48 protein-coding genes (2 of these 48 only partly in view) are annotated in these 57671 nt (G+C 64.0%); 28 read left to right on the forward strand and 20 right to left on the reverse strand.

Annotated elements, in window-relative coordinates; genetic code table 11:
- The 15 genes from pstB to QEG70_RS00630 form a co-directional block, all read left to right on the forward strand.
- Nucleotides 1-756 carry the 3' portion of a phosphate ABC transporter ATP-binding protein PstB gene (gene pstB / locus QEG70_RS00560; RefSeq protein WP_308718846.1) on the forward strand. Its footprint begins 42 nt before the window's first position, so 756 of the gene's 798 nt are visible here — the last part of the coding sequence; the start codon falls outside the window, past its left edge; its stop codon occupies nucleotides 754-756.
- A gap of 17 nt (nucleotides 757-773) precedes the next feature.
- The gene (phoU, locus tag QEG70_RS00565; protein ID WP_061271915.1) at nucleotides 774-1469 is read left to right on the forward strand and encodes a phosphate signaling complex protein PhoU; all 696 of its coding nucleotides are present in this window, start codon (nucleotides 774-776) and stop codon (nucleotides 1467-1469) included.
- 111 nt (nucleotides 1470-1580) lie between these two features.
- On the forward strand, nucleotides 1581-2627 hold the full coding sequence (locus tag QEG70_RS00570; protein ID WP_308718847.1) for an aldo/keto reductase: 1047 nt from the start codon (nucleotides 1581-1583) through the stop codon (nucleotides 2625-2627).
- Between the two features lie 100 nt (nucleotides 2628-2727).
- Nucleotides 2728-3084 carry a hypothetical protein gene (locus tag QEG70_RS00575; protein WP_308718848.1) on the forward strand — a complete coding sequence of 119 codons (357 nt, stop codon included), beginning with the start codon at nucleotides 2728-2730 and terminating at the stop codon, nucleotides 3082-3084.
- A 412-nt stretch (nucleotides 3085-3496) separates the two neighbouring features.
- The gene (locus QEG70_RS00580) at nucleotides 3497-4867 is read left to right on the forward strand and encodes an NAD-dependent succinate-semialdehyde dehydrogenase (RefSeq protein WP_308718849.1); all 1371 of its coding nucleotides are present in this window, start codon (nucleotides 3497-3499) and stop codon (nucleotides 4865-4867) included.
- 119 nt (nucleotides 4868-4986) lie between these two features.
- Complete coding sequence (locus QEG70_RS00585; protein ID WP_308718850.1) at nucleotides 4987-5961, forward strand: threo-3-hydroxy-L-aspartate ammonia-lyase; 975 nt, start codon at nucleotides 4987-4989, stop codon at nucleotides 5959-5961.
- A gap of 145 nt (nucleotides 5962-6106) precedes the next feature.
- Nucleotides 6107-6940, forward strand: a complete 834-nt coding sequence (locus tag QEG70_RS00590; protein WP_308718851.1) for an urease accessory protein UreD — start codon at nucleotides 6107-6109, stop codon at nucleotides 6938-6940.
- Between the two features lie 34 nt (nucleotides 6941-6974).
- A complete protein-coding gene (locus QEG70_RS00595) occupies nucleotides 6975-7277 on the forward strand; it encodes an urease subunit gamma (protein WP_061271844.1) in 303 nt (100 codons plus the stop codon).
- Complete coding sequence (locus tag QEG70_RS00600) at nucleotides 7261-7605, forward strand: urease subunit beta (RefSeq protein ID WP_308718852.1); 345 nt, start codon at nucleotides 7261-7263, stop codon at nucleotides 7603-7605. The genes QEG70_RS00595 and QEG70_RS00600 overlap by 17 nt, the downstream gene beginning before the upstream one ends.
- On the forward strand, nucleotides 7602-9308 hold the full coding sequence (gene ureC, locus QEG70_RS00605; RefSeq protein WP_308718853.1) for an urease subunit alpha: 1707 nt from the start codon (nucleotides 7602-7604) through the stop codon (nucleotides 9306-9308). The genes QEG70_RS00600 and ureC overlap by 4 nt, the downstream gene beginning before the upstream one ends.
- Entirely contained in the window at nucleotides 9308-9823 is a 516-nt protein-coding gene (locus tag QEG70_RS00610) for an urease accessory protein UreE (protein ID WP_308718854.1), read from the forward strand. The genes ureC and QEG70_RS00610 overlap by 1 nt, the downstream gene beginning before the upstream one ends.
- Entirely contained in the window at nucleotides 9804-10499 is a 696-nt protein-coding gene (locus tag QEG70_RS00615; protein ID WP_374762538.1) for an urease accessory protein UreF, read from the forward strand. The genes QEG70_RS00610 and QEG70_RS00615 overlap by 20 nt, the downstream gene beginning before the upstream one ends.
- Entirely contained in the window at nucleotides 10496-11110 is a 615-nt protein-coding gene (ureG, locus tag QEG70_RS00620) for an urease accessory protein UreG (protein WP_308718855.1), read from the forward strand. Before QEG70_RS00615 ends, ureG begins: the two co-directional genes overlap by 4 nt.
- 483 nt (nucleotides 11111-11593) lie before the next feature.
- Entirely contained in the window at nucleotides 11594-12544 is a 951-nt protein-coding gene (locus QEG70_RS00625) for a porin (RefSeq protein WP_374762539.1), read from the forward strand.
- Nucleotides 12545-12611: 67 nt separating this feature from the next.
- Nucleotides 12612-13058, forward strand: coding sequence for a hypothetical protein (locus QEG70_RS00630; RefSeq protein WP_308718857.1), 447 nt, complete (start codon nucleotides 12612-12614; stop codon nucleotides 13056-13058).
- Between the two features lie 57 nt (nucleotides 13059-13115).
- On the opposite strand, the gene QEG70_RS00635 is transcribed toward QEG70_RS00630, so the two are convergent.
- Nucleotides 13116-14009 (reverse strand): response regulator, encoded by an 894-nt coding sequence (locus QEG70_RS00635; protein WP_308718858.1) that lies wholly within the window; start codon nucleotides 14007-14009, stop codon nucleotides 13116-13118.
- Nucleotides 14006-17317 (reverse strand): hybrid sensor histidine kinase/response regulator, encoded by a 3312-nt coding sequence (locus QEG70_RS00640; RefSeq protein WP_308718859.1) that lies wholly within the window; start codon nucleotides 17315-17317, stop codon nucleotides 14006-14008. The genes QEG70_RS00635 and QEG70_RS00640 overlap by 4 nt, the downstream gene beginning before the upstream one ends.
- A gap of 139 nt (nucleotides 17318-17456) precedes the next feature.
- Here QEG70_RS00640 and urtA point away from each other — a divergent pair, with 139 nt between their 5' ends.
- The 8 genes from urtA (at nucleotide 17457) to QEG70_RS00680 (ending at nucleotide 26782) form a co-directional block, all read left to right on the forward strand.
- Nucleotides 17457-18797 carry an urea ABC transporter substrate-binding protein gene (urtA, locus tag QEG70_RS00645; RefSeq protein ID WP_308718860.1) on the forward strand — a complete coding sequence of 447 codons (1341 nt, stop codon included), beginning with the start codon at nucleotides 17457-17459 and terminating at the stop codon, nucleotides 18795-18797.
- Nucleotides 18790-20394 (forward strand): urea ABC transporter permease subunit UrtB, encoded by a 1605-nt coding sequence (gene urtB / locus QEG70_RS00650; RefSeq protein WP_308718861.1) that lies wholly within the window; start codon nucleotides 18790-18792, stop codon nucleotides 20392-20394. Before urtA ends, urtB begins: the two co-directional genes overlap by 8 nt.
- Nucleotides 20391-21530: an urea ABC transporter permease subunit UrtC gene (gene urtC / locus QEG70_RS00655; protein WP_308718862.1), complete on the forward strand. Its 1140-nt coding sequence runs from the start codon at nucleotides 20391-20393 to the stop codon at nucleotides 21528-21530. Before urtB ends, urtC begins: the two co-directional genes overlap by 4 nt.
- Nucleotides 21527-22267: an urea ABC transporter ATP-binding protein UrtD gene (urtD, locus tag QEG70_RS00660; protein WP_308718863.1), complete on the forward strand. Its 741-nt coding sequence runs from the start codon at nucleotides 21527-21529 to the stop codon at nucleotides 22265-22267. The genes urtC and urtD overlap by 4 nt, the downstream gene beginning before the upstream one ends.
- A gap of 35 nt (nucleotides 22268-22302) precedes the next feature.
- On the forward strand, nucleotides 22303-22998 hold the full coding sequence (gene urtE / locus QEG70_RS00665) for an urea ABC transporter ATP-binding subunit UrtE (protein WP_308718864.1): 696 nt from the start codon (nucleotides 22303-22305) through the stop codon (nucleotides 22996-22998).
- Nucleotides 22999-23021: 23 nt separating this feature from the next.
- Entirely contained in the window at nucleotides 23022-23996 is a 975-nt protein-coding gene (locus QEG70_RS00670; protein ID WP_308718865.1) for a HoxN/HupN/NixA family nickel/cobalt transporter, read from the forward strand.
- 267 nt (nucleotides 23997-24263) lie between these two features.
- Nucleotides 24264-25739, forward strand: coding sequence for an NAD(P)/FAD-dependent oxidoreductase (locus tag QEG70_RS00675; RefSeq protein ID WP_308718866.1), 1476 nt, complete (start codon nucleotides 24264-24266; stop codon nucleotides 25737-25739).
- Nucleotides 25740-25798: 59 nt separating this feature from the next.
- Entirely contained in the window at nucleotides 25799-26782 is a 984-nt protein-coding gene (locus QEG70_RS00680) for a LysR family transcriptional regulator (RefSeq protein WP_308718867.1), read from the forward strand.
- Between the two features lie 135 nt (nucleotides 26783-26917).
- Here QEG70_RS00680 and QEG70_RS00685 read toward each other — a convergent pair whose 3' ends face one another.
- Genes QEG70_RS00685 through QEG70_RS00705 form a run of 5 tightly spaced genes read right to left on the reverse strand, consistent with a single transcriptional unit; the run spans nucleotide 26918 to nucleotide 34393 of the window.
- Nucleotides 26918-28546 (reverse strand): ABC transporter ATP-binding protein, encoded by a 1629-nt coding sequence (locus tag QEG70_RS00685; protein ID WP_308718868.1) that lies wholly within the window; start codon nucleotides 28544-28546, stop codon nucleotides 26918-26920.
- A complete protein-coding gene (locus tag QEG70_RS00690) occupies nucleotides 28543-29367 on the reverse strand; it encodes an ABC transporter permease (protein ID WP_308718869.1) in 825 nt (274 codons plus the stop codon). The genes QEG70_RS00685 and QEG70_RS00690 overlap by 4 nt, the downstream gene beginning before the upstream one ends.
- Complete coding sequence (locus QEG70_RS00695) at nucleotides 29364-30311, reverse strand: ABC transporter permease (RefSeq protein ID WP_308718870.1); 948 nt, start codon at nucleotides 30309-30311, stop codon at nucleotides 29364-29366. Before QEG70_RS00695 ends, QEG70_RS00690 begins: the two co-directional genes overlap by 4 nt.
- 15 nt (nucleotides 30312-30326) lie before the next feature.
- A complete protein-coding gene (locus QEG70_RS00700; protein WP_308718871.1) occupies nucleotides 30327-31976 on the reverse strand; it encodes a TIGR04028 family ABC transporter substrate-binding protein in 1650 nt (549 codons plus the stop codon).
- Between the two features lie 14 nt (nucleotides 31977-31990).
- Nucleotides 31991-34393, reverse strand: a complete 2403-nt coding sequence (locus QEG70_RS00705) for a TonB-dependent receptor plug domain-containing protein (RefSeq protein ID WP_308718872.1) — start codon at nucleotides 34391-34393, stop codon at nucleotides 31991-31993.
- 267 nt (nucleotides 34394-34660) lie between these two features.
- On the opposite strand from QEG70_RS00705, the gene QEG70_RS00710 reads away from it, so the two are divergent.
- Together QEG70_RS00710 and QEG70_RS00715 are read left to right on the forward strand one after the other, a co-directional pair.
- Nucleotides 34661-34876 (forward strand): hypothetical protein, encoded by a 216-nt coding sequence (locus QEG70_RS00710; protein ID WP_308718873.1) that lies wholly within the window; start codon nucleotides 34661-34663, stop codon nucleotides 34874-34876.
- Between the two features lie 258 nt (nucleotides 34877-35134).
- Complete coding sequence (locus QEG70_RS00715; RefSeq protein ID WP_308718874.1) at nucleotides 35135-35572, forward strand: hypothetical protein; 438 nt, start codon at nucleotides 35135-35137, stop codon at nucleotides 35570-35572.
- Between the two features lie 61 nt (nucleotides 35573-35633).
- Here QEG70_RS00715 and QEG70_RS00720 read toward each other — a convergent pair whose 3' ends face one another.
- From QEG70_RS00720 to QEG70_RS00760, 9 genes are all read right to left on the reverse strand, one after another.
- Nucleotides 35634-35909 carry a hypothetical protein gene (locus QEG70_RS00720; RefSeq protein WP_308718875.1) on the reverse strand — a complete coding sequence of 92 codons (276 nt, stop codon included), beginning with the start codon at nucleotides 35907-35909 and terminating at the stop codon, nucleotides 35634-35636.
- Nucleotides 35906-37363, reverse strand: coding sequence for a PepSY-associated TM helix domain-containing protein (locus QEG70_RS00725; RefSeq protein ID WP_308718876.1), 1458 nt, complete (start codon nucleotides 37361-37363; stop codon nucleotides 35906-35908). Before QEG70_RS00725 ends, QEG70_RS00720 begins: the two co-directional genes overlap by 4 nt.
- Nucleotides 37363-37680, reverse strand: a complete 318-nt coding sequence (locus tag QEG70_RS00730) for a hypothetical protein (RefSeq protein WP_308718877.1) — start codon at nucleotides 37678-37680, stop codon at nucleotides 37363-37365. The genes QEG70_RS00725 and QEG70_RS00730 overlap by 1 nt, the downstream gene beginning before the upstream one ends.
- A 223-nt stretch (nucleotides 37681-37903) precedes the next feature.
- On the reverse strand, nucleotides 37904-38674 hold the full coding sequence (locus QEG70_RS00735; RefSeq protein WP_308718878.1) for a hypothetical protein: 771 nt from the start codon (nucleotides 38672-38674) through the stop codon (nucleotides 37904-37906).
- 15 nt (nucleotides 38675-38689) lie between these two features.
- Complete coding sequence (locus QEG70_RS00740; RefSeq protein ID WP_374762521.1) at nucleotides 38690-39232, reverse strand: DJ-1/PfpI family protein; 543 nt, start codon at nucleotides 39230-39232, stop codon at nucleotides 38690-38692.
- Between the two features lie 178 nt (nucleotides 39233-39410).
- Nucleotides 39411-39575, reverse strand: a complete 165-nt coding sequence (locus QEG70_RS00745; protein ID WP_308718879.1) for a hypothetical protein — start codon at nucleotides 39573-39575, stop codon at nucleotides 39411-39413.
- A gap of 214 nt (nucleotides 39576-39789) precedes the next feature.
- Nucleotides 39790-40158 carry a hypothetical protein gene (locus QEG70_RS00750; RefSeq protein WP_308718880.1) on the reverse strand — a complete coding sequence of 123 codons (369 nt, stop codon included), beginning with the start codon at nucleotides 40156-40158 and terminating at the stop codon, nucleotides 39790-39792.
- Between the two features lie 147 nt (nucleotides 40159-40305).
- Nucleotides 40306-40563, reverse strand: coding sequence for a hypothetical protein (locus QEG70_RS00755; protein ID WP_308718881.1), 258 nt, complete (start codon nucleotides 40561-40563; stop codon nucleotides 40306-40308).
- Between the two features lie 154 nt (nucleotides 40564-40717).
- Entirely contained in the window at nucleotides 40718-49273 is an 8556-nt protein-coding gene (locus QEG70_RS00760) for a GH36-type glycosyl hydrolase domain-containing protein (protein ID WP_308718882.1), read from the reverse strand.
- A 530-nt stretch (nucleotides 49274-49803) separates the two neighbouring features.
- Here QEG70_RS00760 and QEG70_RS00765 point away from each other — a divergent pair.
- A complete protein-coding gene (locus tag QEG70_RS00765) occupies nucleotides 49804-51393 on the forward strand; it encodes a cation:proton antiporter (RefSeq protein ID WP_308718883.1) in 1590 nt (529 codons plus the stop codon).
- A gap of 107 nt (nucleotides 51394-51500) precedes the next feature.
- On the forward strand, nucleotides 51501-52652 hold the full coding sequence (gene nhaA, locus QEG70_RS00770; protein ID WP_308718884.1) for a Na+/H+ antiporter NhaA: 1152 nt from the start codon (nucleotides 51501-51503) through the stop codon (nucleotides 52650-52652).
- Nucleotides 52653-52662: 10 nt separating this feature from the next.
- Here the strand turns inward: nhaA and QEG70_RS00775 are convergent, their stop codons facing one another.
- The gene (locus tag QEG70_RS00775) at nucleotides 52663-53586 is read right to left on the reverse strand and encodes a LysR family transcriptional regulator (RefSeq protein WP_308718885.1); all 924 of its coding nucleotides are present in this window, start codon (nucleotides 53584-53586) and stop codon (nucleotides 52663-52665) included.
- Between the two features lie 145 nt (nucleotides 53587-53731).
- Here QEG70_RS00775 and QEG70_RS00780 point away from each other — a divergent pair, with 145 nt between their 5' ends.
- A complete protein-coding gene (locus tag QEG70_RS00780) occupies nucleotides 53732-54505 on the forward strand; it encodes an SDR family oxidoreductase (protein WP_308718886.1) in 774 nt (257 codons plus the stop codon).
- 17 nt (nucleotides 54506-54522) lie between these two features.
- Here the strand turns inward: QEG70_RS00780 and QEG70_RS00785 are convergent, their stop codons facing one another.
- The 3 genes from QEG70_RS00785 to QEG70_RS00795 all read right to left on the reverse strand — a co-directional run.
- Nucleotides 54523-56412, reverse strand: coding sequence for an ATP-binding cassette domain-containing protein (locus QEG70_RS00785; protein WP_475704678.1), 1890 nt, complete (start codon nucleotides 56410-56412; stop codon nucleotides 54523-54525).
- Nucleotides 56413-56570: 158 nt separating this feature from the next.
- Nucleotides 56571-57176, reverse strand: coding sequence for a hypothetical protein (locus QEG70_RS00790; protein WP_308718887.1), 606 nt, complete (start codon nucleotides 57174-57176; stop codon nucleotides 56571-56573).
- A gap of 243 nt (nucleotides 57177-57419) precedes the next feature.
- Nucleotides 57420-57671, reverse strand: partial view of a LysR family transcriptional regulator gene (locus QEG70_RS00795; RefSeq protein ID WP_308718888.1) — the 3' portion only. It continues 729 nt past the right edge of the window; the window shows 252 of its 981 coding nt (coding positions 730-981); its start codon lies beyond the right edge, outside the window; the stop codon is at nucleotides 57420-57422.

Raw genomic sequence — 57671 nt, forward strand, 5'->3', positions numbered from 1 at the left:
ATGGCCCCGGCCATCGCCATTCGCAACCTTGATTTCTGGTATGGCGAGAACCACGCGCTGCGCGGCATCTCGCTTGATTTCCCCACCCGGCAGGTGACCGGCATGATCGGGCCTTCGGGGTGTGGCAAGTCAACGCTGCTGCGCATCCTCAACCGAATGTATGACCTCTATCCCGGCCAGCGCGCCATGGGGGAGGTGCTGTTTGATGGCCGCAACATCCTCTCGCCCGGTATTGACGTGAACGTGCTGCGCTCGCGCATTGGCATGGTGTTTCAGAAGCCAACGCCGTTCCCCATGTCGATCTATGACAACATCGCCTTTGGCATGCGGCTGCATGAGCGCCTCTCACGCGCCGAGATGGACCAGCGCGTGGAGAACGTGCTGCGTCGCGTGGCCCTGTGGGGCGAGGTCAAGGACCGGCTCAATGCCTCCGCCGCAGCCCTGTCTGGCGGCCAGCAGCAGCGCCTGTGCATTGCGCGCACCATTGCCACCCGGCCCGAGATCATCCTGCTTGATGAACCGACCAGCGCGCTCGATCCGATCTCGACGGCGCGGATCGAGGAACTGCTTGATGAACTCAAGCAGGAATTCTCGATTGCCATCGTCACCCATAACCTCCAGCAGGCGGCCCGCTGTGCGGATCGCGTGGCCTTTTTCTATATGGGCGAACTCGTTGAAGTGGACACGGCGGACAAGATGTTTACCGCGCCACATGAAAAGCGCACCCAGGATTACATTACCGGCCGCTTCGGTTGATGACGAAAGACGTGATGATGCCACAGGAATCAATGCACACTGTTCAAAGTTACGAACAGGAACTTGAACAGCTTCGTTCGCTCATCAACAAGATGGGCGGCATGGTCGAGCGCCAGGTGGCGCAGGCCATTACGGCGGTGGTCGAGCATGATGAGGTCGCAGCCCTCGATGCGCCGGAAATGGACCCCCATGTTGATGAACTCGAACGCCAGACCGAGGCGCTGGTCATCCGCCTGCTCGCCCTGCGCGCACCCATGGCGGGCGACCTGCGCGAGGTGGTGGCGGCGCTGAAGATGTCGGGCGACCTGGAGCGGATTGGCGATTGCGCGGCCTCCATCGCGCGCCGGGCCATGCGCAACGAACTGCTGTCATGCCCCATATCGCTTACGGGGCTGCACAGCATGGGCCGGCTTGTGCAGGAAAACCTGCGCCGCACCATCGATGCGATGGACCAGCGCGACCCCGAACTCGCGCGTATTGTCTGGCAGTCCGATACGGCGGTGGATGAACTCTATGTATCGCTGTTCCGCGAACTCGTAACCTATATGATGGAAGACCCACGCAATATCGGGCCATGCACCCATCTTTTATTCATTGCCAAGAACCTTGAACGCATTGGCGACCATGCCACCAATATTTCCGAGCGCGTCTATTACTCCGTCACCGGCAGCATCCTGCCCATCATCCGCCCGCGCGGTGGTACGTTTGACTGAAGCGACTGCCTGATCCCTGCCTGGCCCTGCGTGATTGCGCTGCCGCCTGTCTTTTGCAACACTTGCCCTGACAGGCAACCAGCACTCCACCAATCAGGCAAGGTTTTTTACATGCAGCAACGTGAACTCGGTCGCACTGGCATCATGGTCAGTGAGATCTGTCTCGGCACCATGACCTTCGGCCAGCAGAATACGGAAGCCGAAGGCCATGCCCAGCTTGATCTCGCACTCGATCACGGCATCAACTTCATTGATACCGCCGAGCTTTATTCCATTCCGCCCCGTGCCGAGACTCAGGGCGCTACCGAAACCATCATCGGTAGCTGGCTCAAGGCGCGTGGTGGCCGTGACCGGCTGGTCATTGCGAGCAAGGTGGTGGGGCGGGGCACATCGCCATGGTTCCGTCCCGGCGGTGAGGAAACCCGCCTGACGCCAAAGCAGATCCGTTACGCGCTTGATGGCTCGCTGCGCCGCCTTGGCACGGATTACATCGATCTGTACCAACTGCACTGGCCTGACCGCAAGGTGGGGCTGTTTGGCGCAGGGGACAACACGTTTACCAGCCTGCCCGAAGCCGACGAGGTGCCCATTGCCGAGACGCTGGGCGTGCTGGGTGACCTGGTGCGCGAGGGCAAGATCCGCCATGTTGGCCTCTCTAACGAGACGGCATGGGGCGTTTCGCAATATCTGGCTGAATCCCGACACGGCGCGCCGCGCGTGGTGTCGATCCAGAATGCCTATAACCTCATCAACCGCACCTTCGAAATCGGCCTGGCCGAGATCGCCCTGCGCGAAAAGGTGGGCCTGCTGGCCTATTCGCCTCTGGCACAGGGCTACCTTACCGGCAAATACCTCGGCGGCGCACGGCCTGTTGGCGCGCGCACCACGTTGTTCAATCGCGGCCACCGTTACGAGAAGCCGGGCGTGGAGGAAGCGGTCAGCGCCTATATTGCGCTGGCCAAGGCGGAAGGCATCGACCCGGTGCAGATGGCCATTGCCTTTGTCACATCGCGACCGTTCGTGACCTCAAACATCATTGGCGCCACCAGCATCGCGCAACTCAAGACCATTCTCGGTTCTGTTGATCTGGTGATTACGCCGGAACTCGAGGCGAAAATTAACGCGATCCATCAGGTGCATTGTAATCCTGCGCCCTGACCATTTTTGCCACCCGACATGCCCCCTGATGATATTCCTGTTGTCAGGGGGATGAAGAGACAAAATCATATATTGGCGCAATTATATATGGATCTTGGTATTGAAATTAAAAATATCGTTTCCTGAAAACTGTATATCAGAAATTATTATTGAGCAGAAGTTTATTCCCTGCTTATGTAAAATATCAAATAATTTTGAAATAGAATTCAAGGTTCCTCTACAACCTGCGACCGGAATTGTATTCGACTGGGATATAGAATTGATTGACGAAAGGGTTCCGGCTGGTACGGGAGGGCAATATCTGCACTATGCAAACGGAGAAATATCGATCGTGCATATTTCAGATGATATGTATCAGATATTGGATCTGAACATGTTTTATCCATCATCCGGGTGGCGTCCTGTTATGAAAGACGGCGATTACGCTCATCTGATGAATGAGCTTTACGACGAATAATAAACCCAGCCATTGCTTGTAGGAACAGTTTGGAGCCAGCACCTGAGGCGGGCTGGCAGCCGTTCATATCTATGAATCGTGCAGGGCAGATGGAACACGCTGGTCTTGCTCGCAAATTCAAACTCTTGTGATGCCACACCGCACCATGCGCCCTGCAAACGCCCGCCCGCCCCCCTGAAACCTGCCATCCCGCCTGCCCACGGCTGCGTGAGCGCAGGGCTGCCCTGTCAGGCGCGGACATTGACACGCTACGGCCGTATATAGTCACGATAGAGCGAGTATTGCATCAACACGCAGGGCATGGCGCAATCTGCAACCAAAGAGTGGCAATCCGTTGGCGCGTTCACACAACGCCAACCCTTGTCCGGCTATAAGGCCATCCATGCCCGCACCCTGTTAAGGATATGATGACATGAGTCCCTATCGCACCATTAACCCCGCCACCGGCCAGACGGAAAAGGTCTTTGACCTGCATGACGATAAGGAAATGCTGGCACGCCTCGAAACCGCCCATCAGTTCTGGGAGGGTGACTGGCGCCGCCGCACCATTGCCCAGCGCCGTGACATCATGCTCAAGGCTGCCGAGATCCTGCGCCGCGACAAGGAAAAGCACGCGCGCCTGATTTCCATCGAAATGGGCAAGATCCTGCCTGAAGCCATTGCCGAAATCTCACTTTCAGCCGACATCCTGGCCTATTACGCCGAGAAGGCCGAGACCTTCCTCGCCCCGCGCGAGCTGCCGGTGTCGCAGGGCCATGCCAGTGTCACCAGCGAGCCGCTGGGCATCATCTACTGCGTGGAGCCGTGGAACTTCCCCTACTACCAGCTTGCCCGCGTGGCCGCCCCCAACCTGATGGCGGGCAATGTGGTCATGGTCAAGCACGCGCCGGGCGTGCCGCAATGCGCCGTGGCGTTCGAAGAGCTGTTCCGTGAGGCAGGCGCGCCCGCAGGGGCCTACACCAACCTGTTCATCACCAATGACCAGTCCGAAAAGCTGATCGAGCGCCCCGAAATCCGTGGCGTCGCCCTGACCGGCAGCGAACGCGCCGGCAGCGCCGTGGCGGGCCAGGCAGGCCGCGCACTCAAGAAAAGCACGATGGAACTCGGCGGTTCCGATGCGTTCATCGTGCTTGATGATGCCGATCTCGACACGGTCATCCCGCTTGCGGTGCAGGCGCGCATGTCCAATAACGGCCAGGTCTGCACGGCGGCCAAGCGCATGATCGTGCACAAGTCGCTCGTTGAGGAATTCACGTCGCGCCTGAAGGTCGCGATCAATGACTTCAAATACGGCGACCCGCTCGAGCAGGGCGTAACCCACGGCCCGATGAGCAGCCAGGTGGCGATGGAACATGCCGTAGCCCAGGTGGAAAAGGCCGTGGCGCACGGGGCCAGCCTTGTTGTGGGCGGCAAGCGCATCGAGCGCGAGGGCTTCTTCATGAAGGCCGCGATCCTGACCAACGTGACCAAGGACAACCCCATTTTCTACCAGGAAATCTTTGGCCCCGTCGCCATCATCTACTCGGTGGGCAGCGAGGACGAAGCCGTAGCGCTGGCCAATGATTCGCCATACGGGCTTGGCGGCTCCATCCAGACCAGCGATGTCGAACGTGGTCGCCGCGTGGCCGCCAGGATCGATACGGGCATGGTCTTCATCAACAGCGTGACCGGCACGGCCCCCGACCTGCCGTTTGGCGGCATCAAGAACTCCGGCTATGGCCGTGAACTGTCGGAATTCGGCATTGAGGAATTCCTGAACCGTAAGCTGGTTCACACGCCCTGAGCCATCAGGCACCGATCGCTCCCATCATGCGGTGGGGGCGATCATCCTGACACATCCCCCTAGCCGCCGCGACGGAACCGGGTCATTCTGGTGGCCTTGCCATGTTGGAGGAGGGGGCGATGCACGCACTACCGGTATTTGCAGATGTGGTTGCGGCAGCAGCACGGATCAAAGGGCGGGCGCACCGCACGCCGGTCCTGACATCACGGTATTTCAACAGCGCAAGCGGCACGACGCTGTTCTTCAAGGCCGAGAATTTCCAGCGCGTGGGGGCCTTCAAGTTCAGGGGCGCTGCAAACGCCATTGCCGCCCTGCCGCAGGCCGCAAGGCAGCGCGGGGTGGTGGCATTTTCATCAGGTAACCACGCCCAGGCCGTGGCCAGTGCGGCGCAGGATGCGGGCATACCTGCCACCATCGTCATGCCCCACGATGCCCCGGCCATGAAACGGGCCGCAACGCAGGGTTACGGCGCGGAAGTGGTGCTCTATGACCGCTATACGCAGGACCGCCAAGCCATTGCCACCGCCATTGCCAACGAGCGTGGGGCTACCGTTCTGCCACCCTTTGACCATCCCGACATCATAGCAGGCCAGGGCACGGCAGCCCTCGAACTGTTTGAGGAAACCGGCCCGCTTGATGCGCTGTTCGTGCCCGTGGGTGGCGGCGGCCTGGCCTCGGGCTGCGCGCTCGTGGCCAATGCGGTGGCACCCGACTGCGCGGTCATTGGCGTGGAACCGGCAGCAGGCGATGATGCGCGCCAGTCGCTTGCGGCAGGCCATATCGTGCAGATTCCAGTGCCCCATACAATTGCCGATGGCGCGCAGACAACCGCCATCTCTCCGCTGACCTTTGCCATCATGCGCCAGTATCTGCGTGATCTCGTCACGGTGGATGACGCGGCCCTTGTCGCCACGATGCGCCTTGTTGCCGAGCGGATGAAAATTGTTGTCGAGCCGACCGGCTGCCTTGGCGTGGCCGCCGCCCTTGCCGCAGCGCCCCGGTGGCAGGGCAGGCGCATTGGCGTGCTGGTATCAGGCGGGAATGTGGACATGACGCGCTTTGGCCAACTGGTTCAGGCCACGCAGCCCGATTGACCCCATGCATGTAAAGGCGTCGAAAAACGCTGCCTAGCTGGCAAAAAAAACAGGCCCGTGGCCGTGCAGCGGCGCTTACGTAATTCTACGCAATGGACGTATCTCGCCCTGCTGTTACAATAGTCCCGATGCTGTCAGGACCGAAATGAACGCGGGCATAACCCCACTCCAGCGCGCAAGGGGGCAGTTCGGGCTGGAAGTCAGGGCCGATGGGGCCCGCACCCGTATGGCCGATCTGGTGCAGGCAGGCTGCTGCCGCCTGCTGTTTCCGCGCGTGCAGGGCAATGGGGTGGAAGCCGCCACGGTCAATATATCGGGCGGCATCGCAGCGGGTGACTGCATTACCGGTCGGCTGGCCTGCGGCCCCGGCACGGAGCTGCTGGTTACATCGCAGGCCGCCGAGCGGATCTACCGCGCCCGCCCTGAAGAGGGCCCGGCGGACATGACGGTTTCCTGCCATGTCAGCGCCGGAGCACGGCTGGAATGGCTGCCGCATGGCACGATCTTTTTCGATGGCAGCCGCCTGCGCCGCCACATGGTGGTGGATATGGCGCAGTCCGCCACCTTCCTGTTTCTCGAGAGCCGGATCTTCGGCCGCCTTGGCGCGGGCGAGCAGCTTGCCAGCCTGCATGTGCGCGACCGGCTGACCATCAGGCGAGACGGCGAACTGCTGCTTGAAGACATGCTGCGGCTGGAAAGCACCGACGTAACCGCCCTGCTGGCCCAGCCCGCCGTGGCCGCAGGGCAGGGGGCGGTGGCGACACTGGTGCTGGCCAGCCCGCAGGCGATGGACCTGCTGACCCCGGTGCGCGAAGTGCTGGCAGCGCCCCAATGCGCGGGATTTGCCGCCTCGGCGTGGAACGGCATGCTGGTGGTGCGCGGCGTGGGCGCGGGTGGCTGGGCGCTGGAAGGAGCGCTGCGCCATATCCTGCCGGTATTGCGGGCCGGGCGGCCCATGCCCTCTACATGGCGGTCATGATACAGCACAGGCAGGCAAGGAGGCGGAGCACGACATGAAGCTGACACCAAGGGAAAAGGACAAGCTGCTCATTGCCATGGCGGCCATCGTGGCGCGCCGCAGGCTGGAGCGTGGCGTGCGGCTGAACTACCCCGAGGCCGTGGCCCTGATTACCGACCATGTGGTTGAAGGCGCGCGCGACGGGCTGAGTGTTGCCGAACTCATGGCCAGTGGCGGCCATGTGCTGACCCGCGCGCAGGTCATGCCCGGCGTGGCCGATATGATTCATGATGTTCAGGTCGAGGCGACCTTCCCCGATGGCACGAAACTGGTGACAGTCCATGACCCGATACGCTGACCCCCTGCCCGAAGGCGCGGTGCCGGGCGAGATCCTGACCGATGAGGGCGAGATTACCCTCAATGAAGGCCAGCCCCGGCGCACCCTGCGCGTGACCAATACCGGCGACCGCCCCGTGCAGGTCGGTAGCCATTATCATTTTGCCGAGGTCAATCCCGCCCTGTGCTTTGAGCGCACGCAGGCGCTGGGCTGGCGGCTTGACGTGCCATCGGGCGGGGCCGTGCGCTTCGAGCCGGGGCAGGAGCGTGACGTCACACTGGTGCCCCTGCGCGGCCTGCGGCGCGTGATCGGCTTTCGGGGCGATGTAATGGGGAGTGTGGACCAATGACGCGCCTGACCCGGCATGATTACGCAGGCCAGTTCGGCCCCACCACCGGCGACCGCGTGCGGCTGGCCGATACGAACCTGCTCGTGGCGGTGGAAAAGGATTTCACCATCTATGGCGAGGAAGTGCGCTTTGGCGGCGGCAAGACCATCCGCGATGGCATGGGCCAGTCACAGGCCACGCGCGCGCAGGGAGCGGCGGATACCGTCATCACCAATGCGCTGATCATCGACCACTGGGGCATCGTCAAGGCGGATGTGGCGCTGCGTGACGGGCGCATCGCCGCCATTGGCAAGGCGGGCAACCCCAATATCCAGCCCGGCGTGGACATCATCATCGGGCCGGGCACGGAAATCATCGCGGGCGAGGGCAGGATCCTGACCGCGGGCGGCATTGACAGCCACATCCATTTCATCTGCCCCCAGCAGATCGAGGAGGCGCTGGCCTCGGGTGTCACCACCATGCTCGGTGGCGGCACGGGGCCTGCCACGGGCACGGCGGCCACCACCTGCACGCCGGGGCCGTGGCACCTCGCGCGCATGCTGCAGGCCGCCGATGCCTTTCCGGTCAACCTCGCCTTCGCGGGCAAGGGCAATGCCGCGCGCCCCGAGGCGCTGGAGGAAATGGTGCGCGCGGGCGCAAGCTGCCTGAAACTGCATGAGGACTGGGGATCAACTCCTGCCGCCATCGACTGCTGCCTCAGTGTGGCCGACCGGATGGACGTGCAGGTCATGATCCATACCGACACGCTCAACGAGAGCGGCTTTGTGGAGGACACGATCGCAGCCTTTCAGGGCCGCACCATCCACGCTTTCCATACCGAGGGCGCGGGCGGCGGCCATGCGCCCGACATCATCCGCGTGGCAGGACTCCCCAACGTGCTGCCGTCCTCCACCAACCCCACGCGGCCCTATACCCGCAACACGCTTGACGAGCATCTGGACATGCTCATGGTCTGCCATCACCTCGACCCCAGGGTGCCAGAGGACATTGCCTTTGCCGAGAGCCGCATCAGGCGCGAGACCATTGCGGCGGAGGACATCTTTCACGACATGGGCGTGCTGTCCATGATGTCATCCGACAGCCAGGCCATGGGCCGGGTGGGCGAGGTGCCGCTGCGCACATGGCAGACGGCCCATAAAATGAAAGCGCAGCGCGGCTCCCTGCCCGGTGATGGCGCGGCCGACAACAACCGCGTCAAACGCTACATTGCCAAATACACCATAAACCCGGCCATCGCCCACGGCTTGTCGCATGAGGTGGGGTCGATCGCGGTGGGCAAGCTGGCCGATCTGGTGCTATGGGAGCCTGCATTCTTTGGCGTCAAGCCCGATCTGGTCATCAAGGGGGGGGCTATTGCCTATGCCATGATGGGCGACCCCAATGCCTCCATCCCCACGCCGCAGCCGGTGCATGGCCGCATGATGTTTGGCAGCTATGGCGGGGCGCGGACCCATACCAGCCTGACCTTCGTGTCAAAGGCGGCGCTGGAGGATGATATCGGGCATAGGCTGGGCCTGCAAAAGGGCCTTTCCGCCGTGTCGGACACGCGTGGCGGCATTGGCAAGCGCAGCATGATCCATAACGATGCCATGCCCCATATCGAGGTCGATCCCGAAACCTATGAGGTGCGGGCCGATGGCGTGCTGCTGACCTGCGAGCCCGCCGATATCCTGCCCATGGCCCAGAGGTATTTCCTGTTCTGATGACGCATGTAACCGAAATCCTGCCAGCGGGAAGCTGGCCCGTGGCCGAAGCCGCGGATGTGTTCGCCGCCGATTACGAAGGCCGCCACCGCAGGCGCATGATGCTCACCCTACGCTCTGGCGCGCGCGTGCTGCTTGAACTTGAACATGCCCGCCTGCTGGCCGATGGCGATGGGCTGGTGCTTGATGATGGCCGCATCGTTCGGGTTGAAGCCCTGCCGGAAAACCTGATGGAAGTCACCGCCCATGACCCGCTGCACCTGCTGCGGCTGGCGTGGCACCTTGGCAACCGGCACCTGCCCGCCGCCATTACGGCGCAGCGCATCCTTGTGCGGCATGACCATGTGATTGCCGACATGATCGCGGGCCTTGGCGGTCATGTCCGTGCCGTGCAGGCCCCCTTTGACCCCGAAAGCGGGGCCTATGCGGGGCGCGGGGCAGGGCATGCCCATGCGCACCCTCATGACCATGCCCACCCGCATGATCATGGCGGTCATGCCCATTCGCATGACTGAACCCCCAGGCACGGCCGGGCAGGACTTCCTGCGGCTGCTCTCATGGGTGTCGCCCGCTTTCCCCACTGGCGGTTATGCCTATAGCCACGGGCTGGAATGGGCGGTCGAGCGCGGTGACGTGCGTGATGTGGAAACCCTGTGCGCGTGGGTTGGCACGTTGTTGCGCCATGGCAGTCTTGGCAATGATCTCATCATTTTGCATGCGGCATGGCAGGCTGGGGAGGATGATGGCCGCCTGCGCGAGATTGCCCGCTTTGCCTGCGCCTCTGCCGCCTCGCGCGAGCGCTATGAGGAGACGGTGTATCAGGGCGAGGCCTTTTTGCGCGCAGCAGCGGTGTGGCATGTCGTGCCACCCAAGGCAGCGCTGGCGGGCACGCGCTGGCCGCTGCCGGTCGTGCAGGGGCTGGTGTTTCGGCGTGGCGGCGTGGCTGCCCCGCAGGCCGTGCTGTCGGGCGGGTATGCGGCGGTGGCGGCCCTGGTGTCGGCTGCCGTGCGGCTGGTGCCGCTGGGCCAGACGGACGGGCTGCACGCGCTGGCCCGGCTTGAATCCGTGCTGGCGCAGGCCGCAGCGCAGGCTGCGCGCCAGACGCTGGATGATGTGGGCGGAGCCTGTTTTGCCGCCGACATCGCCGCCATGCATCACGAAACCCAGGAAACGAGGTTGTTCAGAACATGACAAAGCCAAAGCACGGCCCGCTGCGCGTGGGCATTGGCGGCCCGGTGGGCACGGGCAAGACAGCACTGATGGATGCGCTGTGCCGCCGCTTTCGCAATGATTACAATATCGCCGCCATCACCAACGATATCTATACGCGTGAGGATGCCGAGTTCCTGACCCGCGCGGGTTCGCTCCCGCCCGAGCGCATCATGGGCATCGAGACCGGTGGCTGCCCGCACACGGCCATACGCGAGGATGCCAGCATCAACCTTGCCGGCATTGCGGAACTGACGGAGCGCTTTGCCGGGCTGGACCTCGTGCTGGTGGAAAGCGGGGGCGACAACCTTGCCGCGACCTTCAGCCCCGAACTGGCTGACCTGACCATCTATGTCATTGATGTCTCGGCAGGCGACAAGATCCCGCGCAAGGGCGGCCCCGGCATTACGCGCAGCGACCTGCTGGTCATCAACAAGATCGACCTTGCCCCGCATGTGGGCGCAGACCTTGGGGTGATGGACCGTGACAGCAGGCGCATGCGCGGGCAGCGGCCCTTTGTGTTCGCCAATATCCGCGCGGGCGAGGGGGTGGAGGATATCGCCCGTTTCATTATCGAACAGGGTGGCCTGTAAGAGCCATTGCTTTAAAATAATAAAATTTTTCGGGTGCCGCCTTTTTTAAAAAGGCGGCTTTTTTTATGTCTGTGCATCTGTGGCCACCATCGGGTGTATGTGCCGGAGCCTGCCATGGCGCCATGAATAAGCTCATAAATGGCCATTATAAGTAATTTCACGCATCCCGTCCTGATGGTGCAATTTCGTAATGTTTCCCTGTCGCCGGTCGGTGACCGCAGCCACAAGGGGATGTTCATGATTGCGCTTGTGTCCCGGTTCAGGATGAGCCGGAAGAAAAAGCTGCTGCGTTGCGGCAGTATCCTGTCGGCCTGCGTGGCGCTTGGCGCCAGCATGCCCCATGCCCGCGCGGCCACCACGGTCAATTTTGGCAAGGATCAGTTCTTTACGCTGGGTCTGGGCGTGCGCGCGCAGTATCTGAGCCATGACACCACCATGCCCGGCAACAAGGATGCGGCAAGTGCCAGTGACCTGCGTATCTACATGGGCGCGCAGTTCCATAAATACGTCAAGTCAACGCTCAACCTCGAGCGCCTGCGCGATGGCAACTGGAACGTGCTTGACGGCGTGCTGCAGGTCGAGCGGTGGAAGGCGTTCAATATCTGGGGCGGGCGCATGCTCACGCCAAGTGACCGTTCAAACCTTGATGGGCCGTACTTCCTCAGCACCTATGCCTTTCCGATGGTGTCACAGTATCCGGGTGCATGGTCGGGCCGTGATGATGGCATCTCGGTATGGGGCAAGCTGCTCAAGGACCGTTTCCGTTATGTAGCGGGGGTCTATCGTGGGCATAACTGGGTGCACGGTGGCTCCAATTATGGCGAGCACCCGCTCTTTGCCGCGCGCATGGAATACAACTTCCTCGATCCCGAGCCGTCGCCCGCCTACTACACGGCCAGCACCTATTACGGCAAGGCTGACATCCTGGCCATTGGTCTTGCGGGCCAGTACGAGACCGATGGCGTGGGCACGGCGCAGGACAAGGGCGACTACAAGGCGTGGAATGTTGATGGCCTGTTTGAAAAGCGCATTGGCGAGGGCGCGAAATACGGCGTCTATACGCTCGAGGGAGCGTATTACCAGTATTATACCGGCGGCGTGAAGGACATCGCGGTAGGTTACGGCCAGCGCTCGACCGATTACGGTAATGTGGGTGGCGTGAATGATGGCACGGCCTTCCTGGCCAGCACGGCGTATCTCATTCCCTACCGGGTGGGCTGGGGGCGCCTGCAGCCGCTGGTGCGTTACCAGCAGTTCCGCTTCAAAAAGGACATGTACGGCCCCGGCCACCCCAAGACCACCCAGCTTGATCTGGGGGGCAATTATGTCATGGATGGCCACAACCTGCGCTTTACGTTCGATTACGTGCGCTACAAGCCCATGGGCACGCGCGCGGTGGGGGCTTTTTTGCTGGGCATGCAGTTCCAGTACTGAAAACGGCTGGCCTGTTCATGTCATTTTATCAGGCGGTCGGGCTGACCCACCGCCAGGAGAGATCGGAATGCTGACCCTCAAGCAAAACGCCACGTATGGCTTCGTCCTGCTGGCAGGGATCATAGGCGCGGGCCTGGCACAGGCCGCGCCCGCGCCCGCCCCTGAAAAAATGGATTGCCGCCACCTGCTGGCCGAGGATGTGCGCCTGTCTGACCGGCTCGCCGCCCTCAGCCATAGCGAAGCCCAGGCCGAGGCGCAGGACAAGGCCCCGGCGGAGAAGGGCTTTTTCGTCAAATTTGATCCCGTGCCGGGTTTTGGCATCATGAAAGGGGCGACGCTGACGCCAGCGGGCCACCCGGTCAAGGAGGATGCCACCGAGCGCAGCCTTGACCAGGTCCGCCAGAAACTGGCCGTCATCCGTGGCCATGAGCAGCGCAGGATGTGCCCGGAAATCGGCGCGCCGGACATGCAGCAGGACCGCCTTTCGGATGATGCGGCAAGGGCCGTGCCCTAAATCATAAAAGCTACAGAAAAACATTGCCTTTTTGAAAGAAGGCCACACCTTTCGCGCCTAGCGCTCCTGCAGCAGGCGCGATGCGGTGGCAGCGGCGGCGGCCCGCGTGCTCAGTCCGGTCTTGTTGTAGATCTGCTCGATATGCTTGTCGATCGTGCGCGGGCTAACTTGCAGAATATCGGCAATATCGCGGCTGGTCTTGCCGCGTGATATCCATAGCAGCACCTCCGCCTCGCGCGCGCTCAGGCCCAGCCTGTCTTGCAATATGCGCTGGGGGAAAAGCGGCTGGCGGCTGATGCGCAGCAGCAGTTCATCCGGGCCGCTCACGCCCACAAGGGTCAGCACAAGTTCGTTTTCACCTACATTATGGCGCATGAGCACGCCGCCGGGCGCAGGCAGGGGCGCGGGCAGGCGCAGGGTCGCGTCCGTGTCATTCGCACCTGAAAGCTCGCGCAGCACAAGTCCTGCCTGCGGCGTGGCCCACAGCACATCGCCCGCATGGCTGGTGGCCAGCAGGAAGCGGCCCGCATGGTCAAGCGCGCCATGTGCCGCGCGGATGCGCGCGGCGGATTCCATGCGCACGCCAATGCGGGCCATGACTTCCTCCAGCCGCAGGGGCTTGGTCACGTAATCGGCAGCACCTGCCTCAAAGGCGCGGATCACGTGCTCGGTCTCGGTCAGGCCGGTCATGAAGATGATGGGCACAAGGCTCAGGCGCGGGTCATCATGAAGGGCCGCGCACACCTCCCACCCGTTCATGCCGGGCATGAGGGCATCGACCATGATCAGGTCGGGCAAGGTGCGCGCCACGACGGCAAGCGCTGCCATGCCGGACTGCGCCAGCAGCACCGTATAGCCGCCATCGGTCAGTTTCTCGTCCATCAGGCCCAGAACGGCCGGGTCATCATCAATGACCAGAACGGATTTGCGGGATGGATCGGGCACGGTCATGGCGTGGGTCGCTCCAAATGGTGACGCAGGGCTTCAAGCTGGTAGGACGCGGCAAGGGCCAGCAGCGGTTCGATTGCACCGCCAAGGGCCGGATGCTGGTCGCGCAGGGTGGTCAGGTGGGCGCGCAGGTTGCGCAGGTTGCCGCCATCAAGCAGGGCAAGCAGGGCCACGCGTTCCGCCTCGGGCAGGGTGGCGGGTGTGTCGGGCGGGGCAGGCTGCGTGCTGTCGTCCCCCTCGGCGGGAAAGATCCATTCAAGGTCAAGCATCTGGCCCATTTTGGTGACCAGGACCGACAGGTTCACCGGCTTGCCCAGCACGGGGCAGTCCTCAAGAGAGGGGACATGGCGGTTAGCACTCTCCACGAGGTTGCCGGTCAGGAACATGATCGGCACGCGGGCATAAGGGGACTGGCGGATGCGCAGGGCAAGGTCACGCCCGTCCATGCCCGGCATGGACAGGTCGAGCAGCAGCAGGTCAGGCTGCACCAGCGGCAGGCGGTCAAGGCATTCCGCCCCGCTTTCCGCGCCTTCAAAGGCAAAGCCGCAGCGTTCAAGGATTTCGCGCATGATCAGGCGGTGCTCGGCATTGTCATCCACCACCAGCACCGTGCGGCGTGGCCCTTCATACCCGGTGGGGAAGGCGGGCAGGCGCGGGGGCAGTTCCACCTGCCGGTCAGACAGTAACAGCCGCACCCTGAAGCGCGATCCCTTGCCCGGTGTGCTGGTGAAGGTCAGTTCGCCGCCCAGAATCTCGGTCAGCAGCCGGGTGATGGTCAGCCCCAGCCCGGTGCCGGGCACGCCCGCGCTAGCGCTCCCGCGCTCAAAGGGCTCGAAAATGCGGGCATGATCTTCCGCCGCAATGCCGGGGCCGGTGTCTTCTATGATGAACTCCGCAATCTGCCCCTGCCACCTGGCCCCGAACGTGACCGTGCCCTGCCGGGTGAACTTGACCGCGTTTGACAGCAGGTTGAGCAGGATCTGGCGCAGGCGGTGCTCATCGCACGTGACCACGGCGGGCAGGTAGCCCGGCCGCCATACCAGCTCCAGCCCGCGCGCCTGCGCCTGCGGGCGGATCATCTGGGCTACGGATTCCACAAAGGCGGGCAGGGCGATGGTATCGGCATGCAGTTCGATCCGCCCGGCCTCGATACGCGAGATGTCAAGCAGGCCGGAGAGGATGCTGGTGATGTGCTCGCCACTTTCGCGCATGATGCCCAGCGCCTGGTGGCGCTCGGGCGGCAGACGCGTATCGTGCTGCAGCAACTGGATATAGCCCATGATGGCGTTGAGCGGAGAGCGGATCTCGTGGCTGATGCCGCTGATGTAGCGGGTCTTGGCCAGGCTTGCCGCCTCCGCCTTTTCACGGGCCAGCTTGAGAGCGTGGTCGGTGCGGCGGCGGGCGCGGATCTCGTTCATGAGCAGGCGGGTCTGGTGCAGGGTCTCGCGCGTGGCGGTGCGCCGCCCCTGCTGCGCCATGACCAGCAGCCACGCCCCCACCGTGCCCGCCAGGAAGACTGGCACCATGATGCCACTCCACGCATGGCCCGTTGTCCATGCCAGCAGCCCCATGCCCAGAATCATGCCCGCCAGCATGAGCGCAAAGCGCCCCGCAGGCGCTATGAGCCAGCGGCGCAGGCGCGGCGGCAGGGCGCGCAGCGGGGTGGCAAGCTGGCTGCCCATGCGGGTCGAGACCGGCTTGCAGCGGTCGCGGCAGCGCCCGTCGAGCGAGCAGCACAGCGAGCAGATCGTGCCGCCATAGGCAGGGCAGGGCGCCATGTCCCGCGCCTCGAAGGTGTGTTCACAGATCACGCATGTCATGGCGGGCCGGTCGTTCCAGCCTGCGGGCTGGGGGCGGGCGAGATAGGTGCGCCCCCCGGTCAGCCACGCCAGAACAGGGGCCGCGGCAAAGGCTACCCCCAGCGTCAGGAAAGGCGCATAGGCCGCGGCCATCGGGCCGAGATAGCCCGCAAAGGCCGTAACGCCCGTGGCGGCGGCAATGCCCCACGCTCCCAGTCCCACGATGTTGAAGTCCGGCAGCAGCGCGCGCTTGAACTCGACCAGGGCCGGGCTGAGGCCAAGCGGCTTGCACAGCGCCACATCCCCCAGTATCGCGCCGATCCACGCACAGGCCAGAACGCCATATAGCGTGATGCCGGTCTGGATGGTGCTGACCAGTCCGGCCTCCATCAGCAGGAGTGCGATCATGACATTGAAGATGACATAGAACACCCGGCCCGGATGAGTGTGGGTCAGGCGCGAGAAGAAGTTCGACCACGCCAGTGATCCGGCATAGGCGTTGGTGATGTTGACCTTGACCTGCGCCAGCGCCACCAGCGCCATCGTCAGCACGGTCGCGACCGGTGCGGGGGTGAAACTGCCCCACGCAAAACGGTACATTACGCCGGGCTGCACCGCCTGCAGCGGCGAAAAGCCTGCCCGCAGCACCACCCATGCCAGAAACGAGCCCGCCAGCAGCTTGAAGGCATCAAGCACGATCCAGCCCGGGCCGCCCAGCACCAGAGCTGCCCACCATTGCCGCCGGTTGCAACGCGTGGGGTCAGGCAGGAAGCGCAGGAAGTCGATCTGCTCCGCACTCTGGCACACCAGCACGATCATGAGCGATGCGCCGGTGCCTACGGCAAGGGGGTCGATATGCCCCGGTGGCCCGTAGGGCGCGCTGAAATGGGTCCACTGCCCCAGCAGTTCGGGGTGCAGGCCCGCCATTACCACGAGGGGGACGAGATTGAGCGCCAGCCAGACCGGCTGTGTCGCGATCTGGAAACGGGCGATGAACGTGATGCCCCATGTCACCAGCGGAATGATGATGACCGCGCACAGCAGGTACGCCAGCCACAGCTTCATGCCCAGCAGCCCATGTAGCGTGCCCGCCAGGATCGCCGCCTCGAGCCCGAAGAAGATGAAGGTGAAAATGGCATAGAGCAGCGAGGTGATGGTCGAGCCGATATAGCCAAAGCCGGTGCCGCGCGTGAGCAGGTCGATATCCAGCCCCGCGCGGGCAGCCGTGGCGCATAGCGGCAGGGTAATGGCGAAGATGACCGCCGTGACAAGGGCTATGGCGGCTGCCGTGTTGGCAAAGCCGAAGGCCAGCGTGAGCGTGCCGCCCATGGCCTCGAGCGCCAGGAACGAGATGGAGCCCAGCGCCGTGCGTGCTGCCCGCATGGGCGTGGCCATACGCGCGCTGCGCGCGGTAAAGCGCAGGGCGTAGTCCTCGAATGTCTGGTCGGCGGCCCAGCGGCTGTAGGCCCGGCGGGGGCGCACGATGCGCAGGCGGCTGGTCGGGTGTGGCAAGATCACGGCTTTCGGGCGTTACGGGTGGCAGCGTGCATGATCGTAACGGAATGCCCGTGGGGGACATACGCAGGAATGCGTATGGGAAGCGCTTTTATGTGCGCCGACAATGCAGGCAGCAGCAAAAGGACCATTCATCATGCCCGTCACACTGCCTCACCTTTCCCGTCGCGCGTTCGGACGTCTCGCCCTTGCCTCATCGGCGGCTGCTGTGGGGGGCATGTGGCGCGCGGCGCCAGCGCGGGCGGCAGCGCCGAGCGGCGAGCCGATCAGGGTTGGCATCCTGCATTCGCTGTCCGGCACGATGGCCATCAGCGAGACCACGCTCAAGGATGCCATGCTGATGCTCATTGCCGAGCAGAACCGTAAGGGCGGGCTGCTTGGCCGCCCGCTTGAAGCCGTGGTGGTGGACCCTGCCTCGAACTGGCCGCTCTTTGCCGAGAAGGCGCGCCAGCTCCTGTCGGTGGACAAGGCATCGGCCGTGTTTGGCTGCTGGACCAGCGTTTCACGCAAATCGGTGCTGCCGGTATTCGAGGAACTCAACGGCATCCTGTTCTATCCCGTGCAGTATGAAGGCCAGGAGTGCAGCCGCAACATCTTCTACACTGGTGCGGCCCCCAACCAGCAGGCCATACCGGCGGTGGACTACCTGCTGAGCGAGGATGGCGGCGGGGCGAAGCGTTTCGCGCTGGTGGGCACGGATTACGTCTATCCGCGCACGACCAACCAGATCCTGGTCAATTACCTCAAGGCCAAGGGCATTGCGGAAGCCGACATCATGGTCAACTACACGCCGTTCGGGCAGTCGGACTGGCAGACCATCGTCTCGCAGATCAAGACCTTCGGCTCGGCGGGCAGGAAAACCGCCGTGGTCTCGACCATCAATGGCGATGCCAACGTGCCGTTCTACAAGGAACTGGGCAATCAGGGCATCTCCGCCACCGACATCCCGGTCATGGCCTTCAGCGTGGGGGAAGAGGAACTGGCCGGCATGGATACCGCCCCGCTGGTGGGCCAGCTTGCCGCGTGGAACTATTTCGAGAGCATCGACACCCCGGCCAATACCGCCTTCATCAAGCAGTGGCACGAATTCACAAAAAACCCCAAGCGCACCACCAATGACCCGATGGAGGCGCATTACATCGGCTTCAACATGTGGGTGCAGGCAGTGACCAAGGCAGGTACCACCGATCATGACAGGGTGATTGACGCCATGATCGGCATCCGCCAGCCCAACCTGACCGGTGGCGTGGCCGAGATGCTGCCCGACCACCATCTGACCAAGCCGGTCTATATTGGCGAGATACAGGATGACGGGCAGTTCTCGGTGGTGTGGAAAACCCCGGCCCTCGTGCCCGGGCAGGCCTGGTCGCCGTGGGTGCCGGAAACGAAAAACCTGATTGGCGACTGGAGCAAGCCCATTGCCTGCGGCAATTACAACACCGCCACCAAGACCTGCCTCGGGCACAGGCATGCGTAGGGTCAGCACCACCTGCCTGCTGGCGGCGCTATGGCTTGGGGTCATGCTGCTGCCGGGCCACGGCGCGCGGGCGGATGCCTTCGCTGATCTGGCCAGCCCGCAACTCGGGGCGGTGACGGCAGCGATTTCAACCCTTGCGGCATCGCCTGACCCGCAGGCAGGGGTGGCGTTGCAGGCGCTGGGCGAGCGGAACCTGTTCGCCGCCCCCGATGGCAGCGTGTATATCCGCCACGGCGAAAGTTACGTGGAGGCCCGCACGGGCCAGCCCCAGGCTTCCGTGCCGGAGGGGCTGAAGCCGATCCGTCTGAACAACCGCATCCGCACGGCACTTGCGGGCGTGCAGGCGGGCAGGGACCTGCTCGCCCCCCAGCCCGCAACCCGGCTCAGGGCCGCCGATGCGCTTTACGCCCGCCACGACCCGGCCATGCTGCCGCTGGTGGAGCATGCCCTTGCGGTGGAAAAGGATGCCGCCGTGCGCACCCGGCTGACCGAGGTGCGGGCCGCGACCATTCTCGGCCAGCCTCCAGCCCCCGATGCGCTTGCCTCCCGGCTTGAGGCCGTGCGCGCGCTTGGTGCGGTTGGTGGCGCGCAGGCGCGTGGCATCCTTGCCGGTGTTGCCGGGTCGGATGCGGAAGCGCCAGCGCTGCGCCATGAGGCGCAGGCCGCCGTGTCGCGCATCGACTGGCACCTGCGCGCCTGGGGTGTGGCGCAGAATGCCTTTTATGGCCTGAGCTACGGCTCCGTGCTGCTGCTGGCCGCCACGGGGCTGGCCATCACCTTTGGCGTGATGGGCGTGATCAACATGGCCCATGGCGAGATGATGATGATCGGCGCCTACGTGACGTGGATGGTGCAGCAGGCCATCCGCGCCACCGTGCCCGCGCTGGAGCCGGTGGCGATCCTTGTGGCCATTCCGGTGGCGTTCGTGGTGTGCGGGGCGCTTGGCATCGTGATCGAGCGCGGGCTGATCCGCTTCCTGTATGGCCGCCCGCTTGAAACGCTTCTGGCCACATGGGGGCTGTCGCTCATCTTGCAGCAGGCGGTGCGTTCCATTTTCGGGCCGACCAACATCGCGGTGCAGACGCCGGGCTGGCTTTCCGGCTCGGTTGCAGTGGGCGGCATGGACATTACGCTCAACCGGCTGGCCATTCTGGTCTTTGCGGGGCTGGTGCTGGGCGGGCTGATGCTGGTGCTGCGCCACACGCCGTTGGGGCTGCAGATGCGTGCCGTAACCCAGAACCGCCGCATGGCGGCGCTGATGGGTATCCGCACGCCGCGGGTGGATGCGCTGGCCTTCGGGCTGGGTGCTGGCCTTGCGGGGCTTGCGGGCGTTGCGGTCAGCCAGATTGACAATGTCAGCCCCAATCTCGGGCAGTCCTACATCATCGACAGCTTCATGGTGGTGGTGTTTGGCGGGGTCGGCAATCTGTGGGGCACGCTGGCGGCCGCCCTTGCGCTGGGCATGGGCGGCAAGGTGCTGGAGCCTGCCATAGGCGCGGTCTCGGCCAAGATCGCCGTTCTCGTGCTGGTCATCCTTTACATCCAGCGCCATCCGCGCGGCATGTTTCCCGTGCGCGGGCGGGGAGTTGAATCATGAACCCGTTTTCAACCCATGCCCCGCGTTCCCTGCGTGGCGTGATCTGGATGGCAGCGGCCGTGGTGGCGGCGGCAGGCGGGCTGGCCGTGGCCAGCCTGCTGCCCGAGGGCAATCCGCTGCATGCCTCCGCCTTCGTGGTGTCGCTGGCGGGGAAATACCTGTCCTATGCCATGCTGGCGCTGGCGGTGGATCTGGTATGGGGGTTTGCGGGCATCCTTACGCTGGGGCATGCTGCGTTCTTCGCGCTGGGGGGATATGCCATGGGCATGTACCTCATGCGCGAGATCGGAGCGCGGGGTGTTTATGGCAATGCCGACCTGCCGGATTTCATGATCTTCCTCTCATGGAAGAACCTGCCGTGGTACTGGTGGGGTTCGGAACATTTCGCTTGGGCCGCCGTGCTGGTGGTGGCGGTGCCGGGGCTGCTGGCTGGCGTGTTTGGCTGGCTTGCCTTCCGCTCGCGCGTGTCGGGGGTGTATCTGTCCATCATCACCCAGGCGCTGACCTACGCGCTCATGCTGGCGTTTTTCCAGAACGGGTTGGGCTTTGGCGGCAATAACGGCCTGACCGACTTCAAGGACATCCTCGGCGCCGACCTGCATGCGCCGCTGACCCGCGCCGTGCTGCTGCTGGTGACCGGCCTGCTGCTGGCCGCAAGCCTGCTCGCCGCGCGTTTTGTGGTGGGCAGCCGCTTTGGCAGCCTGCTCGTGGCCGTGCGCGATGCCGAAAGCCGCACCCGCTTTCTGGGCTACCGCCCCGAGCAGGCCAAGTTGCTGGTGTGGGTGTTCTCGGCCATGATCGCGGGGGTGGGGGGCGCGCTGTATGTAACGCAGGTTGGCATCATCAACCCCGGTGAGTTCGCGCCCGCCAATTCCATCGAGTCCGTCATCTGGGTGGCGGTGGGTGGGCGTGGCACGCTGTGCGGCGCCGTGCTGGGGGCCATACTGGTCAATATGGGCAAGACGCTGTTCACCGCCTGGTTGCCGGAGTTCTGGCTGTACGGGCTGGGGCTGCTGTTCATCTGCACCACTTTGTTCCTGCCCAACGGGCTCATGGGGCTGTGGCGGCATGCCCGTAAGGCACCGCCGGAGGAAGTCACCCCCGAAGTGGCGGATACGCAGGGAGAAGAGGCATGACCGGTGACCTCGTGCTCGACATGCGCGATGTGAGCGTGACGTTTGACGGCTTTCGCGCCATCAACAACCTCAGCCTTGCCCTGCGCCCGGGCGAGATGCGCGCCATCGTGGGCCCCAACGGCGCGGGCAAGACGACGATGATGGACATCATCACCGGCAAGACCCGGCCTGATACCGGCACCGTGCGCTTTCAGAACCATGACCTGACCCGGCTGGATGAACCGGCCATTGCCCGGCTGGGCATTGGCCGCAAGTTCCAGAAGCCCACCGTGTTCGAGGCGCTGAGCGTGACAGAGAACCTGCTGCTGTCGCTCAAGGGCGTGCGCTCGCCCTTTGCCGTGCTCATGGCGCGCATGAACGCGCAGGAGCGCGAACGCATCGAGCACCTCCTGCGCCTGACCCGGCTGGAAGCTGTGGCCAACCAGCCCGCAGGCGGCATGAGCCACGGCCAGAAGCAGTGGCTCGAGATCGGCATGCTCATGGGCCAGGAGCCTGAACTGCTTTTGGTGGATGAACCCGTGGCGGGCATGACCGATGCCGAGACCATGGCCACCGCCGACCTGCTGCGCGAGATCAACCGCACCCGCAGCGTGGTGGTGGTGGAGCATGACATGGATTTCGTGCGCGCCCTCGGCGTGGACGTGACGGTGCTGCACGAAGGCAGCGTGCTGGCTGAAGGCACACTGGATGCGGTCAGCGCCGACCCGCGCGTGATCGAGGTCTATCTTGGGCGCTGAGGGGCGCCGCACAGGGGTGAAGGGAGGCTACGCGCATGCTCGAGGTTAACGACGTGCACCTGCATTATGGCGCGGCGATTGCCCTGCGTGGGGTCTCGCTTGCCGCAAGGGCAGGGGCCGTGACATGCGTGCTCGGCCGCAATGGCGTGGGCAAGACCAGCCTGATCCGCGCCATAACCGGCATGCATGCCACAAGCGCTGGCACGATCATGTGGGAGGGCGAAGATATTACCCGGCTTGCAGCCTATGACCGCGCCCGGCGCGGCATTGCCACCGTGCCGCAGGGGCGCGACATCTTTCCGCTGCTCAGCGTGCGCGAAAATCTTGAAACCGGCTTCGGCCTGCTGCCGCGCGGGCAGCGCCGGGTGCCGGACGAGATATTCGACCTGTTTCCCGTGCTGGCAAAAATGCGCGACCGGCGCGGCGGCGACCTGTCGGGCGGCCAGCAGCAGCAGCTTGCCATTGCGCGCGCGCTGGTCATCCGCCCGCGCCTGCTGGTGCTTGATGAACCGACCGAGGGCATCCAGCCCAGCATCATCAAGGATATCGGCACCATCATCGGCATGCTGCGCGACCGGGGCGACATGGCCATCGTGCTGGTGGAGCAGTATTTCGATTTTGCCTATGAACTGGCGGACACAATTGCCGTGCTCGACCGGGGCAAGGTGGTGCTGGCAGGCCAGGCCCGCGACCTCGTGGCGGAGGATGTGCGCGCCTACATCACCATCTGACCGGCAGGCGGAACGCGATCGATATGTTTACGGCTACCCGGCATGGAACATACGCCATTGCATGCGCCCTGCTGCTGGCCAACCTTATGGCATGGGCGTGGGCCATGACCACGCTGGGCAGCGCGCCCGTTCTGCTGGGCGCAGCCGGGCTGGCATGGGCATCCGGCCTGCGGCACGGGCTTGATGCCGATCATATCGTGGCGATCGACGTGGTGACGCGCCGGCTCATGCAGGCGGGGCGCGCGCCTGCGCTGGTGGGGGTGTTCTTCTCGCTCGGGCATTCCACCGTGGTCATGCTCGCCACCCTTGCGCTGGTTGCACTGCCCGTACAGGGCTGGCTGGAGCGATGGCATCTGGTGGGCGGTGGCTTCGGTACGCTGGTCTCGGCGGTGTTCATGCTTGCAGCCGTCACGGCCAATGCCCGCATGGCCCTTGGCCAGTGGCGGGCGCTGCGCCAGCCTGCCCGGTTGCCTTCCGTGCCGCCCGCGGGTCTTGTGTCCGGGCGGGCAGGGCGGTGGATTGGCCGGAGCTGGCAGATGTACCCGCTCGGTTTCCTGTTCGGGCTGGGTTTTGATACCGCAAGTGAAATCGGCCTGCTGGGCATGGCGGCGGTTCAGGCCCATCATGGGCTGGGGGTTGCGGGGGTCATGACGTTTCCGCTGCTTTTTATGGCGGGCATGGCGCTGGTTGATACGCTGGATACCCTGCTCATGTGCCGGGCCTATGGCTGGGGCATGCGCTCGGGCCGCAGGCGCGTGGCTTATGATCTGGGCATCAGCCTTGTCTCCCTTGCCGCAGCGGCAGGTATTGGCGCGATCGAACTGGGGCAGAATTTGCCGGGCAATGCGGCGGGGGGCAACCTGCTCATGCGGGGGCTGATGGCGGCTGGTGATCATCTGGCCGGGCTGGGCGCGGGCATCGTGCTGGTTTTTCTGGCCCTGTGGGGTGGTGCCGTTCTGATCAGCCGCAGGCAGGCCAATCGTATCTCCCCGACCTGACCCAAGGCTGGATCAGGATGCGTGTTTCCACAAAGGTGGCGGTTCCTGATGTGCCCGAACGCCTTGAGGACCACCGGTGACACCGGGCTATCCCGTTCGTACCTATGATGCACTTTTTGCAATGAAGGCGTCTTTAAACGCAAAAAAAGCATAATTTGTCTTGATCTGTATGGAAGGAATTTTTAGGTTTGCCATCAGTATAATCGGCTCTCTCCGCCATGGCCTGATGCCCGGGCCAGCAAGCGTAGTGTTTAGGAATCACGATCAATGACGTTTTCTCAGCCACCCGAAATTCCCGGCGGTCTTGCAGCGCTGGAAAGCCGCGTGCGGCAGGATGTGGCCTGGCTGGACCTGCCCACCCGCTCGTGGGTGCCCGAACGCAGCGTGGACGGGCGGCATGTGCTCGACGTGGTCGTGGTCGGTGGCGGCATGGCGGGGCTTACGGCATCGGGTTATCTCAGGCGCTACGGGCTGCTCAACCATGTCGTGCTTGACCAGGCACCCGCAGGGCAGGAGGGGCCGTGGGTTACCTATGCCCGCATGACTACGCTGCGCTCGCCCAAGACGCTGTCCGGCCCGTGCATGGGGCTGCCGGGCCTGACCTTTCGCGCGTGGTATGAAGCGCGTTTTGGCACGGTCGCGTGGGATGGGCTGGACAAGATCCCCCGCCAGACATGGATGGCCTATCTGGAGTGGCTGCGCCATGTGCTCGACCTGCCGGTGCGCAATGGCGTTACCCTGACCAATGTGGCCCGCGCGGCTGATGGCGTGCTGGCGCTGACGGTGGTGCAGGATGGCGTAACCGAAACCCTTCTGTGCCGCCATCTGGTTCTGGCCACGGGGCGTGACGGGCTGGGCGGCAGCTACGTGCCGCCGGTCATTGCCGGCCTGCCGCGTGATTACTGGCGCCATTCAGCCGATCCGATTGATTTTGAAGCCCTGAAGAACCGCCGGGTGGTGGTGGTGGGTGCGGGTGCTTCCGCCATGGATAACGCCGCCACGGCGCTCGAGGCGGGGGCTGCGCGGGTGGATATGGTCATACGGCGCGCAACCCTGCCTGCCGTCAACAAATTCACCGGCATTGGCAGCATGGGCGTGGTGCAGGGTTTTGTCGGCCTGCCTGACGGGTGGAAATGGCGCTTCATGGATACGGTGCTCGATGCCCAGACCCCGCCGCCACGGCCAAGCGTGCTGCGGGTATCAAGCCACCCTAATGCATTCTTCCATCTGTCGTGTCCCATCGACCGGATTGAGGTGGCGGGCAATGCCGTGCGCCTGCATACCCCGCGCGGCGTGATGGAAACCGATTTCATCATCGCCGCCACCGGCTTCTGCGCCGATCTGTCCCGCCGGCCTGAACTTGCAGCCATGGCGCCGCATATCCGGTTGTGGAAAGACCGCTTTACGCCTGCCGCGCAGGACATGCCCTCGGGCCATGTCAGCGCGGAACTGGCAACCTCGCCCGATCTCGGGCCGGGGTTCGAGTTTTTGGAGAAAGTACCCGGTTCGTGCCCGTGGCTGAAATACGTGCACTGCTTCTGCTTCCCCGCCACGCTGTCACACGGCAAAGTCAGTGGCGATATTCCCGCCATCAGCGACGGGGCCGAGCGCCTTGCGCGCCACATCACCCGCGCCCTGTTCGTTGAGGACCGCGAAACCCATTATGCCAACCTCGTGGCGTTCGACACGCCCGAACTCAGGGGCGATGAATGGCATGACAGTCCGCTCCCTGCGATAGGGTGAGGGGAGCCCTGCCGCGTTTGCGTTTGCTGGCATGATCGTGGGTGGGTAGCATGATGGACATGGATGCAGCCCTTCCCGATCTGAGACAGCTTGAGGCCTTCTGCGCCGTTATGGCCACGGGCAGCATGACGGGGGGCGCGCGCCTGGTGGGCCGGTCGCAATCCATGGTCACGCGCATGATCCAGGACCTTGAGGCCGGGCTGGGGTTTACGCTGTTTCACCGCAACGGGCCGCGCATTACCCCCACCGAGCAGGCGCTGCGGTTCCAGCCCGAGGCGCTGGCCCTGCTCGGCGGCGTGCAGCGCCTGCGCGAGAATGTGCATGCCATTGCCCATGATGTGGAAAATTCCCTGCATATCTGCGCCATTCCGGCACTTGCGGCGGGCCTGCTGCCGCGCGCGCTCGGCTGCCTGAAACAGGGCACCCTGCCGCGTGAGGTGCATGTGCGCAGCATTCCGGCGGATGAAGTGGTGCGTGCCGTGGGCCGCCGGGATGCGACATTCGGGCTGGTCAGTTTTCCGTTCAACCACCCCGGCGTAACCCTGCAATGGATCGGCATGGCGCCCTGTGTCGCGGTCATGCGGGCGGATGACCCGCTGGCTGCCAATGCGCGTGTCAGCCTGCATGACCTGGCCGAAAGCAGGCTGCTCACGCTGGCCAACCCGTTCAGGATACGCAACACGATCGAACGCGCCTTTGCGCAGATGGGCTGGACGCCTGCCACCATCATGGATTCCAACATGGCCATGGTCTTGATGGGGCTGGCACGGGCCGGGCTTGGTGTTGGCATTGTCGATCCCGTTACGGCGGCTGCGTTCGACCAGCCTGACCTGGCCATACGCCCGCTGGATGTAAACCTGCCATTCTTTTTTGGCGTGGTCACACCGACGGGCCTGACCCCATCACCCGCGCTCGAGGCCCTGTCGCGCGCAGTGGAGGACGCCGCCCGCAGCCTCATGCCCGACCTGAGGCGCTACACGCACGAAAGTGCGGACCTGATTGAAAGCGCGCTTTACGGCACGGAGCCTGTTGAGGACGCCTGATAAAGCACTGTTTGAAACCAATGCATTGATGAAAAATGATAAAAGTTTTTTGGGTGCTGCCTTTTTTTCAAAAAGGTGGCGTTCTTCAAAGCTTTTTGAAAAAAGCTTCACCAAAAACTTTTATCGGGTCTTCTTTCACGCCAGCACGGCCGGGCGTATCAGGTCGCGGCCCGGTATCGCTGCAAGCAGGCGCTTGGTGTAGTCATCATGCGGGGTGGAGAAGACGGTCTCGGTCGGGCCATGTTCGACCTGCTCGCCCGCGCGGATGATCGAGACGGTGTCGGCAATGCGCCGCACCACGGCCAGATCGTGCGATACGAACACATAGGTCAGGTCAAGCTGGCGTTGCAGTGTTTCGAGCAGGGTCAGGATTTCGGCCTGCACCGATACGTCTAGTGCCGAGACTACTTCATCCAGAATCAGGATCTTCGGGTCGCACAACAGCGCGCGCGCAATGGCCAGGCGCTGGCTCTGTCCGCCAGACATATTGGCTGCCCTGCGCTCCAGCACGGCAGGCGGTAGCTGCACCCGCTCCAGCATGGCCCGGACCCGTTCTGCGCGCACGCTGCGGTCGCGCAGGCCCGCATTGATAAGGGGTTCGGCCAGAATGTCAGCGGCCCGGTTGCGGGGGTCGAACGAGACATGTGGGTTCTGGTAGACAAACTGCACCGCGCGGCGCAGCGCGCGCCGGGTGGCGCCTTCAACCCGTGCCGGGTTCTCGCCCAGAATATGCACTGACCCACTATCAGGCGTAATCAGCCCCAGCAGGCAGCGCAGCAGCGTGGTCTTGCCCGAGCCGGACTCGCCTACGATGCCATGCGTCTGCCCGGCCACTACGTTAAAGGAAATATCGCGCACCGCCTTGTGCCCCGGCCTGCCGCCAGCACCCTTGTAGGCATAGGTCAGGTGCGAGACGACAATCGCATCCTCACGCGGGCCTTCCGCGCGGCGGGGCGCGCGGGCTTCATGGAACAGGGGCAGGTCGGCCAGCAGGCGGCGGGTGTAGGGCGTGCGCGGGTTGGCGAACAGGGCTTTCGTCTCGCCGGTTTCGCACAGCGTGCCATGTTGCAGCACGGCCACGCGGTCGGCCTGCTCGCTGGCCAGGCCCAGATCGTGGGTGATGAACAGCATGGCCGTGCCCATTTCGTGGCGCAGTTCGGCCAGCAGCGCCATGATTTGCACCTGCACCGATACATCGAGCGCGCTGGTGGGCTCATCGGCCACGATCAGGGCGGGACGCTGGGCAATGGCGGCGGCAATCAGCACGCGCTGGCGCATGCCGCCCGAGAGTTCATGCGGGTACTGGTGCAGCCGCCGCTCCGGCTCCTTTATGCCCACGCGCTCAAGCAGGCCCACCAGCATGCGCCGCGTTGTGGCGATATTGCTGCGGGGTTCATGCAGGTGCACCGCCTCGACAAGCTGGGCGCCGATGGTGCGCACAGGGTCGAGCGAATGGGCCGGGTCCTGCGGAATGAGCGCCACCCGCGCCCCACGGATGCGGCGCAGCGCGCGCTCGGGCAGGCCCACGATTTCGGTATCGCCTACCTTGATCGAGCCGCGCTGGATGTGGGCACTTTCAGGCAGCAGGCCCAGTATGGCGCGGCCCAGCGTTGACTTGCCCGAGCCGGATTCACCCACCAATGCCAGCATCTCGCCCGCGCGGACCTCCAGCGAGACCCCCTTGAGCGCGTGGTGCGCGCTGCCCCGGCTTTCATACACCACATCAAGGTCACGGATGCTGAGCTGGGGGAGAGCAGCGTTCATGGGTCCATCCTTATGGCGCGTGACAGCAGCGTTGCCGCCCATGCGGAGAAGATGATGGCAAGGCCGGGGAAGGTGGTCAGCCACCAGGCGGTTGCAAGGTAGTTGCGGCCTTCGGTAATCATCAGCCCCCATTCCGGCGTAGGCGGCGATGGCCCGTAGCCCAGAAAGCAGATGGTCGATATGGCAAGGATGGCCGTGCCCAGCCGCAGCGTGGCAAGCGACAGCGCGGGCGCAAGGCTGTTGGGCACGATATGGCGCCACACCACCTGCCAGAAGGTGGAGCCGATGCCGAAGGCTGCCTCCACATATTCGGTCGCGCGCACGCGCACCACCTCGGTGCGGATCATGCGCGTAAAGCCTGCCACCTGGCTTATGCCCACGGCAAAGGCCACATGCGTAGCCCCCGGCCCGATCAGGGTGATGATGCTGAGCGAGAGGAAAAGCTCGGGGATGGCCAGCACCATGTCCGCCCCCGCAAGGATGGCGCCCGACAGCCTGCGCCCGCCCAGCCCCGCCGCAAGCCCCAGTGGAATGGCCACCAGCAGGCTGATCGCCACGGCCAGCATGGCGGCGGAAAGGGTGGAGAAACTGCCATGCATGATGCGCGAGAACACATCGCGCCCGAACTGGTCCGTGCCAAACCAGTGCGTGGCTGACGGTGCCATGAGCCGCTCATCCGTCTGGCCGGCCAGCGGGTCAAGCGGGGTGAACAGGCCGGGGCAGAGTGCCACGAGCACCAGCATAAGCACGGGCAGCACGCCAAGCAGGCGCGGCAGTGTCACGTCATGGCGCTGGCGCCACCGGGCAAGGGCCGTGTTCATGCAGCCCCTCCTGCCTGCGTGCGGCGGATGCGCGGGTCGATCAGCGGATGGAGCGCATCAACGGTGAAGTTGATGACCACGAACCCCGCCACCGAAATGAGGATGATAGCCTGCAGCACCGCCACGTCCTGATTGGCCACGGCCTGCTGGGCCAGTTGCCCCAGCCCGTCCAGGCCGAATACGGTCTCGGTCACCACGGCGCCGGCCAAGATCTCGCCAAACACCAGTCCGCTTATGGTGAGCGTGGGTGGCAGTGCGTTGGGCAGCACGTGGGCATAAAGAATGCGCAGCGGCGAGGCGCCACGCGCGCGCAGCACGTCAATGAAGGGCTGGGCCATGACCCGCTCTGCCGCGCTCAGGAACACCTGCGTCAGTGGCGCCGAAATGGGAATGGCCAGCGCCAGCCCCGGCAGCACCGCCGCTGCCCAGCCAGAAACGCCCACCACCGGCACCAGCTTCCAGTGAAACGAGACAAGCTGGATTGCCACGATCTCGAGCCAGAAGACGGGAATGCCGCTCGCCAGCCCCGGCACCAGCCGCAGGGCCGCGCGCAGGGGGCGCAGGGGCGCAAGCAGGGCGGCGGTGGCAAAAGCGGCTGCCAGCATGATCGCGCCGCCAAAGCTCACCACCGCAAGGCGCAGCGTGGTGGGGTAGGCGGCATGCAGCATGCGGCTGACCGGCACCCCGGTCTCGATGGAATAGCCAAGCTGGCCTGCCAGCGTGCGGCCCAGCACATGGGCATATTGCACGAAGGCGGATTCATCAGCGCCATAGCTTGCGCGTATATCGCTGATCTGCTGCGGGCTCAGGCCGAGTTCGGGGTCCTGGAACTTGATCAGCACGGCATCGCCCGGCATGACCTGCAACAGCACGAACGAGAGCGTGAACGCCCCCCACAGCACCAGCAGCGCCTGGGCCGCGCGGGAGAGAATGTAACGTATCATGGGTGGCGCCTCATCCTACGGCCTTGCCAGCCAGGTGCGGTAGAAAACAGGCCGCCCCACGGCCTCGAAACGCATGTCATGCACGCGGGCCGACCCCGCATAGACCTGTGGCTCCTCGAATATGGGAATACTGTAGCCTTTGGCCAGAATATCGGCCTGCACGCGGGCGAGGTCGGCAAGGCGCGTGGCGGGATCAGTGTCGGAGGCGACTTCGTCGAGCAGCCCGTTGAGTTCGGGGTCGACAAAGTGTTCCACATGGCGGCTCTGGCCGCCTTTTTGCAGAAGCACGTTGCGGTTGGTGGGGTAGAACGCGCTCTTGATCACATCGGGGTCGGCGCGGCCCACCTCGGCATGGAACAGGGGGGTTACGGCAGGGTTGAGGTTGTCGAGCACCGTCATGGCCGGGCTGCCTGACAGGATGGTCAGCCGCACGCCTGCCTTGCGCCATTGCTGGGCCAGCAGCACCAGCATGCTCCGGCTCTGCGGCTGGGGCAGGGCCTCATGCACGGCCAGCGCAAGGGCCACCCCATTGCGCCGCCGCCAGCCATCGCCATCAAGCGTCCATCCGGCCTCATCGAGCAGGCGGGCGGCAAGGGCGGGGTCATAGGTCAGGTCGGCAGCATGGTCGACAAAACCCTGCGCGTCAGCAGCAATGACCGAGCGCGCCAGCGGGTAATGGGGGGAATAGAGCGTGCGCAGGATGTCGGGCCGGTCGGTGGCGTGCAGCAGGGCAAGGCGCACGCGCGGGTCGGCCACCAGCGGGTTGTCGGGGCGGAAGACCACGCTGTTGTTCACCCCACGGGTGGAGGCGGCGTAGATCGTATCGCCATGCCGGGTGATCTGCTCTTCATCATAGGCTTCGACCGCGCGGGCGAAGTCGGCCTGGCCTGCAATGAAGGCGCCGATGCGGATGCTGTCTTCAGGCACCACGATGATGCGCACGCCCGCCAGCCGGCTTGGCCCCTGCGGGGCAAGCTGGTCAGGCCCCCATGCATAATCGGCGCGCGTGACCAGGTCGACCGACTTGCCCGGCACCTCGTCGCGCACCACGAACGGCCCGGAGCCGATCACATGCCGCGCGTCGCCCCATTCATCAAGCGGGCGGCGCAGGCTTGCGGGCGAGACCAGACCCGAACCAATGACCGACGTGCCCTGCAGAAAGCCGGGCGAAGGTTTGCTGAAGTAAAAGCGTACCGTCAGCGGGTCGATGACCTCGCTGCGTTCGTAATTGTTGATGACCTCGGAAGGCGGCAGGTGCAGCGTGCGGTTGCCCTTGCCAAATGTATCGTAATTGAGGGCTACGGCCGCCGCATCAACCGGCGTGCCGTCAGAGAAGGTGACGCCGGGGCGCAGCGTGAAGGTAAAGATAGTGCTGTTTTCATTCACGCTCCACGCGGTTGCGATCCATGGCTCGATTTTAAGCGTGTCGGTGTTCTGCCATGTCAGCCGGTCCGTGATCTGGGCCAGGATGCCGCCATTGGGGTAGAAGCCGCCAGCGGGAGGGTAGAGGTTTTTATGGGGCTGTTTTTCCAGGTAGAGCAGCGTGCCGCCGGGAGTGGCGGCATCGGTTGCCCGCGCGGGGGCAGGGGCCTGAAAAGCCAGGCACGCGGCCAGCGCAAGTACTGGCCGCGACAGGGGTATGACAGCACGAAACGGATGAGGCATGCGGTGCGGGCCAGTCAGAACGTGTATCCAAGGCGGGCGTAGTAATAACCACCCTCATACCCGCCAGGCGCGGTCATGGGGTAGGCAAACACGCCACTGCTTTCCTTCAGCGCCTGTTTGTTGGTGCGGGTTGGGTATTTGTTGAACAGGTTGTTGGCCCCCAGCGTGATGACAAAACCATGGCCCACCCGCGCCGAGGCTTCAAGGTTTGTTATCACCTGCGGGCGCACATGGGTCCAGTAGGCGCCCGGATCGCTCTGGTAAACCAGCCACGCCACCCCGGCGTAGCGCTGCTCCTGCACAAACACGCTGTAGCGTCCCTTGCTCCAGTTGAGCGAGAAGGATTCCTTGTTCTTGGGCGAGGAACGCAGCAGTTCCGTCTCGGCCGCCTTGGAGAAGTAGGTCTGCCCCAGCGTGGTCAGGATGGCGGGCGTGGAGGCGTAATGGGTCATTTCCGTATCGGCCGCATTGGCCTGCACGGAGCCGATCAGCACACCGTAAGAGGGCTTGATGGGGAATTTGTAGCTGATCTTGGCCGTAAAGCCGTTGGTGGTGGTGTTGCCCACATTGGTCATGTAGCTGGCATAGGTAATGTTGTCGCCCACGCCATGGGCCGAGAGGTAGTTGGCCATGACCGTGCCGGAAAAGGCGCTGGTGCTCTCGATACGGTCATTGATGTCGATGCGGTAGCCATCAACCGAAAGCTGAAGGTCGCGCACCGGCTTCCAGTCCAGCCCGATGCTGTAGCTGCGCGAGTATTCGCCCTTGGGGTTGTGCGAGCCGAGCAGGCGCGCGACATCGTTGGTCTGTGACAGGTTGACGGTGGTATAGCCCGGCCCCGAACTCGTGGCGTCGTAATGGATCGCGCCCAGCGTGGGCGGCCGGTAGCCGGTATTGACGTTGGCATGGATCGAGAAGTTCTTGGTAAAGTTGTAGCGCGTGCCGATCGAGCCGGTGGGGGCGGTGGTGGTGTCGGAATAGTTCACCACATGGCCGCCGATCGTCCATTCCCATTTGCGGGTGACGAAAATGTCCAGCCCCACATGGCCATCGAAAATGTCACGCGACCAGTTGCCTGCATTGCTGGGCTGAAAGCCGTTATAGCCGGTCGCACCCGGCGAGTTGCTGCCGTTATAATCTGGCCCCGTGGCCCATGACTGGTAGTCGCCCGCGCCGATCTGGTAGGTATCGTGCCGGTATTCCAGCCCCCAGTCGAGCACGGCGGGCTTGGGCAGCGCGCGGCTTGAAAAGCGCTTGGAGAACTTGGCGCCGCCAATCAGCTCCGCATTGACGATCTTGCCCTGGTTGAAGCTGGTCTGGCTCAGCGCGCCAAAGGTGGGGTTGTTGTCGTCATACACGCCCTCATTGACCTGTTCGCGCCCGAACGAGGCATAGGTGTTCCACGCAACGCCCGCGGGCATGGTGCCGCGCAGGCCGCCATTGACTTGAAAATCCATTTCATCGAACGTTTCGATCGGCTCGAACCCGTTGGGGTGGAGCGATGGCACGTTGTTGATGTTGGTTGCCCCGCGAATGAAGCCGATGCGGTCGGTGCTGCGATGGGCGAGGGTGGCGGTGCCATAGGCCTCGACCGAGCGGCTGATGGGCATGTGCGCGTTGAAGCTGAACAGTTCGGCCAGCGAGCGGCTCAGGCCCTCGATGCGGTTGACATCGCCGAGCGTGGGGTTGATGCCATCGCGGTGGGTGGGGAGCTGGTTCTGCACCTGCCAGGCCAGGTCCATGCCGCCACCCTTGTTGCCAAGCTGGCGCTCAAGGTCGCCATAGGCGGTAACGCCCTGGCCATCACCCCTGTAATAGCCGCTGTTCTGGATGTTGGCGGTGCCGCCATTGCGGTTGCCCGCCTTGAGTACGATGTTGATCGCGCCGCCAATGGCGTCCTGCCCGTACAGCGCGGTGGCGCCCTCGGTCACGATTTCCACATGGTCGATCGCGCTGAGCGGGATCAGGCTCAGGTCAGCCGGTTCCGTGCCCTGGGCGGGGCCATAGTTCCAGTTGCCAATCGCGCTGGCATGGCGGCGCACGCCATTGACGAGCACGAGCGTTTCATCCGCGTTGAGGTTGCGCAGGATGACGGTCTGGGTAGGGGTGGTGGAATAACCGCCGCCACCACCACCCGGAGGGGCATTGATCTCGGGCGAGGACTGCTGGAGTGCCGCGATCACGTTTGTCTGCCCGGTCTTGAGCAGGTCGGCCCCCGTCACAATCGCCACCCGCGTGGTGCTGTGGCGCGGGGTGGAAGTGCGGAAGGCGGGCGAGACATCGCCTACATCCTTGGTGGTGGTGATGCGTTCGACCGCCGGATCGGCCCAGGCGCAGACAGGGGAGCAGGACACGGAGACCACACCGGTCAGAAGGACAATTTTCGAGAGCCGTACCGGCCTTGTGTGCGTGTTCATCCTGCGTCTTTCCTAGACTGAAGCCCGACTGCGGGCCTGGTGCAGAGTCCTGTTCGCTGTCGTGCTATATTAATTCCACAACATTAATTTGTGTATAATTCACGAAAAATAACCCGGTCAACGCGCAAATATGTTTTTACCGTGTAATTACGTTATTTATGATGCCCGGTGTGCATAATAGACACACCCACCCCGGCAACCATGCCACCCTGCGCCCGCGCCACATTGCTGAAATAAAAAAGCCCGGCAGCCAGAAAGCCGGGCGGGATGACCCGGCGGCCCGGACCATCACCAGCCTTGAATGGTATTGTAAAGGTGCATGATGGCTGTGTAGCCATCATGGCGCCGTTTACCGATTCAGCCTGTATCCTTCTTAACGGGCAAGGGGTGATTGCGTTCGCTTGTTTCGTTTTGAATCAGATTTTCATGGTCGCCATGGGCATGGATCAGCAGGTGGAACAATTTTACTATTGGAATCGTTAATTATATCGCAAGGCCGTAAACGGGAGGGGCGTCTACCGGGTGGGGCCAATGGAAAAATTCGGCTTCCGGCCTGCCTTTGTGTTCAGGGGGGAGTGTGCGAGGGTAAGCGTGGCGGATGGTCGTGCGGCGTAACGCGGCGGGTCATGCAGGTGCGGCATGCCTGCACCCGGCCTTTGGCGGAGTACTGATACAGGACTGTGACAATCCGCCATTGTTTTGTCGTGTCGGGCCAGCACGATGGCAACATAAGGAGTAAGGATGATGACTCGTACAAAATCATGGACCGTGGCCTTTGTTGCGATGGCCCTCGCGCTGGCACCCGTAGCGGGTTCATCCATGGCGCATGCCCAGCACGGCCCCGGTGGTGGTGGCCCCGGTGGAGGGCCCGGCGGGGGCCATGGCGGCGGATTTGGCGGTGGACCGGGCGGCCACGGCGGTGGCCCGGGTTTTGGTGGTCCCGGTGGCGGCGGTTTCCACGGCGGCCCGCATGGTGGTCCGGGTGGTGGCCCGCGCGGTGGTGGCTGGGATCGTGGGGGCTGGGATCGCGGCGGTTGGGGCGGCGGCTGGGATCGTGGCCCCGGCTGGTACGGACCGCCGCCCTATCCGTATGAAGGATACGGGTATGGATATGGCTATCCCGGCTATTACTACCCGTATGGTGGTTATGTCGGTGGCTGGGGGTGGGGCGGCTGGTAAGTCCGGCTGAGGCTTCCTGAAAAAAAGCCTTCGCGCGTAAACATCGTCTGTTTCTCGTCTCTTACGGGCGGTTGGCCATCCTGCCTCTCAGGGCAAGGAGGCTGGCCGCCAGAAGCCCGGCAAATGACAGGGCGGCAAACCATGAAAGCAGCCCCGTAACTGGCCCCTGAACGCCCACGGCCAGCCCCAGCGCCCCGGTGGGCAGCCCCAGCCGCAGCATGCGGGCAAGGCGCTGGCCTGTGGGGCCGGGAGCCGGCAGGCCATAGCGTGCGGGCCACAGGGCAGCATGATTCATGAAAGCTCCCAGCCACAGCGCGAGAAGAAGCACGAAGGTCATGCGCCCTGCCGCCCCAGCCGGTGCCGGGCGTAAAGCGCCACGATTGCGGCAACTGATCCCATGCCATCCACCGCCATGTGCAGCCCCGGCAGCGCATGGAACGCGGCGGGGCTGCAAAGCAGGTCAAGTACCGGCAGGCTTGTGCCGAGCAGCCCGACAAGGCCAAGCTGCACCCGCCATGCGTGGTGTGCCTGTACCCGCAGGGCATTAAAAAGGGCATGCGACGCACATAGCGCCCATACCGTAAAGAAAATTCCCGTTTCCCAGTCTTCACGCCCGGTCAGGCTGGCGGGTAAAAGCCGGTTGCCTTCCAGAAAAGCCAGCATGGAGGCGGGCAGCCCGGCAATAACCGTTACGTTCAGCCCATCAGCCAGCCGGTGCGCCCATCTGTGGCCTGCATGGCAGCGGCGCTTCATCACGAACAGCACAAGCCCGCTAGCCATGACGGCAGTGCCACACAGGCCGGACAGGAAATACAGCCACCGCAAACCCGGCGGGGCAAAACGGGCATAATGCAGCCCGTGCATCAACTGCATGGTGCGGGCAATGGAGGTGGCGGTTGCATCAACCGGGAGGGGACGGCCTTCGGGCAGGCTGAAATCGGCATGGTCACGGGTCAGGAACGCGCTGCTGGCATCACCTGCAAAGATGGATACGCGCTGTGGGGCAAAAAGGATGAAACCCGGTTCCTGCCCCGCCAGGCTCGCGCGCGCCTGGGCCAGCAGGGGGGCCAGTTGCACCCGCGTCATGTCCGGTATCGGGGCAGGGGGGAGTGCGGGCACCTGCACAGACCGCGCGGCGGGGCGTGGCGCCACAGGCACGATCATGTCCGCCTTAACCAGCACGCCCGTATAGGCCATCATGACCATGAAGGGCAGGAACAGCACGCCCATCAGCAGATGCGCATCAAGCCATGCCCGCAGCCGGGCCGCGGACAGGCGCAGCAGGATAATATCAGGCACCAGCGCGTGAAGATGAATGACAACGCCGGATATAATGGCAACCAGAAGGATCATTCCGGCAATATTGACAATAATCGTGCCCGCCTGCGGGCCAAGGAACAGGGTGTGGTGGAAATTATAGAACAGCCCGCCCCCTGCCGTAACCCGTGCCGGTATGACCGTGCCCGTGGCCGGGTCGAGCCGCGTGCCAACAAATTCATGGCCGTTATAATGCAGCACGTCCAGCGTGGGCGAGCGGGCCGAGGGCAGGGCGATAAAGGCCGATACGCCACGGGCCTGCCCGGCCGCGACCAGATGTGCCGCCGCATCCAGCGCCGGGGGGCTGGGTGGCACAGGAGCGCTCAGGCGCACTTCCGGCTGCATCCAGCGCGTGATTTCCATATTGAACACCGCCACGCTGCCAGTGGCGAAGATGCAGGTCAGCACCAGCCCGGCCCCATAGCCAAACCAGCCGTGCAGCCAGCCAAGGCGGGTGCGCAGGGTCTCGCGCATCAGGCTGCAAACAGGATCAGGCTCGCGGCAAGGCCGCCACAGGTCCCCACCATCAGCAACCCCGCATGCCGTTTCCATGCGCCAAAGCCGAACACCACCATGACCGGCAGGCCAAAAAGCGCGATCATCTGGCCCAGATGGACGCGGTCTGTCGTGGTAGAACCTGCGGCAATACCGGCCACCAGCAGGCGGGCAACGCCATAGGCCAGCAGGCAGGCCACCACGGCGCAGGCCACCCTGTTGCGGTTGAGGCGTGTGGTGTGCGCAAGCCGGTCAGAGGGCCTTGTGCGAGGAACAGGTTCATTAATGCGACGCATTTGCATATTATGCCTATGCCACACAATGTCCCGCCCTGCGAAGCCCCCGGAAGCGATATTTTCCCGCTCCCGCTCTGTTCAGCATGCAGGTGCCCAAGGCCGTGAAGTTGCCCTGATCGAATTAAAGATAAAAGTTTTTGGGTGCCGCCTTTTTTCAAAAAGGCGGCGTCTGGCGAAGCGTTATAGAACAAATTTTCTCATAAGTCCGGGGCCTAGCTGTAATTTACGCCGGCTGCCCTGCAGGGGGCGTGAGGCGACCGGGATTGGCTTTCCAGTCGCGCAGGGCTTCCTCGCAATAGGGCAGCACTTCAAACACGGCCATGGCCCCGAGTGCGCCCAGGGCGTAGCGCAGGCCCAGTGGCATGCGCTTGAGGCGGATGGGGTGGGAGCGGATCACCTTGCGCCCCAGCAGCGCCTGCAGCTGCGGCCAGTGCAGCACGGCTATCAGCGCAACGGCCAGCAGTGGCACCATTTCGAGGAAGCTGTGTACATGCTGCTCCACCGGCTGCACCTCGCGCCGGGTTACGGCGTAGCTTACATCCCACATCGCCGTCGCTTCATGCACGAAAAACGAGGCGATCATCAGCGACAGCACGGGCGCGTCAATTTCCAGGAACAGGCCCGCCAGCACGGGGAAGGCGGCCTCGCCGAGCATAAGCAGATGGATGCCGGTTTCCTTCAGTCCGGTCGTGTGCTCGATATCCGTGCGGCGGTGGCACCACCAGTCGGTCAGACCCGCTGTCAGCCACAGCGGAATCACAAAATACTGGATCATCTTGCGTGCGACCTGCCGTGTCGTGTCGGTCTCGGCGGGAGCTTGCTCATGCGGTTCGGGGTGGGAGGCTGGCGGGGATGCATGCGCCGTGGCCATGGGCGCATCGGCTGCAACCTTGCGCCCGCGCCACCAGGCAACAAAACCGGCCCCCAGCGTGGCAGCGCCCGCGCAGAGCATGGTGGTGGCGTAATAGCGCAGAAAAGTCAGGTTCTTCATCATCGGGCTGCCCTTCCTTTACGGCGCCGCGCGGTGAGGGGCTTTGGCAAACAGGGCGATGATGGCCGGACAGAAAGCCTTGAGGTCATGCGGATTGCGCGACGTGACCAGCATGCCATCGCGCACCACGTCGCGGTCTACCCAGTGCGCGCCTGCATTGGTCAGGTCCACGCGCAGCGAGGGCCATGAGGTGAGCGTATGCCCGCGCACGCCCTCGGCGTTGATCAGCGTCCACGCGCCGTGGCAGATGGCGGCAATCGGTTTGTCCGCCTGCACGAAGGCCCGCACGAAGCTGACCGGCATGTCCACATGCAGCCGCCGGGTGGGGTTTACATCTGCCTTCATGGCCTGGATTTCACCCGCTTCGGGTGCAACAAGCACCGTGTGGGCGCCTGCCGCGCGCAGGGCCGCCGCCGGTTCGCTCAGTTCCACCTCTTCCACGCCATTGGTGGCCAGGAAGGCAATGCGGCGTCCGGCCAGCGTGCCATGGGCAGCAGGGGCCTGCGGGCTCGAATTGTGGGTGGATGAGGCTGACATCGCGCCGGATGCATGGATGGCCATGGCTGTTCTCCGTGTGCTGTAAAACAGGGTCTTGGTGAAGCCCTTTTCAAAAAGCTTCAAAAGAACGCCGCCTTTTTGGAAAAAGGCGGCACCCGAAAACTTTTATCATTTGCTATGAATGATTTTACTTTCAGGCACCCTTTTGATGGGTGTTATCATTCCAGATAAGGGTGATGGGTCACTTCGTATCATGCGGCTGCGAGCGTGGCCCGGTGGTGCGCCCCTGCGATGGCGGATCGCTGGCCGGAAAGCTCTCGTCAAGCGCTTCGTCGCGGCCCTCGTCTTCATGTTCCTCGGCGGGGGTGGGCTTTTTTTCTTCCTTGGGGTCGGGGTTGCTGGACATGATCATGCATCCTTGCGCTGAAGTGGCGGTGATGGGGGCGGCGGATCATCAAACGGGTCCGGACCGTCTGGCCCTGCTGGCGGCGGGTCACGCAATGGCGGGGGTGGACCTGGTGGGGGCATGGGGGGCTGGCCACAGGGGATATACATGCCTGTTCTCACATAAGGCACGGAACCGCGCGGTATCGGGCGCAGGTTCCGTGCGGCTGCATGGTTTACTGTTCGCTGCTATCGGCGGGTGAGGGGGTCTTGTTGCCACCGCGGCTGCTGCGCCCCTCCGATCCGGGGTGAGTATGGCTGTGGCCATGCGGGGTGGCGCTGCCAGAGGAATCATTATTGTCCGGTGGCTGCGTGCCGGGCTGTTCGCCCACGGTGCGCGGGTTGTTCCACAGCTTGTCCGACGGTTCGACGCGCTGGCCGTTTGTGGAGGTGGCCGAGGGCGGATTGCGCCCCACCTGCGAGGCCGCTGAATTGGCTGTGGGCGCCGGCTGCTCGCTGGGCATGGCAGATGACTGGGCTACGGCAAGGGCAGGTACACTTGCCACGACGCCTGCAAGCAAGGTGAACTGCAGAATCTTTTTCATGGTTGTGTCTTCTTTCATTGAGGGGATGCACCACGCATTGAAGGCATGACACGAGGCAAGGGTTGCAGCATGCACCCGTCTGCCGTGTGAATACTTATGCGTGGCCTGAATGTGGGCGTGAATACTGTAAGGGTTGCCCGGTTGCCGTCAGGGTTTCCTGGCGGGTGTCGCGTCGGGCTGGCCTTCGGGGCGGGCGTGTTCATCGCAGCCTTCGGCGCAGTGCTGCTGCGTGCCCTTGTGGCTGGTGGCTTCGACCCGCTCGTCGTTGTCGAGGCTGGATTCCGGCTCGTCCTCGCCCTTGCGGGGCTTGCCGTGCCCTTCAGCTTTCGGGGCGGCGCGGCCTTCATCCACGGGGGTTGAAGGCGCAGCGCCACCACGCGCGTGCTGGTGCGTAAGGTAAGACATGATCCCTGTCCTTTATGGAAAAGGCAACAGTCACAACTGCATCGTGTCCTGCTGTCAGTCAGTCAACGGCACACGGGCGGGATGGTTCGGGCCTTTTGCGCGGGTGGTGGTAAATTAATAAGTGATGCCGCTGCGCCTGCAACCAGCCCCTGCATCATGTCGCGGCCTGCGGTGGTGGCCCGAGGGTCACGGCCACGATATGGGTCACGCCATCATCCACCATCCCGATCGGGTCGGTGGCGGGCAGGTCCGCGCCATCAAGCACGACATGGCGCACGCCCGTGCTGACATGCGCGGGGTTGCTGACCGTTATGGCATAGGTTGCGGTGCGCCAGCGCAGCCGCGCCGTGAATTCGGGCCATCCGGGCGGAATGCATGGGTTAACGACCAGCGTCGTGCCCAGCACGCGCAGGCCAAGCAGGCTTTCCACGCCCACGCGCTGCATCCACCCGGCTGAGCCGGTGTACCACGACCAGCCACCGCGCCCCACATGCGGCGGGCGGGAATAGACGTCGGCTGCGACAACATAGGGTTCCAGCCGGTAGCGTCCGGCGGCCTCGGGGGTCAGGCTGTGGTTGATGGGGTTGATGATGTGCAGCAGGGCATGCGCCTGCGCCCCGTCGCCCAGGGCTGCGAAGGCCATGACAGTCCACAGGGCGGCATGGGTGTACTGGCCGCCATTTTCGCGTATGCCCGGCGGGTAGCCACGAATATAGCCCGGATCCGGGCCGATGGTGTCAAAAGGCGGGGCAAGCACCAGCACCAGTCCTTCATCGGCGCGTACCAGCAACTTACGCACCGAGCGCATGGCGTGGGCCACCCGGTCAGGCGCACCGACGCCAGACAGCACCGACCATGACTGTGATATGGCATCAATCTGGCATTCCGCGCTGGTATGTGACCCTAGTGGCGTGCCGTCATCAAAATAGGCGCGCAGGTACCAGTCGCCATCCCAAGTGGCCTCGAGTGCGGTGGCGAGGGCCTGCCTGTGCGCCTCCCACGCCTGCGCGCGGGCGTGCTCGCCCCGGCTGCGCGCCAGCGGAATGAAGCTGCCTAGGGCTGCGTGCAGGAACCAGCCCAGCCACACGCTCTCACCCCGGCCATGCTCGCCCACGCGGTTCATGCCGTCGTTCCAGTCACCCGTGCCCATCAGCGGCAGGCCGTGCGCGCCCGTGGCCAGCGCCTGATCGAGCGCGCGGGCACAGTGCTCGAACAGCGTGCCCGTTTGCGATGAGACCGCCGGGACCATGAAGCGGTCATGTTCTTCCAGCGGCAGGGGCGGCGCTTCGAGGAAGGGGATGATCTCGTCAAGCACCCCGCCGTCGCCCGTCGTGCTGACATAATGCGCCACCGTATGGGCCAGCCAGGCCCGGTCATCGGAGATATGGGTGCGCACGCCCGCGCCGGTCAGCGGCAGCCACCAGTGCTGCACGTCGCCCTCCACGAACTGGCGGCTGGCCGCGCGCAAAAGGTGGGCGCGCACGGCTGCGGGGCGGCACAGCGCCAGCGCCATGCCATCTTGCAACTGGTCGCGAAAGCCGTAGGCCCCGCTGGCCTGATAGAAGCCCGCCCGCGCCCACACCCGGCTGGCTAGGGTCTGGTACAGCAGCCAGCCATTGAGCATGATGTCGAGCGCGCGGTCGGGCGTACTGACCTGTATGGAGCCGGTCACCTGCTCCCACGCGCTGGTTGCGGCTTCAAGCACGGCATCAAGGTTGGCCGTGCGGTAGTGGGTGATGAGGCGGCGGGCGTCGGCCTCGTTTTCCCCTTCACCGAGCAAAAAGACGATCTCCACACGGCCTCCCGGTGGCACGGTGGCCATGGTCTGCACCACGCCACACGGGTCCAGCCCCGCGCCTGTGCGGCCCTGCACGCCGTTGGGGCGGGTGAAGGCGGCTGGGTTTTCCACGCTGCCGTTGCGTCCGATGAAGGCCGTGCGATCGCCTGAACTGGCACTGAGGTAGCCGCCCATATCAACAAACGCGACCCGGCCTGCATATTCCGCCTGCCAGCGATTGCGCGCGAACAGCGCACCCGTCTCGCCATCGCGTTCGGTCAGGATGAAGGGTGCGGCCTTGCTGCGCGCGGGGCCAAGCACCCATTCCACATAGGCCGTAACCGACAGGGTGCGCGGCTGGGCGGAGAGGTTGCGCAACTGTATGCGCGTGATCTTGACCGGGTCCGTGGGTGGCACGTACTGCAACAGCGTGCTGGCAATGCCGTGGGCCACACGGTCCTGGCATGTGTAGCCACGTCCGTGGCGGGTGACGTAGGTTGCCGCCGCGTCGCGCCGTGTCGCGGCACTCGGGCACCACAGCGTGCCGCTGTTCTCGTCGCGCAGGTAGATGATCTCGCCGCAATGGTCGCTGACCGGGTCGTTCGACCACGGCGTAAGCTGGTGCTCGCGGCTGTTGCCCCACCAGGTATGGCCGCTGCCTTCCGCCGTGACCTGAAAGCCGAATGTCTCGTTGGTGATGATGTTGACCCACGGCGCGGGCGTGGTCTGGCCGGGGGCAAGCACGATCACGTATTCGCGCCCGTCCTGTGCAAATCCGCCATGCCCGTTGAAGAATTCAAGCGCGGGCACGGGCGGCACGGCAAAGGCGGTGGCGGGCTGGCGCGGCATGGCGCGCGCGGGAAGGCCGGGGCGTGCCTGCGCACCATCGGCGCGGTCAAGCTGTTCGGCCAGCCCCTGGCCTGCCACCAGCACCACGCGCGCGACCGACAGGATCAGGTCCAGCACCACGGGCGCGACGAGATCGGCACGCAGCACGCGCACCGAACCCGCCGTGCTGGCCGTGCGCAGTGTGGCATGCACCATCTGGTCGAGTGCTACCTGCAGGTCCTGCATGTAGGAGGATGGATGTTCGTTGAGAATGACAAGATCCACCGCCACCTGCTTGAGGCGCAGATATTCCTGCGCCACGAGCAGGTGACGCACCACAGCCGTGTCATCGGCGGCCCTGATGCGCAGCACGAGCAGCGGCAGGTCGCCTGAAATGCCCTGCCCCCACAGCAGTGGCTGCGGCCCGGCGCCGCGGGCAATGGTCGTGGCATCGGCCCGCAGGGCGGGGCCTGCGTAAAGGATGTGGGCGGCAAGGCGCTGGAACAGGTCCGCCGTGGCGGGGCTGATGTCGAGATGGCGCAACTGCACCTGTGCCTGCGTCCAGGCCAGCGTGCGCACGCGCGTGAAGGCCGTGGCATCCTGATGGGTGTCGATCATGTCCAGCAGGGCGGCGCGGGTGGGGGCGGCCATGGTCCACACCGTGAGGCGGGCCACCGCGCCGGGGCGGATGGAGAGCGTGGTGCGGATGGCAAAGGCCGGGTCGAGCACCGTGCCGGTCGCACCCGACAGGCGCGCATGCGCATTCAAGGCGGCAGGGTCATGCACATCGTGGCGGCGGCCGATAAAGCGGGCGCGGTCGGTTTCCACCTCGACCGCGCTGTCGCACACTACCATCTGCGCCACCCATATCCCGGCTTCCTCGGGCGCGCGCCTGCGGCGGGTGGCGATCAGCGCGCGGGCTTCAGGCAGGTATTCGGTCTGCACGAACAGTTTGGTGAAGGCCGGGTGCGCCAGGTCCGCGTTCTGCCCCAGCAGGGCCAGTTCGCTGTAGCTGGTGACCTCGATCTCCATCGTCTCGCTGCCTGCGTTGTAGAGTGAAAGCTGGCGGGTCTCGGCGTCATCCTCGGCGGAGACCAGTATTTCCAGCGTCGTGGTCAGGTTGGCGTCGCGGCGGGCGAACTCGGCGCGATCTTCATGAAAGGCCACGCCATATTCATCCGGCTGTGCTGCACAGGGCTGTGCCGTGGCCGACCATACCCGGCCCGTGCCCCGGTCGCGCAGGTAGATGTACTGGCCGTATTCATCGCATGTCACGTCCTCGCGCCAGCGCGTGACGGCATGGTCGAGCCAGCGGCTGTAGCCTGAGCCTGCCGCCGTGAGCATGACCGTGTACCGTCCGTTGGAAAGCAGGTGGGTGACCGGCTGCACCGTGTCGGCCCGGTCAAGGTAACGGCCCGCGGGCGTTGTAACGGGTGGGGCGGGAGCCTTGCTGTCATCTTCGAGTGGCAGGGGGCGGGCTACGGCGCCCCTGCGCGGTGCACGTTCCTGCAGCAGCAGTTCGGCCGAGGCCATGAGCGGATCATCATGAAAGCGCGTGCGCATGATGCCGCCCATGAGTGTATCGGCCACTGCAAGGATCGACATGCCCTGATGGTGCGCCATATAGGCCCGGATGATGGCGACAGGGCTGCGGTCCGGCACGCGGCCGGGCGTGTAGTCGAGGGATTCATAAAACCCGTACCGGCCCAGCGCGCCGGTTTTTTCCAGCACGTACAGGTTGGCCACCGCCTTTTGCGGGTCGACCATGGCGGCAAGCGCCGTGGCGTAGGGGGCCACGACCCGGTCAAGCCCCAGCCCGCGCTTGAGCCCCAGCCCCGGCACGCCAAAGTTGGAATACTGGTAGGTATATTCCAGATCACGCACGTTATAGGCGGATTCCGATATGCCCCATGGCAGGCCGCGCGCCTGCCCGTAGGCGATCTGGCGCTGCACGATCAGCGTATTGGTCTGCTCGAGCAGGCTGCCCATGGGCGCGCGCATGACCAGCGAGGGCATGAGATATTCAAACATCGACCCCGACCACAACACCAGCGCCGCCCCGTTGCCCACCGGCGTGATGGAGCGGCCAAGGCGGAACCAGTCCTGGGCGGGCATGTCGCCCTTGGCGATGGCGAAAAACACCGCCAGCCGCGCCTCCGAGGCCAGCAGGTCGTAGCAGTTTGTATCCTGCGTGTCCTCCGCCACGAGGTAGCCGATCGAGAGCAGCTTGCGCGCCGGGTCGCACAGGAACCTGAAATCCATCTCCTGCGCCATGTGCCGCGCCGCCTGCGCGAGGGCGACAAGGCGCGGGGCAAGGGTTGCGTGCAGGCCTTGGTCAAGGTCGCGCGCGTGGCTCTCCAGCGTGCGCAGGGGCGCCGCGATCCAGAACAGCGGGTCGGCTGCACTGTCAGGCGCGGTGTCGGGCAGGTTGCTGTACAGCACGGCAGCATGATCGACCGTGGCCTGCGCCTGGCGGCGCAGGCGGGTGAGTTCGGCGGTCGATCGGGCTGCTGTGTCGGACAGGATGGCGTTTTTCAGCCCCGTGAGCAGGCGCAGCAACTGCCGTTCGGGGGCGCTATGGTTGCGGCGCGCGCCATTGCTGAAGGTGAGATCGGCCATGGCGATGTTGAGCGCATCGGTCATGCCCGCGCGCCACGGGTCGGTTTCCGGCCCGCGTTCAGCCCAGCGCTGGCACGCGCTGGCCAGCGCGATGAGGTGACCGGCCATGTTGCCGCTATCCACGCTCGACACATAGGCAGGGTCAAGCGGGCGCAGGTCATCGGTTGCATACCAGTTGTAAAAATGCCCCCGGTAGCGCGGCATGCGCGCCAGGGTGGCGAAGGTCGCCTCCAGCCGGGCTACGGTATCGGCCAGTCCGGTCCAGCCAAAGTCACGCGCGCTGATGGTGCATAGCAGGTAGAGGCCGATATTGGTGGGCGAGGTGCGGCGCGCCAGGAGAGGGGCAGGGTCTTCCTGAAAATTGTCAGGGGGCAGCATGTTGTCGGCGGGGGTGACATAGGTCTCGAAAAAGCGCCATGTGCGCCGCGCGGTCATGCGCAGGGCGCGGATATCGGTGCGCGAGGGGCGCGAGCGCGCGGCAATGACCGGCGTGCGGCTGGCCCACATGGCAATGGCGGGCGAAAGCCCCCACAGCACCGCCACCGGCACGCACATGAACAGGCTCCACGGCGCCCACAGGCATGTGGCAAGCGTGATGCCACCTGCCAGAACCGGCCCGGACAGCATATGCCCGTAATACCCCGCAAGGCCGGGGCGCATGCGGTCGGTCAACTGGTCGGCCGGCACCCATTGCAGCATGTGCCGCCTCGTTATGAACACGCGCACCATCGTGCGCCCGATCGCATCGGCCATGAACCATGCCTGGTGGGCAAGGAAGGTGATGTTGAGGAAGGTCATCACCCCCGCCTCGGCGCTGGCAGCGCCGAGCACGCTGAAATAGCTGCGCAGCGTGATCCATTCCCGCCGGGGCACGAAATCGGCCAGCACGGGCAGGAAGGCGGGCAGGGCGATGGCCAGCAGCATGAAGGCGGTCCAGGCAAGGGCCACATGAAAAGGCAGGAACCATGCCCCCACCAGTGCGGCAGTTGCCAGCGGCATGCTGAGCGTGCGGCGCAGGTTGTCGAGCATCTTCCACCGTGCGATGCCTGATACATGGCTGCGTGGCGTGCGGCCCGCGCCCGACATGACCCATGGCAGAAGCTGCCAGTCGCCGCGTGTCCAGCGATGCAGGCGCTGGGCGGCGACAAGGTAGTCGGTGGGAAAATCCTCCACCACCTCGATGTCGGATGCCAGTCCTGCGCGGGCGAATATGCCCTCGAACAGGTCATGGCTGAGCAGTGTTGAGTCCGGCACGCGCCGTGCAAGGGCCGCCTCGAAGGCATCGATGTCGTATATGCCCTTGCCTGCGTATGACCCTTCGCCAAACATGTCCTGGTACAGGTCGGACACGGCGGCGGAATAGGCGTCTATGCCGCTCGCACTGGCATAGATGCGCTGGAACAGCGTGCTGTGGTGGCCGACCGGCAGGGCAGGCGTTACCCGTGGCTGGAGGATGGCATAGCCTTCATGCACCCGGCCCGATACGGGGTCGAAGCGCGGGGCATTGAGCGGGTGGGCGATCTTGCCGATCAGCCGGCGCACGGTGTCAAGCGGCAGGCGCGTGTCGGCATCAAGCGTGATGACGTATTGTATGGCCTGTGGCAGGGGGTGTGCTGCTGGCATGAAGGTGGTGTCGGTCGCGCCGCGCAGCAGGCAGTTGAGTTCGTGCAGCTTGCCGCGCTTGCGCTCCCAGCCCATCCAGACCTGTTCGCTCTCCACCCAGACCCGCCTGCGGTGCAGCACGAAAAAGCGCGTGCCACCCGGGGCAGGGCCATATTTGTGGTTGAGTTTCGCCACGCCCGCCAGTGCTGCCGCCAGCAGGGGCTGGTCATCGGGCGCGTTCGGGGTAGGGGTGTCGGGCCAGTCGGACAGGAGGGCGAAATGCACTTCGTCATCACGCGTGGCAAGGTAATGCACCTCAAGGCGGGCCAGCAGGGCGGCTACGGTGGCGGGCGTGGTGAGCAGGGCGGGCACGACCACCATGCTGCGTTGCGTGGACGGAATCCCCTCCCTGAACTCAAGCCCCGGCAGGGCGGTGGCCTGTATGACCTCGAGCGCCAGGCGGTTCACGCACGCGACCGCCGCCTCGGATGCGGGCACGAAGGCAAGGGCCGCCAGCAGCCATGAAGCGCCCCCCATGGCGGCATCGCACAACCACAGTGGCAGGGCGAGGAACAGGAGCGTCAGCGTGGTGACGACTGCGCTGTAGGCCATGATGCCCCGTGCGCAGAACGCCCGCACCAGGGTGAGCCTTGCGGTGGGGCGAAAGCCGATGGCGTGCTCAAGCTGCGCCCTTCCGGCCATGAGCAGGTAATAGCCGGGGTCGGCGCGGCGGGGGTCATCGGGTGTTGCTTCCCCGGCCTGCCGGGCCAGGGCTACCGCGCGTTCGGCTATGGCGATTTCGCCCAGTTCGCTGCCGTGGGCTAGTTCCTCGATGGCCTTGCGGTACAGGTCGCGACTGGCAAAATCAGCCCTGCTGAAGCTGTCATAGGCCCCCAAAACCCGGTTGACGAGGCAGACCCGCTCGAAGGCGTCGGTCCAGTCAAATCCCGCGATCAGGCGCAGGCTGGTAATGATGTTGCGGATGGTGGCGTTGAACGAGCCCTGCTCCAGCAGGTCGTCATGCACCGCGTTGTCCATTGTGGTGCCCCGGTCGGCCAGGCGCTGCGCCAGCCAGATCAGGGCAGGATCCTTTTCCGGGTCCAGCCCGCGTGAGCGGTGGACAAGCTGGGCGGTAAAGGCATGGGTGAGCGTGTGTGGCGCCACCGAGGCAAGCAGTGCGGACAGGGTGGCGGGCGTATCCTTGCGGCAGGCGGCAAGCTGGTCGGCAAGGGCGTCGGCTTCGCGCCTGCTGGCATTGTTGGCCATGATCGCGCCCGTGACCCGGCGCAGGTTCTCGATCAGTACGATGCGCAGCGTGATGGATACGGCCCACAGTTCGCCAATGTTCAGTGGCGTGACACTCTGGTAGGCCAGCAGGTAGGCATAGAGCATGGCGGGCTGGATATTGCTGTCAGTGTGCGCCACGAGCGCCCATGTCACGCCAAACACGCGTGGCAGGCCCGCAAACGGGCCGCCCGCCAGCTTGGGCAGGCGCGCGTAGTAGCCCGGCGGCAGGTCAAGGTCCGTCTCGCGGATCTGCATGTCGATCAGCGCGTAGTTATCGGCCAGCCACTGGGCGGCGGGGGTCAGTTGCCTGCCCGCCTGCATGGCCTCGGCAATGCGGGCATCCGCCGCGCGCAGGAAGGCGCCGTTCTGCGCCAGCCTGCGTGCCAGGGGCTGCCCGTACCCGCGTGGGTCAGGGGTTATGGTCTGGGCGACGGCCAGGCTTCTGGCATGGGCTTCGAGCCGTTCGGGGCCAAAAATCTCGCTTCTGATGGGTGTGGCATCCTCCTGCCATGCTGGCCGGGCGGTCCATCGGGGCAGGCGCGCCAGCCAGGAGCGCAACGCACCACCGGGTCGAGAGGGGCGTGTGGTGGCGTTCATGTCATGCTCCAGCCGGAGCGCGTGGCAGGCAACCGCCACGCGCTCGCGTGTTTTTATTTACGGAAAAGGCTTTTCCTTGGTTGTTGCACCGGGGGCTGTTGCGCCGGGTTGGCAAGACGGTGCCACAGGCCGGACCGGGCCTGCGCTGGTGGCGTACCGGGCCGTGTGGGCGCCAGTGTGACGGATGGGGGCTGGACCACGGGCTTGTCCGGGCCTTGTGCCGGGCGGGTGCGGGATGCATCCATCGGCTGTTCTCCTTTGTCTGGAGCGGGTGGCTACATGTAAAGGGTGGTGCAGGGGTGCCGCGCACAAGGGCGGCCTGCATGGCATGAACGGGCACCGTGCGGCACCGTTTCATGGCGGTGTCGGTATTTTATTTCATTCATGCGGTCATGACTGATTGAGGGGCGCGACACGACACCAAAAAGACATGAATTATTGTCGTTCATGGGCATGAATATTTTGTCAGATACCGATGGCCCGGCCTGTGCGTTAAAGGGGCAGGCCCGGCTGAGACAGGTATGGCATTCATGTCCAATGTAGCGCGCTTTGAGTATATCCTCATGCTGATCGTGCTCATCGTCGGGCTGGAACTTGCCGCGCGCAAGATGCGCCTGCCGCCGGCCGCAGCCCTTGTGCTGGGTGGTATTGCCATAGCACTCGCCCCCGGCCTGCCGGTGCTTGAAATCGACCCTGACCTCGTGCTGATCGTGTTCCTGCCGCCGCTTTTGCTGGCGGGGGCGTATTTTTCGGTCTGGCATGCGTTTCGTGTGCATCTGTTTGGCATCCTGCAACTTGCGGTGGGGGGCGTTGCGTTCACCACGTTTGCCGTGGGGCTGGCCGCGCACTGGCTCATTCCCTCCTTGCCGTGGGCGGGGTGTTTCGTGCTGGGCGCCATTGTCGCCCCGCCCGATGCGGTAGCGGCCAAGGCCGTGCTCAAGCACGTGGTCCTGCCGGAGCGGATCACGACGCTGCTGGAAGGCGAAAGCCTGCTCGATGATGCGGCGAGCCTCGTCATCTACCGCTTTGCCACCGTTGCGGTGCTGACCGGCTCGTTCAGCCTTGTGCATGCCACCGTCACCTTTGCGTGGCTGGCCATGGGCGGGCTGGTGCTCGGCGGCGGGCTGGGGTGGTTGTGGATCAGGCTTTTGCGCCGGGTGCGCGACCGGATCCTGAGCATTACCATGACGCTGCTGCTGCCTTGGGTGGCCTATATCGGGGGGGAATGGCTCGGGGCGTCGGGGGTCATCACCACGGTTGTGGCGGGGCTGGTGCTGGGGTGGCGGCAGCATGACGTGTTCAGCGCCGATGAGCGCCTGCGCTGGGCGGCGGTGTGGGAAGTGCTGGTGTTCCTGTTCGAATCCCTTGTCTTTGTGCTGATCGGCATGGCGCTGCATGCCATCGTGCTGCGCCACAGGGGCACGGGCTGGGTGGCGCAGGATGTGTTTGGTCCCGTCATGGGCATTGTGCTGGCGGTCATGATCTCGCGCTTTGTGTGGATGGCCCTGACCGAGGGGCTGCGCATCGCCTGCGTGCCGCCATCACGGCGGCCGGGCATGCGGGGGTATCTGACCTATGTTGCGGTCATGGGGTGGTGTGGCATGCGTGGCGTGGTCAGCCTGGCCATCGTGCTGGCGCTGCCCGAGGGCATGCCCGAGCGTGACATCATGCAGATCGCGACCTTCGTGGTCATTCTGGCCACCGTGCTGGGGCAGGGCACCACCATTGGCTGGCTGATCCGCATGACGGAGGGCGCGCGCGGGCAGGTGGCAGGGCAGCGGCAGTACCTGTCGGTATCGCAGGCGCGCGCGCTGATCGCCCGCGTGCAGGAGCGTGTCATGCAGCATCTGGCCTATGACGCGGATGGGCAACTGGTGCATGACCGCCTGCTTGAGCAATATGCCTACCGCGCGGAGCTGGCCGAGCGTTTCAGCCATGAACAGGAGGCCCTGCAGGGGCGGCAGGATGCCCATTACCGTGCCCTGCTGGCCACCATAAAGGCGGGCCGCGCCGAATTGCTGCGCCTGCACCGCAGTGGCGAGATCCATGATGCCGTGCTGCACCAGCTTGAGCATGAACTCGATTTGCAGCAGATGACGGCGGAAGGGGCTCTGATCTGAGTAGGTTTCAATCAGCTTCGCCAAAAAATTCTGAATGGTTTGCGCCAGTAGGTGCGCGGCGGGCAGCTTATTGCAATCCGGCAGCATTCGGGTGCAATGACAGCCAGATGACCGTTCCGACCACTCTCCTGCCACAGCGCCTGCGGGCTTTCTTATGTTCCCCCGCAGGGGGTGCGTGCGCGTTGCTGCTGGCCTCCGTTCTGGGCTTCGGGCTGGCCAATTCGCCCTGGGCCGGGGCTTACGGGGCGGTAGCGCATTGCCCGTTCAGCGTTGCCATGCTGGGCGCGCAGGGGCCACGCACCTTGAGTGCTTGGGTGTCCGAGGGATTGATGGCGCTGTTTTTCCTGACCATCATCCTCGAAATCCGGCACGAAATCAGCGATGGCCATCTTTCCTCACCCCGCAAGGTCGCCCTGCCGCTGATTGGCGCGCTAGGCGGCATGGTGGTTTCGGCACTCATTTACGCTGTTGTAACCCGTGGCACGGCGGAGGCGGCGCGCGGATGGGCCGTACCGATTGCGACCGATGCCGCCTTTACCCTGCCCATCATCCTGCTGCTGGGCGCGCGCGTGGCCCCTGCGGCACGGGTGTGGCTCATGGCGCTGGCCGTGTTTGATGACCTGCTGGGCATCGGGGTGATTGCGATCTTTTACGGTTCCGCGCCCTGCTGGCCCGCGCTCGCAGGTGCAGGCATGGTGCTGGCGGGGTTGGTTGTGGCCCGTTGTTGCGGGGTGGTCAACGCTGGCGTTTATGGGCTGGGTGGCGTGCTGTTATGGGGCCTGTGCGTGCGCGCGGGCGTGCAGCCAACGCTGGCGGGTGTGGCGATTGGCGCGTGCCTGCCTGCCGCGCTGGCGCGACCGGGGCTGAATGCGGTTGTGACATGGGGGGTGCTGCCGCTGTTTGGCTTCCTCAATGCAGGCGTGTCGCTTGCGGGGGCGCATATGGGCATGTTGCTGGCGCCCGTGCCGCTTGGGGTCACGCTGGGGCTGGTGGTGGGCAAGCCCGTGGGCGTTTTTGGCGCGAGCATGCTGGCGGTCAGGCTGGGGGTGGCAAGCGTGCCGGAGGCAACCCCGCGGCACATGCTGTTCGGGCTTTCGCTCTTGTGTGGCATTGGCTTTACCATCAGCCTGTTCATTGCAAGCCTTGCCTTTATGGACCCTGCTGTGGTGGGGACTGCGAAGCTGGGCATCTACGCGGGCTCCCTTGTTGCGGCGCTGTCGGGTTGGGTGTGGCTGCGGTTCGGGGGCAGGCCATCATAAAACGTTTACTTTATCCATTCGCCTCGCTGGCGTGTCCCTGCATTGCTGCCGCAAGCAGCGTTGCAAGCCAGTCGGCAAATACCTGCACCCGGCGCGACAGATGGCGGCGGTGTGGGTAGAGCAACGCCATGGGCATGGGTTCGGGCCGCCAGTCGGGCATGACATCAATGAGTTCGCCCGCGGCAACATGGTGGCGCACGTCATAGGCGGGCACCTGTATCAGCCCCAGCCCGGCCAGGGCGCAGGCCACGAGGGCTTCGGCGCTGTTGACCGTAACCCGGCCCGGCATCTGCAAACTCTGTACCGTGCCGCCCGCCATCCATTCCCATGCCTCGACCCGGCCGGTGGCGGGGGAGGCATAGCGCACGGCCTCGTGCAGCGGCAGGTCGGCAGGCGTGCGGGGCGTGCCCTTGCGGGCCAGATAGGCGGGGCTGGCCACGTTGACGAGCGGCAACTCGCCCAACTGCCGTGCAATCAGCGCTGAGTCCGCCAGCGGGCCGACACGCAGCACGCAGTCAATCCCGTCCTCGATCAGGTTTACGGTGCGGTCGCTGACGCCAAGTTCGATGTCGATATCAGGGTAGTCGCGCAAAAAGGCGGGCAGGGCAGGGGCCACGATCAGCCGCCCGATGCGCCCGGGCAGGTTCACGCGCAGCAGGCCACGCGGTGCGGTGCGGTCCTTGCGGAACAGGGTTTCGGCTTCCTCCACATCCGTGACCAGCCGCACGCAGTGCTCATAGAAGGCGGTGCCATCAGGCGTGGGGGTGACGGAGCGGGTGGTGCGGGCAAGCAGCCTCGTGCCCAGCCGGTTCTCGAGTTCCTGTATGGCGGCCGAGACCGAGGAGCGCGGCATGCTGAGCGTATCGGCAGCACGGGTAAAGCTGGCGGTTTCCACCACGCGGGTGAAGATACGGAACAGGTCGATACGGTCCACGGCAACCCCGGCATGCATTGGGTGTTTGTTCGTCAATCCTGACAGGTGTTGTCAGGAGTGGGAACTTTATAGCCTGATCCTAGCTGATACTGTGCAGGGAGCAAAAGCGCCACCCGCGCTTGCCACGCATGAACGGAGGCTCGACATGGTAGATCACACGATCAAGGGTAAGACGGTTCTAATAACAGGTGGGGCCAAGAACCTTGGCGCGCTCGTGGCCCGTGACCTTGCGGCCCATGGCGCAAAGGCCATTGCCATTCACTACCACAGCGCCGCCGCAAAGCCCGAGGCCGAGAAAACACTGGCGGCGCTGAAGGCTGCTGGCGTGCATGCCGTGGCCTTTCAGGCCGACCTGACCGAAAATGGCGCAGTGGCCAAGCTGTTTGCCGATACGGTGGCCGCTATCGGCCGTCCCGACATTGCCATCAATACCGTGGGCCAGGTGCTCAAGAAGCCGATTGCCGAGACGACCGAGGCCGAGTTCGATGCCATGTTCGCGATCAATACAAGGGTTGCGTATTTCTTCATCAAGGAAGCGGGCATTCACCTCAACGATAACGGCAAGCTGCTCACCCTCGTGACCTCGCTGCTCGGGGCGTACACGCCGTTCTATTCCACCTATGCGGGCTCGAAAGCAGCGGTTGAGCACTTTACCCGCGCGGCATCGAAGGAATATGGCGCGCGTGGCATTTCGGTCAACGCGATCGGGCCGGGCCCGATGGATACGCCTTTCTTCTACGGGCAGGAAGCGCCCGAGGCCGTGGCCTACCACAAGTCTGCCGCAGCGCTTTCCCCCTTCAGCCGGACCGGCCTGACCGAGATCGAGGATATAGCCCCCTATATCCGTTTCATCGTATCGGAAGGGTGGTGGATGACCGGCCAGACCATTCTGGTCAATGGCGGTTACACCACCAAGTAGGCCGCGGGCGGCGGGGGCTACTGATACCCCGCCGCCTGTAATTCAAACAGTTCCGCATAACGCCCGCCATGGGCCAGAAGCTGTTCATGCGTGCCTGCCTCCAGCACGCGCCCGTGTTCGAGCACCACGATGCGGTCTGCCGTGCGCACGGTGGAGAAACGGTGCGAGATGACCAGCGCCGCCTTGCCGCAGCGCAGGGCGCGCAGGCGCTCGAACACATCGGTCTCGGCCCGGGCATCAAGGGCTGAGGTCGGCTCATCAAGGATCAGCAGGTCGGCATCGCGCATGTAGGCGCGTGATATGGCGATTTTCTGCCACTCGCCACCTGACAGTTCGCGCCCCTTCGCCACACGCTTGCCCAGAGGCTGGTCAAGGCCCATGGGCAGCTTGGCCAGCACATCATCGGCCAGCCCCTCATGGGCGGCAGCGGTAATGCGCGCGGTGTCATCAAGCGCTTCGATGCGGCCCACGGCAATGTTTTCCGATGCGGTGAGGCTGTAGCGGATGAAATCCTGAAAGATCACGCCGATATGGGCGCGCAGGTCGGCAAGGTCCATGTCGCGCAGGTCAACACCATCAACCGTAATCCGCCCCTCATCGGGTTCGTAAAGCCGGGTGAGCAGCTTGACGATGGTGGTCTTGCCCGCACCGTTCTCGCCCACCAGCGCCACCGTCTCGCCCGCGCCGATATGCAGGTCGAGGCCGCGCAGGGCCCACCTGTCCGTGCCGGGGTAGCGGAAGCCCACGTTTTCGAAGCGGACGGCGTGGCGGATGGGCGAGGGGAAGGGTACTGTCACGGGCGGGGAGAGAATGGCCGGGCGCAGGTCGAGAAAAGTGAAGAAATCATCGAGATACTGCGCCTGGCTGGCGGTCTGCGTTACGCCCAGCAGCAGGCTCGACAGCAGCCCGTGCAGCCGCAGGAACGAGCCTGACAGAAAGGTCAGGTCACCCACCGAAAAGTGCCCGCGCACCGTATCCCACACAATCACGATATAGACGCCGTAATACGCCACCGAGCCGATGGCGGCGAACGCCCCGCTCCATGCAAACCGGCGCAGCGCCAGTTTGCGGTTCTGTTCCAGCACGGTTGCCGCAGCCGCGCTGAAGCGCCCGACCAGAAAGCCGCCAAGGCCAAACAGCTTGAGTTCTTTGGCATGTTCCGCGCTGGAGCCGACGTGGCGCAGATATTCCATCTCGCGGCGTTCGGCGGTCTTGGCGCGGATCAGGCGGTAGCCCTCGGCATTGAAATGCGCTTCCCCCGCGGCGGCGGGTGGCAGGGCGATGAGCAGCACCACCACCAGCCACGGTGCAAACGCCATGACACCCGCCGCCAGCACCAGCGCCGTGACCGTGGTCTGGGCAATGTTGAACAGTTGCACCAGCAGGTTGTTGCGCCCCGAGGCCTGGCGGCGCGCGCGCTCGAGCAGGTCCTGCAATGCGCTTGATTCGAACTGCTGCAGGTCGAGTGTTGCGGAATGTTCCATCAGCGCCAGGCTGACCGAATTGATGTAGCGCTCATTGAGCAGCCCATCGACCAGCGAGATGGCGCGTGATGTCAGGTCGGACAGGATGATGAGCGCGAATTCCAGCGCGATCCAGAGTTCCAGCCGCATTGCCGGGCCATGCAGCGCCCAGTCGGCCAGTGAGCCTGTGGGCATGGCATGGCCGCCAAGGTGAATGACCTCATCAACAATAAGCTTGCCCAGATACAGCGCCAGCGGCGGCTGTATGGCCTGCACCAGCCGCAGGCAGATGCTGGCCACCGTCAGCGCCGGGCTGCACCGCCATATCTGGCGGAACATGCGTGGCACATGGGCATACACACCAAAGCGCCGCCTGAGCCGCATGGACCACGGCCTGTGCAGCCGGGGCGAAGACGGGCGTGAGGGTTCGGTTTCAGCGTTCAATCAGTCTGTGCTCCCGATAAAAAGCTTTTTGAAAATAACTTGTTGTATAAAAAGGTTTTCGCACATCGTCTGTTTTTTTCAAAGCCGCGCGCCTTGCAAGACACCAGTCCGGTGAACGCCATGCAATTTACGCGCAGAGGCTCAATGGTGTTTATTTTTTATCCACGTATCCTGTTTAGGATTTGACCAATAATATTCCAGGAGACGTCAATATCTTCTACGTATAAATTATCGATCTCATCCTTTCCGCTCAGGAATGGGGGTATTTTATAGGAAACGCATTCATTGTATTTCAATGATAAACCAGTTGCTGTCTGCCATTCTGCGAAGAAACCTTCTGCCAGTGTAGCATCGCCATATCTTACCAGTTCGTCATTGTGGAATGAAATAATATCACCTTCAATATTGAATACATCGCCTGTTTCTGGTTCAAGCAGCAATATATGATCGCCTTTTTCTGGGTTTTCGGTTGCAAATGCCCTGCCGAGCCAATCATATCCAAAGCATATCATTGTTTTTTCGAAAGCGGGGAATGCCTCGCAAATGCGTTCTGACCATGTCTTTATGTCTTCCGGTTTTGCAATTCTGTACAAACCACCGTTAAACGAGTCTCCACCATATTTTTTAAACAGACGGCATAGACTTTCTGAAATATCTATAAGGAATGTATCGGTATTATTTTCTTTTTTGCATGAATTTTGATCTTTTTTGAACTTTTCATCAAAATGTTTGAACATAATCTCTCTCCTGTATGTTATATTCATCTAATTTGGTGCTGACATAAAGTCAGGAAAAGATTTTTTTTAACGAGCGACAAATTCTAACTGTAATATCCATTTAATGTTTTAGAGACGGTCTGAAAGGGCAGGTTTAAAGAAATTTTAAACTAACCTATTGATAAAAATGTGGATTCCCGGCTGCCGCCTGTTTCAAGGTGCGGCTTTGGGCACGGTTGCGTGGCCGAGCCAGCAGGAATCGGGCGGCAGGCTGCCCCGGAGCGGAAGAGTTCAGGGCTGCGTTTTCACGCAGGCAGCCTGCGCGTTATCTTCTTCATATTGATATGATAATATCTTGTTGAGGACAAAAAGCGATTGCGCGCTGAGTTGCGCATCATTGGACCACACGACGCCAATTTCCATGACAATGGTGTTGAGCAGGGTGCTGTCCTTTGGCGTGCCAGCTATTTTGGGCAGGTGTGCGGGTTGCAGCGATTGTGGCACGAGAGCCACCGCGCCACAGGCGGCCTGCATCTCGTTAAG

Origin of the sequence: Komagataeibacter xylinus, from assembly GCF_031081985.1 — a bacterium.
GTDB lineage: Bacteria > Pseudomonadota > Alphaproteobacteria > Acetobacterales > Acetobacteraceae > Komagataeibacter > Komagataeibacter xylinus_E.

Excerpts from the sequence above, each read along its gene's own strand:
- phoU (WP_061271915.1), top strand. The coding sequence starts at position 774 with ATGCCACAGGAATCAATGCACACTGTTCAAAGTTACGAACAGGAACTT.
- QEG70_RS00570 (WP_308718847.1), top strand. The coding sequence starts at position 1,581 with ATGCAGCAACGTGAACTCGGTCGCACTGGCATCATGGTCAGTGAGATC.
- QEG70_RS00580 (WP_308718849.1), top strand. The coding sequence starts at position 3,497 with ATGAGTCCCTATCGCACCATTAACCCCGCCACCGGCCAGACGGAAAAG.
- QEG70_RS00585 (WP_308718850.1), top strand. The coding sequence starts at position 4,987 with ATGCACGCACTACCGGTATTTGCAGATGTGGTTGCGGCAGCAGCACGG.
- QEG70_RS00590 (WP_308718851.1), top strand. The coding sequence starts at position 6,107 with ATGAACGCGGGCATAACCCCACTCCAGCGCGCAAGGGGGCAGTTCGGG.
- QEG70_RS00595 (WP_061271844.1), top strand. The coding sequence starts at position 6,975 with ATGAAGCTGACACCAAGGGAAAAGGACAAGCTGCTCATTGCCATGGCG.
- QEG70_RS00600 (WP_308718852.1), top strand. The coding sequence starts at position 7,261 with ATGACCCGATACGCTGACCCCCTGCCCGAAGGCGCGGTGCCGGGCGAG.
- ureC (WP_308718853.1), top strand. The coding sequence starts at position 7,602 with ATGACGCGCCTGACCCGGCATGATTACGCAGGCCAGTTCGGCCCCACC.
- QEG70_RS00610 (WP_308718854.1), top strand. The coding sequence starts at position 9,308 with ATGACGCATGTAACCGAAATCCTGCCAGCGGGAAGCTGGCCCGTGGCC.
- QEG70_RS00615 (WP_374762538.1), top strand. The coding sequence starts at position 9,804 with ATGCCCATTCGCATGACTGAACCCCCAGGCACGGCCGGGCAGGACTTC.
- ureG (WP_308718855.1), top strand. The coding sequence starts at position 10,496 with ATGACAAAGCCAAAGCACGGCCCGCTGCGCGTGGGCATTGGCGGCCCG.
- QEG70_RS00625 (WP_374762539.1), top strand. The coding sequence starts at position 11,594 with ATGGGCGCGCAGTTCCATAAATACGTCAAGTCAACGCTCAACCTCGAG.
- QEG70_RS00630 (WP_308718857.1), top strand. The coding sequence starts at position 12,612 with ATGCTGACCCTCAAGCAAAACGCCACGTATGGCTTCGTCCTGCTGGCA.
- QEG70_RS00635 (WP_308718858.1), bottom strand. The coding sequence starts at position 14,009 with ATGACCGTGCCCGATCCATCCCGCAAATCCGTTCTGGTCATTGATGAT.
- urtA (WP_308718860.1), top strand. The coding sequence starts at position 17,457 with ATGCCCGTCACACTGCCTCACCTTTCCCGTCGCGCGTTCGGACGTCTC.
- urtB (WP_308718861.1), top strand. The coding sequence starts at position 18,790 with ATGCGTAGGGTCAGCACCACCTGCCTGCTGGCGGCGCTATGGCTTGGG.
- urtC (WP_308718862.1), top strand. The coding sequence starts at position 20,391 with ATGAACCCGTTTTCAACCCATGCCCCGCGTTCCCTGCGTGGCGTGATC.
- urtD (WP_308718863.1), top strand. The coding sequence starts at position 21,527 with ATGACCGGTGACCTCGTGCTCGACATGCGCGATGTGAGCGTGACGTTT.
- urtE (WP_308718864.1), top strand. The coding sequence starts at position 22,303 with ATGCTCGAGGTTAACGACGTGCACCTGCATTATGGCGCGGCGATTGCC.
- QEG70_RS00670 (WP_308718865.1), top strand. The coding sequence starts at position 23,022 with ATGTTTACGGCTACCCGGCATGGAACATACGCCATTGCATGCGCCCTG.
- QEG70_RS00675 (WP_308718866.1), top strand. The coding sequence starts at position 24,264 with ATGACGTTTTCTCAGCCACCCGAAATTCCCGGCGGTCTTGCAGCGCTG.
- QEG70_RS00680 (WP_308718867.1), top strand. The coding sequence starts at position 25,799 with ATGGATGCAGCCCTTCCCGATCTGAGACAGCTTGAGGCCTTCTGCGCC.
- QEG70_RS00685 (WP_308718868.1), bottom strand. The coding sequence starts at position 28,546 with ATGAACGCTGCTCTCCCCCAGCTCAGCATCCGTGACCTTGATGTGGTG.
- QEG70_RS00690 (WP_308718869.1), bottom strand. The coding sequence starts at position 29,367 with ATGAACACGGCCCTTGCCCGGTGGCGCCAGCGCCATGACGTGACACTG.
- QEG70_RS00695 (WP_308718870.1), bottom strand. The coding sequence starts at position 30,311 with ATGATACGTTACATTCTCTCCCGCGCGGCCCAGGCGCTGCTGGTGCTG.
- QEG70_RS00700 (WP_308718871.1), bottom strand. The coding sequence starts at position 31,976 with ATGCCTCATCCGTTTCGTGCTGTCATACCCCTGTCGCGGCCAGTACTT.
- QEG70_RS00705 (WP_308718872.1), bottom strand. The coding sequence starts at position 34,393 with ATGAACACGCACACAAGGCCGGTACGGCTCTCGAAAATTGTCCTTCTG.
- QEG70_RS00710 (WP_308718873.1), top strand. The coding sequence starts at position 34,661 with ATGACCCGGCGGCCCGGACCATCACCAGCCTTGAATGGTATTGTAAAG.
- QEG70_RS00715 (WP_308718874.1), top strand. The coding sequence starts at position 35,135 with ATGATGACTCGTACAAAATCATGGACCGTGGCCTTTGTTGCGATGGCC.
- QEG70_RS00720 (WP_308718875.1), bottom strand. The coding sequence starts at position 35,909 with ATGACCTTCGTGCTTCTTCTCGCGCTGTGGCTGGGAGCTTTCATGAAT.
- QEG70_RS00725 (WP_308718876.1), bottom strand. The coding sequence starts at position 37,363 with ATGCGCGAGACCCTGCGCACCCGCCTTGGCTGGCTGCACGGCTGGTTT.
- QEG70_RS00730 (WP_308718877.1), bottom strand. The coding sequence starts at position 37,680 with ATGCGTCGCATTAATGAACCTGTTCCTCGCACAAGGCCCTCTGACCGG.
- QEG70_RS00735 (WP_308718878.1), bottom strand. The coding sequence starts at position 38,674 with ATGATGAAGAACCTGACTTTTCTGCGCTATTACGCCACCACCATGCTC.
- QEG70_RS00740 (WP_374762521.1), bottom strand. The coding sequence starts at position 39,232 with ATGGCCATCCATGCATCCGGCGCGATGTCAGCCTCATCCACCCACAAT.
- QEG70_RS00745 (WP_308718879.1), bottom strand. The coding sequence starts at position 39,575 with ATGTCCAGCAACCCCGACCCCAAGGAAGAAAAAAAGCCCACCCCCGCC.
- QEG70_RS00750 (WP_308718880.1), bottom strand. The coding sequence starts at position 40,158 with ATGAAAAAGATTCTGCAGTTCACCTTGCTTGCAGGCGTCGTGGCAAGT.
- QEG70_RS00755 (WP_308718881.1), bottom strand. The coding sequence starts at position 40,563 with ATGTCTTACCTTACGCACCAGCACGCGCGTGGTGGCGCTGCGCCTTCA.
- QEG70_RS00760 (WP_308718882.1), bottom strand. The coding sequence starts at position 49,273 with ATGAACGCCACCACACGCCCCTCTCGACCCGGTGGTGCGTTGCGCTCC.
- QEG70_RS00765 (WP_308718883.1), top strand. The coding sequence starts at position 49,804 with ATGTCCAATGTAGCGCGCTTTGAGTATATCCTCATGCTGATCGTGCTC.
- nhaA (WP_308718884.1), top strand. The coding sequence starts at position 51,501 with ATGACCGTTCCGACCACTCTCCTGCCACAGCGCCTGCGGGCTTTCTTA.
- QEG70_RS00780 (WP_308718886.1), top strand. The coding sequence starts at position 53,732 with ATGGTAGATCACACGATCAAGGGTAAGACGGTTCTAATAACAGGTGGG.
- QEG70_RS00790 (WP_308718887.1), bottom strand. The coding sequence starts at position 57,176 with ATGAATATAACATACAGGAGAGAGATTATGTTCAAACATTTTGATGAA.